Source organism: Ruminococcus sp. (assembly GCF_016287535.1).
Lineage (GTDB): Bacteria > Bacillota > Clostridia > Oscillospirales > Ruminococcaceae > Ruminococcus.
Genome location: NZ_JAEFAJ010000027.1, coordinates 1 through 46607 on the forward strand (window position 1 = coordinate 1; position 46607 = coordinate 46607).

The window sequence follows — 46607 nt, forward strand, 5'->3', positions numbered from 1 at the left end:
TATTGCGCTATAATGATAACATAGCTTGCTGTATCTGTCGGAAAGAGAGGTTTAATATGACAGACAAGATCACAGCATTATATTGTCGCCTGAGCCAGGACGATATGTTACAGGGTGAGAGCAACAGTATCACCAATCAGAAGGCTATCCTCAAGAAGTATGCTGATGATAATGGCTTTACAAATACAGTATACTACGTAGACGATGGTGTCAGCGGCACTACTTTTGAACGTGACGGTTTCAAGGCTATGATGGCAGATGTAGAAGCCGGAAAAGTCGGAACAGTCATTACTAAGGATTTGAGCCGCCTCGGTCGTGACTATCTCAAAACGGGTGAACTGATTGAAATGGTATTCCCCGATTATGACGTTCGCTACATTGCGATAAATGACGGCGTGGATACGTTCAAATCGGAAAATGAGCTGATGGCATTCAAGAACATTTTTAATGACTGGTATGCTCGTGATACAAGCAAGAAGATAAAAGCTGTTTTCAAGGCTAAGGGGCAGTCGGGAAAGCATCTATCCAATCCGATCTACGGCTACAAGCATTCGGAAACGGATAAGAACCTTTGGGTGATCGACGATGAAGCCGCCGAAGTTGTTCGCAAGATTTTTCATCTTTGCATTGACGGCTACGGTCCGGCGCAGATTGCTCGAATCTTAACGGAACAGGGAATTCCTACACCGACAGCTTATGCATTGTCGCAGGGCAGGGATAACGGTCATAAGAATGCTAACCTTAATCGTTGGGGTATGGAGACTATTTCGGGTATTCTCGAAAAGCCCGAATACGCAGGTCACACTGTGAATTTCCGTACTCATGTGAAGTCCTACAAAAACAAGAAACGTGTGGATAATCCGAAAGAGGATTGGCTGATCTTCGAGAATACCCATGAAGCAATTATCTCCCAGCAGGAGTTTGATCTGGTGCAGGAGCTTCGCAAGAACAAACGCCGTCCAACAATGCATGAGGAAGTCAACCCGTTTTCAGGTATCTGTTACTGTGCCGACTGCGGAAAGAAGCTGTATCTGTGCCGAGCGACAACCATGACCGTAGATCAAGAACATCTGAAATGTGGCACTTATGCAAAAGACAAGAACGGCTGTACTATTCACTTCATCAGGACGATCGTTCTGAAAGAGATCATACTCGGTGAGCTGAACAAGATGATTTCCTTTGTTAAGGAGAACGAGGGCGAGTTTGTACAGGCGGCTATGGATAATTCCGTTCAGAAGCAGTCCTCAGAGCTTGCCAAGTCCAGGAAAAAGCTGAAAGAATCCGAGAAGCGTATCGCTGAACTGGACAGACTGTTCACAAGGCTTTATGAAGATAATGTCTCGGGCAAAATCTCAGATGAGCGATTTGCCATGATGTCGGCAGGATATGAGGATGAGCAAAAAAACTCAGGGCGACCGTAGCAGAGCTGACCGCCTACATTGATACTGCCGAACAGAAGTCCGCCGATGTAAGTGCTTTCATTCAGGCAGTCCAAAAGTATGAACATATCACGGAGCTTACTCCTGAGATTATGCATGAGCTTATTGAGAAGATCGTTATTCATGCTCCTGACAAGAGCAGCGGGCATCGTACTCAGCAGATCGAGATTCACTATCGCTTCGATGTTGCCGTAACGACCGCCATTGCTGACAGTATGAACTACGACAAAAAGAGAAAGGCTGCGTAACCGCTTGGTTACGCAACCTTATCTTTAAAGAATCAAAACTTCTTTATTAGTACCCGTCTTTAAACAGGCAGGCTTTTCATTACTTCACAGTAAATTTCAGCATATTCCATGATCGCGGAGCAAGACTGACCTTGCCGCTTATTTCCTTCTGTACAGGCGAGACCGCATAAGGTTCATCTGCTGTGTTGCAGAGTTTCATATCATCGTTTGTAAGAACAGTATGTGATACGAGGCTGTATCTCTCAAATCCGTTGAGTTCGAGTTCACAGCTCTCATCAGACGAGCGATTTACCGCAAAAAGAGTAATACCGCTTCCGTTATCTACTGCAATGCTCTCAATATATGGCACATTGCTGTGATTTTTTGTATCATAGATACCGCATTCGCAAACAGTATGCAAAGTCTTTCCCCTTCCGTTAACCGAACAGTGGAGAAAAGGATAATAAATTGTCTGCACCCACGACCTGCCGCCGGTCTCGGTCATGATCGGTGCAATTACATTTACAAGCTGTGCGAGACAGGCGATCTTTACCCTGTCACAATGCCTGAGAAGCGTGATAAGCAGACAGCCTACAACAAGCGCGTCCTCAACATTGTAGATATCCTCTAAAAGCGGCGGTGCAACCTGCCAGGGATCCATATGCTTATCCTGCTCATTGCTGTGGAACCAGATGTTCCACTCGTCAAAGGAAAGCATAAGCTCCTTATCTGACTTCTTCTCCGCTTTTATATCATCACATATCTGCGCAGTATCTATGATAAACTGCTCCATATCCATTGACGACGCAAGGAAATCTGCGGTGTCGTTGTCCGGATTACCGTAATAGCTGTGCATGGAAACATAGTCAACATGATCGTAACACTCACGAAGTACAGTTCGTTCCCATTCGCCAAAGGTAGCCATATTCGGACCTGAGCTTCCGCAGGCAACAAGCTCGATCGTCGGGTCAGTCAGCTTCATCAGCTTGGCTGTCTCACAGGCGAGACGGGCATATTCCTGTGCGGTTTTATGGCATATCTGCCATTCTCCGTCCATTTCGTTGCCAAGACACCACACCTTTATTCCGAATGGTTTGTCAAAGCCGTTCTTTCGGCGCAGATCAGCATAATATGTATCGGTTTCAAGATTGCAGTATTCAACAAGGCTTCTTGCCTCATCAGCACCGCGTGTACCGAGATTCACCGTCATCATTATTTCAGCGTCCGCACGCTTTACCCATTCCTGAAACTCGTCAACACCAACTTCATTAGTCTCGATGCTGTTCCAGGCGAGATCAAGCTTTCGGGGACGCTTTGACCTGTCACCGGTCCCGTCCTCCCAGTTGTAGCCTGAAACGAAATTTCCGCCCGGATAGCGTATAACAGGCACCTTCAGCGTCTTTACAAGCTCCAGTACATCTTTTCGGAAGCCCATATCGTCAGCGCTTTCATGTGAAGGCTCATAGATACCGCCGTAGACCGCGCGACCGAGATGCTCAATAAAGGAGCCGTATATCCTCGGGTCAATATCGCCGATAATATCCGATTTATTTATAGTTATTTTTGCTTTCATAGGTTAAACTCCAGATAAAATTTATGAAATCAATATATCGCATCAGCTGTCAGATTTCATTGAGCTGTACTTCAAATACAGATCAATACCGAAAATATGACAGCGTATATTCAATCAGTTACCGGTATCAGCCCTTTACAGCGCCTGCAGTCAGACCGTCAACGATCTGGTTGGAGAATGCGCAATAAACTATTATAGTAGGTAAAAGCGCGATTATGATAGCCGCAAACATCTGCGGATAGTTGGTACCATGCGGTCCGACGAATTTTGACAGTGCTACCGGCAGCGTCTTCTTGGCTTCATCAGAGATGAATACCATAGCTACAAGAAGCTCATTCCAGTTGCCGATGAATGTCATAAGTCCGGTTACGCAAAGACCTGTCTTGCCGAGAGGCAGACATATCCTGTAAAAAATCTGGAAGATATTTGCGCCCTCAATACAGGCACATTCGATAAGTTCATTCGGAATACTCTTAAAGAAACCTGTCATAATGAATATCGTTATGGGAAGTGAGAATGTAAGATATGGAATTATAAGTCCTGTAAGGGTATCTGAAAGGTGTAAATGCGCAAATCTTGTGAACAGAGGGATAAGAACGCAGTGTACAGGTATCATCATACCAGTAAGGAAATAAGTCATGGCAAGCTTTGCACCCTTCCAGCGCATACGTACAATGCCGAATGCAGCCATTGAGCCGATTATCATGCTCAATACCAGAGCGACAGCGCAGACGATGAATGAGTTAAGCGTTGCTGTGCCAAGACGTCCTGCTTTCCATGCGAAAGCAAAGTTATCGAATGATATATGTTCAGGGAGAGCAAAAGGAGATGTCATTAATTCCCTTTTGGTCTTGAACGATACATTGAACAGCCAGAGCAGAGGTGCGATATATGTCACGGATATCAGTACAAGGAATGCATATATGACCACACGGATCAGTGAAAACTTCTTCTTGGAGTCAGAATCCAGTTCAGTTACTGCTAATTTTGAAGAACTCATTTTCTGTACCTCCTTACATTTCGTACTGTTCGGTCTTAACGACCTTATTGATAAACAGCGTCACTAACAGGCAGAGCACAAGCAGCACCACGCCTATCGCGCTTGCATATCCGTATTTGGAGAACTTGAAGCCCTGCTGATAGAGGTGGGTCGCAAGGACCTCTGTCCTGTGGTTAGGTCCGCCGCAGTCTGTCATGTTGAAAATAAGGTCGAAGAATTTCAGTGAGCCTATCGCATTCAGAGACATAGCTGTTGCTACCATCGGTTTTATCAGAGGAAGCGTTATGTATCTGAAAGTCTTTGCCTTTGTACAGCCGTCGATATAGCTCGCCTCCATGAGAGACTTGTTTATACCCGATATCTGTGCCATGTATAGCATCATTGACTGACCTACATACTGCCAGAGAGCAACAAAAGCTATTACCCACATAGGAAGGATGATAGTGCCCCTGGTATCCATCAGCCAGAGAGGAGGTTCCTTGACTCCCATTTTTTCAAGGAGCTGGTTGATACCGAGCTTCGGGTTGAATATGAACATCCACATCAGTCCGAGAGCTGCCGAAGAAAGTACGCAGGGAAGATATATTATGTTCTTGAAGGTATTTCGTCCTGCTTTTATGTTTGTCAGAAGAGCTGCGTAGAGAAGACCTACGATAAGCTGTGACACGCAGGAGAAAACAAGGAAGAACATTGAGTTCTTGATAGCAATGCCGAACGTCTTATCGGAAAGAAGAGCCTTGTAGTTGTCAAGTCCGATGTAAACGGGGGCGGTATAGCCTTTATAATCACAGAATGAATAATACACCGACTGAACGATCGGTATAAAAAGCACCAGTGTGAACAAAAGGAATGCAGGAAGCATGAAAACAAGTATTGCTTTCTTGTTCCTAAGCATTTTGTCCATGCTGGACCAACTCCTTTCAGAAGATCGATATGTTAAAAAAGGGTTAAAAACAATATAGGGGCGTATGATACGCCTCTATATTGCTTTTCATAATTAAGCAGAAATTACTTTCTGCAGTTAGCCTTGTAGAATTCCTCCATGTCCTTTGCAGCGTCTGCAGGCTTCATGTCGCCGAGGAATACAGCAACCATTGTATCGTCGAAGTGAGCACCTGTCTCAGTTGTAGGCATTGATTCATTGTAGAAACCGAATGTTCCCTTTGCCTTGCCGAATACATCCATAACGTATGAGAGCTGCTTGGGAGCTACTTCCGGATCATACTTAACCTTTGTTACAGGGATCTTACCGCCTTTTTCTGCTGTGTACTTCTGAGCTGTATCATCAGTGAAGTACTTGATGAGAGCTGCTGAAGCCTCAGGATACTTTGTAGATGAGCTCATGCAGAGTGAATCGGACTTAGCGATGATTCTTTCAACGCCGGGGAACTGGAATACGCCGCACTTTGACTCAAAGTCTGCGTTAGCACCGTTCATCTGAGCGATTACCCATGAACCCTGAATAAGAATAGCTGCCTCTTCGTTGTAGAAGTTAGCTGTAGCAACGTCGTTTGTATCGCCGGCTGCTGATCTCTGGAAGTACTTGGAGAACTGGATAAGCTTGTTGCATACGTTCTCAAGCTTGCCGTCTTCCCATGAAGCGGAACCGTCAGCGAGCTTAGGAAGGTCAACGCCCTCAGCCTCACAGAGATAACCTGCTACCATTGAGAGACACCATGCAGTACCTGCGGAAATAGTTACAGGAGTATAGCCTGCATTCTCAAGCTTTTCACAGGCATCGATCATTTCGTCCCAGTTGGTAGGAACAGAAGCGCCCGCATCCTTAAACATCTCTGTGTTGTAGAAGCAGCAGGCAGCTGCGGTATTCAGCGGAACAGCATATATCTTGCCATCGTATGTCTGCTGTGTAAATACAGCGTCGCTTGTGAATGTTTCCTTCCAGCCGTCCTTGTTGAGATATTCATCAAGAGGAGCTGCGATGCCGGGCGCAACATAGTCTGTGAGCTGCGGTCCGGGGCTTACGATGAATACGTCAGGTGTTTCATTTGCTGCAACAAGAGCATTGAGCTTATTGTAATACTCCTCAAGGGATGTAGTAATAGGTGTTACATGATACTTGCCCTTATAATCGTTATTGAATCTCTCGATAGTCTCCTTGTAGCCAAGCGAGATAAGATCCTCAGTAGCATTGAGGTCATCCCAGAACATCCAGGTGATCTCCTGAACCTTTTCTGAACTGTTGTTTGTGGTCGCAGAACTATTGGATCCGCTGTTACTGCTTGATGAATCATCGGATCCGCTGGTACCGTTGCTGCAGCCTGCAAGTGTTGTAGCGAACATTGCTGCTGACATAAGTGTTGCTAAGAGTCTTATTTTTTTCATTACCATTACCTCCTGGTTAAGTACCGCACGAAACATACCTTTATAACTGACATATCCATATGCCGACCGGCAGGTTTTCACGGTTATCCCAAATTTGATATGGCACCTCTTCGGTGTCTTTGTAAATCTTACCATATTATTAACAAGTTGTCAATAAATATATGTAATAACGGCAAAAAATGATTAAAATCCCCTTGTTTTAATATATACATAGCAAAAAACGGTCAGATTTTTCCCTGTTCTGTATTGCAATTTGTACAGTTTAATGTTAGAATATTTTCAGTATGATAAAACACATTTTATGATAAAGGAGCTGACACAATGCTAAGGATAGCAAATACCAAAAACGGACAGGTGCGTGGTCTGCCAGCAGCGGACCCAAGGATAACCTCATTCAAGGGAATCCCCTTCGCCGCTCCGCCTGTGGGTGAGAACCGCTGGCGTGCTCCGCAGCCCGCCGGAAACTGGCAGGGTGTGCGAAACTGCTTCGAATTCGCACCGATATCCGTTCAGGATACCCCAGGCATAGGTGACGATGTATACTGCCGTGAATGGCACGTAGATCCCGATATTCCCATGAGCGAAGACTGTCTTTACCTTAATGTATGGACGAACGCAAAGTCCGCGGATGAGCGCAAGCCCGTGCTTGTATGGTTCTTCGGCGGCGGTTTTCAGTGGGGCTACACATCTGAAATGGAATTTGACGGCGAACGTCTCGCAAGGAGAGATATCGTTGTAGTAACTGTGAATTACCGCTTGGGTGCGCTGGGCTTTCTCTGCCACCCGCAGCTTACAAAGGAGCAGTCCGATGCTCCCTGTAATTTCGGCTGTCTCGACCAGCAGGCTGGTCTGAGATGGGTCCGCCGGAATATCGCAAACTTCGGCGGTGATCCTGATAATATAACCATAGCGGGTCAGTCCGCAGGCGGCGGCAGTGTAACGGCGCAGATGGCTTGCCATGACAACGAAGGTGATTTCAAAAGGGCTGTGGTAATGAGCGGTATGTTTGGCTCGCCTTATGAGGTAAATGAATTCTTCCTTGCTCAGAGTCCCGAACAGGCAGGCAAAAAGGGAGAAAGGCTTTTCGAGTATCTTGGTGTTAAAACTCTTGAAGAAGCAAGAAAGCTTGATGCCGATTATATCCGCAGCAAGTATTCCGAGCTTCGCAATAACGGAGAGATGTTCTTCACGATAGTGCAGGACGGGCACTTCTGCACAGAGGACCCCATGGAGGCTTTTAAGAATGGCACACGGCTCCGTGTACCGGTTATGGGCGGCAATACAGGTGACGAATTCATTGAATGCATCCATGCGGCAGATGACGATGAACTTGCAATAAAAGCAAAGAAGTATTTCGGAGTCAAGGCTGAAGAGTTCATGTCATTTCCTGAAGCCAGAGTCAGAACTGATTCCGGTTATTCGCCAGTTTCCTCCCCTGAGCTCGGCGTAAAGCAGGCTTTCCTCGGCGAGAGCAGGCAGAATGATCCCCAAAACTGCTACTATTACCGCTTCATTCCGGATATACCCGGCAGGGATTCACCTGGAACATTCCACTCTGTTGATCTATGGTTCTTCTTCGAGACGCTGGCAAAATGCAGCAGACCATTTGAGGGCAGACATTACGATCTTGCAAGACAGATGTGCGATTACTGGGCAAACTTCATCAGGACCGGAGACCCCAACGGCTATGATATCAACGGCAACAGGCTCCCGGAATGGAAGCCATATACCGATGCCGACCGAAATGAGATGCTGTTCACAAGTGAAGGTGCAAAGGCATCTGCTGAGCAGAACAGCTTCGTTAGATTTCTGCTCAGTGCAATAAAATAAGGAGGTTTTTTTATGAACAGGAAACAGGCATTCAATCCCTATCTTCCCAGCTGGGAATATATACCCGATGGCGAGCCGTATGTATTCGGCGACCGTGTATACGTCTACGGTTCTCACGACTTCTGGAACGGCTATGTATTCTGCATGGGTGACTACGTATGTTGGTCAGCACCCGTTGATGATCTGGGGAACTGGCGCTATGAGGGCGTTATTTATCCGAGAAACGCCGACCCAATGAACAAGGACGGCCATATGTGCCTTTACGCCCCCGACGTTACCATAGGTCCCGACGGAAGATACTATCTCTACTATGTTCTTGACAAGGTGGGAGTTATGTCCGTTGCGGTATGCGACGAGCCCGCAGGCAAGTATGAGTTCTACGGCTATGTTCACTATCCTGACGGCACACGTCTCGGAGAGAGAGAGGGAGATGAACCGCAGTTCGACCCCGGTATTATAACCGAGGGTGACAAGACCTATATGTACAGCGGATTCTGTCCCGAAGGCGACAAGTCCAGGACAGGTTCAAAGGTGGTCACACTTGATAAGGATATGCTGACTGTTATCACCGAGCCTCAGGTAATAGTGCCTGGAATCTGTTACAGCACAGGCACTCAGTTTGAGGGACACGCCTTCTTTGAGGCTTCGTCCATACGCAAAGTGAACGGTAAATACTATTTCATATACTCCTCAGAAGTCATGCATGAGCTCTGCTACGCTGTCAGTGATGATCCGCTCAAAGGATTCAGCTACGGCGGTGTGCTGGTCAGCAACACCGATCTGCATATTGATACCTACAAGCCGGCAGATATGCCCGCAAACCGCGGTGCCAACAACCACGGCAGCATAATTGAGATCAATGGTGAATGGTATATCTTCTATCACAGACATACCAACGGCACATGGTTCTCAAGACAGGGCTGCGCTGAAAAGCTCACCCTCAATGGCGACGGAAGCTTCGATCAGGCTGAGATTACTTCCTGCGGTCTCAACGGCGGTCCTCTTGTGGGCAAGGGCGAATACCCGGCTTATATCGCCTGCAATATCTTCGGCAGAAAACCTGAAATATATATCGGTGACCTCAATGCCCCGCGTATAGTTCAGGACGGCAAGGACGGAGACGAGGAGATCGGATATATAGCCAATATCAAAGAGGGTACCAATATCGGCTTCAAATTCTTTGACTGCAAGGGCATTACTAAGGTCAGCATTACGACCAGAGGCTACGGCGGCGGCGCTTTCGCCGTCAAGACCGCCTGGGACGGCGAAGAACTCGGTGAGATTGAGATCGAAAACAGTAACGTATGGAAAAAATCCACTGCCGATATCAGTATCCCCGACGGCGTTAACGCTATCTGGTTCACCTTCAAGGGCACCGGCAACCCAAGCCTCGGCTCATTCACTCTGGAGTGATAATATTTCCGCAGCTGCTGCACTTACACAGAATTATATATCCCTTACTGAGCAGATGTGCTTGAAAAATTTTCTTTCCCAATGCTTTGATTCCGTTTTTTAACGCTCCTTGACAGGGAATAAAAAAGATGTACCGTCTGAGGCGGTACATCTTATACTTTATTTGAGTATGTACTATATCCGCAAGCTTTTTTCATACAGTTAAGACTGTATTCAGCTGTGCGGAAAATATTACCATTACTTCAAGGACAGTAATGATTCACAGGACTTTTCTTATTGTTCATCAGAAATAAAATCGCTCATCTTCCATTCTCCGTTTTCCTTTATAAATACTACCGTTCCGTAACTTTTTGATCTGATAGTATTTACTTCAACATGGGTCGCATTGAACTGATTTTCATCTACAACTGATATTTCAAAGCCGCTTGGCTTAAATTCATATGTGGTTCCGGCGCCGTCCAATTCATAAATAACGCCATCCTTTTCCATGAAACGTATTTCACAACCGCTCATAAGCTGATCTTTATATTTGCCTGTAAACTGAGTATTGATAACATCTTTCAAAACATTCAGAGACGGCACCATCGAAAAATCAGTTACTTTGTAATACTCACTATCATCTTCTGTAAATGCAACTTCCTCGCTGTGAGGAACACCATGACAGAACGTATTGTTGAGATCATTAAATGAACCAAGTCTTTCAGCGGCTATCTCGCTATAAGTCATGCCAGCCCTGTCACGGGCAAGACGACTTGAATTTCCGTTTCCGAAACGAAGCTCATAAGGTGCAGATTCAAGATAATATCCGTCATGGCTTCCGAAAGAATCTCCTGAAAATGTCAGTATCTGGATCTTGGTTCCGCCAATCTCATCATAGCGATGCTTTACAGTTCCTGTTGTTACATTACCGTCAGGATCGGTATATTTATATGTTGCGTCTTCATATATAACTACGTCTCCGCACTCCTTGCCGTCTACGTAAACATAGCTGTTTTGCGGCACCTGATATCTCCACAAGCCAACAAATGGCTTTATGCTCTCATAATCAGTATTCTCTTCTGCAGAAGCCTCTTCGGCAGGCTGATTAGCGTCAGTAACCGTCTGTTCAGCTGATACTGAAGTGAGCTGAGTCTCTTTAGCAGTTGTTTCTTCCTTGTCTGAAATAACCGCTGAGTTTTCAAAACCGCTGCCCGACACACCGCTGCTAACAGTGTTTTTCTCTCCGCATCCAGCAATTCCCAACGACATCGCGGTTAAAACAGATAATATAATTGCCTTTTTCATAATAGCATCTCCTTTAGATTTTCATATCATTTTTTATGATCTGTTATAATATACGAAAGCTGCAGTAGCATTCAGACAAAAAACTGAAAATTAAAAAAATTTATTTTGACAGCAGCTTTTAGTTGTTCAATCCTCTCCGTGAAATGAATACGCCTCATTATCATTTTTCAATATTGACAAACATATATGCTTCTGATATTATAAATACAAGAAAATGTGTCTTATTCCTGATACAACACAAGTTCAGTTCGTGGTATTGATGTCAGTGAAACAGACTCTATCGGATGTGCCGGAATGAGCATAGGACTGCGGCGGAAAACTGTTGCTGTTGAACCGCACAGTAAAGAATGGGAAACATCTGCAAGTCAGACAATAAAACTGCTGAAGGAGCTTCTTGCAGACGCTGCTGCGGATATACAGCACATCGGGAGCACGGCTGTACGCGGTATCTGTGCAAAGCCTATTATAGACATAGCGGTTGGAGTTCCGGTGCTTGAAAACATACTGAAAATGAATGATGTGCTCGAAAAAAGCGGTTTCATTTTCCGTGGCCAGGACCTACCTGAACAGTATCTGTATGTATGCGGTGAATATGATTTCAGAACACACCATATCCACGCTGTGAAGTACGCTTCATAGGCATGGAACAATTATATTGATATGCGTGACTATCTGAACTGCCATGAGACTGACGCGAAAGCCTACTCTGAGTTGAAACAGTCACTTGCAGAACGCTTTCACAATGACAGGGAGACCTATATCGCAAAGAAAAGCGACTTTATCAATGATTTGCTCAGTAAGGCGAAGGTCTGGGGAGAGCTTGCTGACAGAACCATGTAAAAGCTCTCACCGCAATAATGTTCCAACAATGATGTAAAATCCCCTCATCACGCATGGGCATCTCTGCTCCGGCTGACGAGGGGATTCTTTTACAACATTATTATAATAACACTTCATCAAATACTCATTTCAGCTAATGAGCTCTTTTACTATTCCCGCTGAAAACAATACTATCATCAGTATATAGCATCCAAGTCGGAACCACGACAGATACTGTGGTATCTCCTTATTCATTCCTTTGGCTATTGCTCCCGATACGAGCATAATAAAAAGAACAGGTGATATCGTACTGGCAACAGCGAACACAGCTCCAAGTACAGCCGCAAAAGCAAAAGGAAGCGTCGCTGCATAACCTGTTATCAATATCATCGGTGCGCACGGTGATATTCCATAACCAAAACCCATACCTATCAGAGCTGCATGATTTGAACTGTCATCACTTATTTCTTCGGTATTATCCGTACCGCAGCCTTTACAGTTCCTGCAGCTGCTTCGTCCTGTTTTTTCTCTTATCCATGAAATAACGAACCATATCCCCATAGCCAGCATTACAGCGTCAACGACCAAGACCGCTTTTATTCCGAATATCCTGCCGCTGTCGTCTATAATACTGCTGCCTATCACTGATGCCGTGCAGCACAAGATAATCACTGCCGATATTTTTCCGAAAAAGAAATCAAGGAACGCCCTTACCGACTGTTTTACATTCTTTGTATGCGTAGTAAGGTATCCGTACAGCACAGCACTTATACCAGAGCCGCAGCACGTACCGCAGCCCATTCCAACAGACGCCGCTGTCGTCATGCTCTCAAGCAGTAATGAAATACCCATTGCATCAGCCTCTTTCGATTGCTATCAGTGCAGCTCCTATCGCACCGTTGAACTGAGGATACAAAGCAACATAAACATCTCTCATAAGCTCTTCCTCAAACGCTTTATGAAGTCCCGTATTCAGCGAACCTCCGCCTGTCATAAGGATATCTCCGTCCTTTTCGGATTTCTTCATCATTTTTACGATACGACGTGCCATTGAAATATGCATACCAGCAAGTATATCCCTGCGGTCATATTTTCTTGCCACAAGCGATATTACCTCAGACTGTGCAAAAACCACGCAGGTACTGTTTATATCACATGGATTTGTTGCCTCCAGCGAAAGAGGTCCTACGTTATCAATGGTAGTTTCCAGTATCTGTGCGATGACTTCCATGAATTTGCCTGTTCCAGCGGCACATTTATCATTCATGCTGAAATTCTTGACCGCGTATTTACTGTCAAGATAAATTATCTTTGAATCCTGACCGCCGATATCTATTATCATACCAGGACGGTAATCCTTGGGAGCGGTTATCCTGACTCCGTATGCATGAATGGTTATCTCGGAAATATCATCATCAGCAACCTCCAGAACCTTCCTGCTGTAGCCTGTAGCCATTAATAGCCTATATCCGAGGGAGGGATACCGTTATTGTTGCAAAGCTCACGGACAAGCTTACGTGCAGTGCCGTCATTGTCTATTCCGGTATTGCGCACCATAGTGTCAATTACCTGATTATTTCCGATAAGAGCGGCTTTCAGGTATGTGGAGCCGCCATCAAGTCCAATGTAATATTTTCCCATTGTTATTACTCCTTAAATGTCTCTGCGAACTTCCGTCCGCTTTTCAGGTGCCTGTCTCAGCTTGATGAGCTCGATAAACGCTTCTATTCGTATACGGAGCTGCTCGACGTCTTCATCATTATAGTCGCTTTCAAGGCGTATAACAGGGATATCAAGCTTTCCGAGCTCGTCCTCTATGCGCTTGTACTCAAAATCGTAAACAAGACATCCCCTCAGAACGTGATAGATAACACCCTGTATCTGATTATCCTTGATGAGCTGCTTCAGACGGTATATGCGCTGAGAGTTGTCTGAAAAAGTCGGACACGGACAAGGACGAAGTGAACGGTTTGCAAGTGCCCTCATCATTCCGTCAAAACTGTTATCAGTAATCACAGGAGGAGCCCAAATACCGCGTTCTCCCATACACGTCTCATCACCTGCCACTATACCGCCCATTTCTTCGATAAGAAGCGGTATCTTCAGATTCGGGAATACTATCGGTGAACCTGTCAGCATGATCCGCGGCAGATTTTTTGTTGTCACCTTCTCCCCCTTCATGGCGCGAAGGCTGAGAGACATATTTACATTTCTGAGCGCATCTGCCCATACCTCAGCAGGCATATAGGCTGCTGCGTTCATTATCGTCATTGCTTGAGTGCCTCTTATAAGATATGGCATATGCTTTTTGAGACGTATGAATTCCGAAAGCTCATACTGTGCCCGTCCGACCTTATAAAATGCAGCCGCAAGCTCTTCTATACGGCGCAGATACTTTGCAGAAGTCTGTGTCTCCTTGTTGATAAAGCGCTTATCCTGACGAGCTTTCCGCTCCTGATCTTTTGACATTGTAATCATGCTTTTATCCTCATCTGTCCTTAGGAACATAGCCGGACATTATACTCTTTCTTGAAGCCGTATAAAGCTTCTTTCCTGCAAATGTCAGTGAAAGTGCATTATCCTCTGGACAGCACTTAACACATTCTCCGCACATTATACAGTTTGCTTCGGTAACATCGGCTTTTCCTCTCTCTGTATAGATCGTTTTTATGCCCATAGGACAGGCTTCATAGCAGGCACCGCATTCGGTGCAGGCTGTGCAGTCCTTTTTTATGCGGAAAGGAGAGAGCCTGTGAAACAGTCCGACAAGATATCCAAGGGGACAGATATTGCAGAACAGCCTGCGCTTGAAGAAGCTGCCTATCAGTATCAGTATCATAAGGAATCCGCTGACATAAAGACTAACACCTATACCTGCCAGTATAGGCGAAACAGTGATCGCAGGACAGAAATTGCAGAAGTTCCCGCCTGCAAAACCGATACCGAAAAACAGAATTATCATAAACCATCTTACCGGTTTGAAAACTGAATACATTTTTCGTTGGTTGCTGCGCCTTTAGTCTTTGTTTTTTTCGTATCCTGTCCATAATATCCTGAACAAGTCCCATCGGACACAGGAAACCGCACATCACACGTCCGAGCAGTACAGTAAATAACAAAGTGCTGCCCCAAAATATAATGATGTTTTTTACAGGGAGTTCCTCAAACAGATCCTTAGGATGTGACAGAAAATAACAGCTTGCTTCTGCCATCTGCACATTATTCGCAGGACATGAAAAAATTGGCAGGTTAATATCAGTCGATCTCAGTCCGAATAAAAGTCCTCCCCATATCATCATAAACGCAAATACTATCATTATTATCCAGCGGACTATCATAAACAACGCCGGCTTATGCTTAACGGCTTTTCCTCTGCCCCTGCCGTATCTGTTTGCATACTTTGAACTATTGTCCCCTTTTTGCATTATCTTTTTTCTTAGGCATACTGTCAGAATTATTCCCAGTGCAGAAGCACCTGCAATGATAAAAAGAGGGACGAGAGTTTTTATATATTCAAGCGAAAAAATTTTTTCAAGACTTGTTCCATAGCTTTCGGGAGGAAATTTGTAAAATGGCAAATATAATGCAAAATAAGCAAGTGCCAGAAATATTATACATACCACACTCGTTGCTATAATGCGTTTTTTCTTTCTCATTTTACTCTTCTCACCTCTTTATAACGGTTCTGCGCAAGCATTTCTGAGAATGCCTCCAGACGTATCCTCAGCTGCTCGACGTCCTGATACTGATAGTCTGTCTCAAGCCGGAATACAGGTATATTATACTTTGAGAAAAGAGTTTCAAATCGTTCAAGCTCAAAATCGTATTCTATCTGTCCTTTAAGCACGTGATATACTACTCCCTCGATATCTCTCTTCTGAACAAGATTGGAGATATATCCGAAAAGAGCATTGTTTCTTACAAATACCGATGATGCATCCCTGTCATACCATGCGGAAGCGATATTCCTTATCATGGTTTCGCAGCTTCCCTTAAAGGAGTTCCTTTCATGCAGAAGGTCATGCTTCAAAACAGAGCAGTCGATGGAGTCGAGTAAAGTCAGACCGACATCATTCACAAGGAACGGGATCTTGTAGTTCGGGAAAACTACAGGTGATCCCATAATGATTATTTGTGGTCTGTTTTGCCGACGCGGACATAGCGGCTTGCCATATCCGTAATATTGGCGGTAAGCAGCTGAACATGATATGTCCATTCGTCAATATTGCTTGTACGATAATAACTGTCCTGTACAAGCAGACGAGCAATATCAGATATAATGTCTGACCGCTCACGAGAAATATTCAGAAATGTGGTCAATGCACAGCGTGCTTTTGATACTCTCAATGCAGCCGATACAACAGAGTCCTTTGTTATACGTTTCTTTGTATAAGCTGAAATAGTATCTGCCATATCAAGCATCTGACGCTGCCACTTTTCTTCTGCCATTCCGTCGCTGCGATCAGGCGGAATATCGACAAGACAAAGTTTTCGTCCCTCATCCTTGAGCTGATACGCGATCTTTCTCATGCTGTCACTCGTTATCGGTACAATGAAAATTGAATCCGAAAAATCAGCGCCGTCAGGCTGATGGATATATCCGAGTACAGACCGGCTCACAGGATCGGTATCACGCGGCACGATATCGTCAGACCACGCTACCGAACCGAGGATTCCTCCTGTCAGCCAGTACGGCCATGAGCCTGCCGCCATAACAAGCTCTTCAGGAATACCTGTACCAAGTATAACGATCTCCGGGCGATGTGAAGACCTGCTTTTGCTGCTTGCTCATGTATATTCGGTATCGAGGAAATACTTCAGTTCAGGCAGATATTTCTCCTGCTGAAGCATGATGTTCCTGAGGGTCTCACTGTATTCTCCGGTATATACATCGGCTTTGTCGGTTTTGGTTATCATTTTTATCACGTTCCTTTTTGCATATGGCTTGATAAAGCGAATTACATGATCTGTAGAAACAGCATTTCATAAGAGGGATTAATGAAAGCATTTTCTGACTTTATTATTCGCTTATTTAATTTCATATCACCTTAATATATCGTCAGACATAGTGACAGTATCACGTTTTAAAGGATATTTTGTAAGAAGTTTGCTTTATAGGAAGAAAAGTGTTTGAAGCAGTATAAGATGATACATCACCGGCAAACGCTTGTCGGTTTATAGTCATAATCAATGTCATTATAATTAAAAGCAAAGCGAAAAATATATCATAAGTATGGCTTTTATATCAAAAATGAGACATAATAAAAATATCGCAATTTATGGAGAATAAAACTATTTTGTACGCATTAAAATCATAATAACATTCTCAAAAATAAGCCAAAGCCTACTTGTCCTATTTTATCGTTATCATACTTTTTTTATAATAAAAAAGGGTCTTAAAATAATCTTAAATACCATGACGATGATGATGTCCCCGCGAACACGGGGACATCATCAATCATTTATGTCTAAAATGCAATATCATACTGAAATACTAAGCAAAATCCTGAAAATACTTCCTTTGCCAACTTCGGATTCGGCTTCGCACTTACCGTTATGAAGAACTATAGTCTGCTTTACGATAGCCAGACCGAGACCTGAAACGCCTTTTCCCTGTCGCTGACGCTTGGTATAGTATTTATCCCATATCCGTTCAAGCTCTTCGGGAGCCATGCCCTCGCCGTGGTCGGCAATCTCTATCACGGCATTATTGGCTTCAGCTTTCAGTGTTATGCCTATCCACTTGTCCTCCCCTGCATGACGCACAGCATTGTCAAGCAGATTATACACCGCTCTTTGCAGACGTGACGCGTTTCCGCTGATATGGATATTTTCAGCAATATGACGCTCAAATACATATCCGTTCTTTGAATGGAGATTCTCAAAGCTGCCGGCAACCGAATTAACGATCTCACTGAGTTCAACATCACTCATTGCCAGCTCAGCATCTGTCATCTGCAACTCAGAATATTCAAGTATCTCATTTACAAGAGCAGTAAGCCGGTCGGTCTCCTCAACTATTACCGCAACATCTTCAGCACACTGCTTTTCATCTTCTCTCGAAATATCCCTTATCATTTCCGCATATCCCTTTATCATAGTAAGCGGAGTCCGCAGGTCGTGAGAGACATTAGCAAGCAGCTCGTTCTGGAACTCCTGTGATCTTTTAAGCTTCTCAGCCGTATTGTCAAGCGTAGCGTTCAGCTCATCAAGCTCTGAGCAGAAGCCCTCGCGGAAAGAAGTATCGCTCTCCTTATACGCAAGCTTGTGTGCCTTTTCGTTAAGCTGTGCCACAGGACGTGAAAAGCTCCTTGACATGAACCATGCGAGCACAAAGCCTATTACAACAGACAGAAGCGTCACCCATAAAAGCTGCACACGGATTATTCTTGCAGCAGAGCCTACTGCGTTGAGTGTTGTTCCGATATACAGCACGGCTCTGTCTTCGAAGCCGTAAAAGCTGATATATCTTCCGTAAACATATAAATCGTCGGCCTGCAATTCCGCTTCACCGCTGTCTGAAACTTTAAGCTCACTGAGAAACTCGTCATAATTTTCCGGAAGCTCTCTGTAATGTCCGCGCTCCCACCTGAACTCGGCTCTCACACCGTTAAGCTCGTCGTTCCGGTTTTTATGTCCTTTCTTGTATTCGTCCGAGCTGTAAAGGATATTACCTTCGGTGTCTGTAACAAAAACAAGAACAGAATTATCACGGGACAGCTCGTCTATATATTCCGTTATATCGCTCGAAGCACTCTGAGAAGCTATTTTATCGGCAGCTTTGAGGGTATTCTTTATTACCATGCCGTTATAGAAACGCTGCAGGAAAACGGTCTGCAAAAGCCATAGTACAGCGAATATAACAGCAGTGAAGAACATAAAGAAGCTCAGCAGTTTACGCTGAAAAGTCCTTGTTTTATATCTCAAATTTATATCCCACCCCTCGTATTGTTCTGATACAGTCACGGTACTGGCCCAATTTGCTTCGCAGAAGCTTTATCTGCCAGTCAACCGTCCTGTCAACTCCGAAGCTGTCGTAGCCCCAGACTTCATTCAGTATCCTGTCACGTGACAGAACGATGCCTTTATTCTGTACAAAAAGGAGCAGGAGCGAATACTCCTTTGCGGTCAGATCAGCCCTTTTGCCGTCTATTTCAACTGTCATGCCAAAGGTGTCTATCACAATGCCGCCAATACTGATATTCCGTGTTTCTTTAGTTTCAGGCTTTTTACTATGACTCAGAATCACCTTGATACGTGCCATTAATTCCATAGGAGAGAAAGGCTTTGTAACGTAATCGTCAACACCCACCTCAAAGCCAAAGAGCTTGTCAAATTCCGTACCTCTTGCGGAGAGCATTATAACAGGGATATCTCTGAATTCCTTTATCTTCTTGCAGGCTGTAAAGCCGTCTGTATCGGGCATCATAACATCCATGACAATAAGATCGAAATCTTCATTATGACAGGCTTCTATAGCCTGTCTTCCGTCAGAAACAGTCCTGACATCATAGCCTTCGCGCTGAGCGTAACGGCTTATAAGAGTAACTATATTAGGTTCATCATCAGCAATAAGTATCTTTGGCATGGCGCACCTCCTCGGTTTTATTGTAAATATTATACACGAAAGACGCCCTTTTGTAAAGAGCGCCTTTGTTATCATTTCAGAATCTGCCGCCTCTGCCTCCGCCGAAGCCGTCATTCATTCCGCCGCACATACCGCCGCCCATCATGCTCTGCGGTATTTCGGAGACCTCTGTACCGTTGATGATTATCGTACCGTCGTTGAATTCTGCCGTTCTGTCATAGTCGAATGAGGACATCTGAGCTGTGACATTGATAGTGCCGCCGTTCACATATATGGAGCCGTTGGAGTCGATAGCGTCCGTATCGCCCTGACCTACTTCAACATTGATATTTCCGCCGTTTATTTCAATTGCAGTTTCATATGAACCAGAGCTTGCAGATGCGTTTATGCCGTCGTCAGTTGCATAGATATTTATATCGCCGCCGTTGATTAGAATGTACGTAGCTTCAAGTCCCTCGGAAGCGTTGATGTCCATTGTTCCGCCGTCGATCTGAAGCAGAGCGCAGGCCTGTATGCCGTCGCTTTGGCCGTTGATAGTGAATGTTCCGCCTGATATTGTGATAGTTCCCTCAGCCTCGTCATTCTCACAGTGGAAGCCGTCCTTGTTCGTCGTGATATTGAATGTGCCGTCACTGACAGAGATTGAATCATTTGCTTCAAAAGCGTCAAGTGCTGACTTGACATTGTATGTACCGCCTGTGATCTTCATATCGTCCTTTGATGTTATACCGTTGCCGTAATACGAAGTTACATTCAGTGTGCCTGTGCCATTGAGTACAAGATCGTCCTTTGAGTAAATGACCGCGTCTGTATTTGTATCACCGTCTGTTTTGAACTGACCGCTTACCGCAAGGGTATTCTCGCTGTCTGTGGTAGTTATGAATACCTTGTCTGCTGATACCACATATATTGCAGGGGAATCCACGTTTGTGACGCTTACACCGTCAAGGACCAGCTGAACTTTTGCGTTCTCGTCAGCCTCAACTCTTATGGTGCAATTCTCAGCTGTTCCGCTTATAGTATATACGCCTTCTTCAGTAATGTCAATGGTCATGTCATCGGATACGGTGATACTTTTTGCTTCGCTTGTATCGGCTGTCTGCTCAAGATCACGCTTAGTAAAAGCGGATTCCTCAGTTACTTCACTGTTTGAAAGCTGTACTAACTTTTTCTGCTCTGAAACAACAGCTGTTCTTGTCATATTATCAGCAGAAACACTGGTGTCTGTATTTGTATTGCTGCTGCAGCCTGTAACCGCTGCTGCGAACATTGCCGCCATAAATGAATACATATATATCTTTTTCATAATAACTCTCCTTTTTAATTCGTCGGTGGTGGTTTTGTTTCTATGATTGTATTATACCGGAGCAATTTGTATGTTAAATGGAGTTAAAGTGGAATCTCAGGTGTGTAATGTGGAATTTCGGTTTTGTTATGTGACAGGTTTGTGAAATACAACAGAGAGTTCACTATTGCCTGGAAAAAACTGCGATCTTATTTTTTTTATAAGTAACAGAACTACATAAATAATCACAAAAAACGACTTGCAATTTTCTGAAATTATGTATATAATACTATCAGATATATATAATCCCGTTTACGGCTCTCATTTTATTATTACCTATTTATAAGAGGAAGTGATCAAAGTGAAATTATTCGGTTTCAAAAAATTTTTAGGCACTGCTGTTTCTGCACTGATGATAACATCATCAATACCGTTTACAGCATATGCAGCTGACCAGCAGAAAAGAGGAAATATCGGCGGATACGCCTATGAAATGTGGAATCAGTACTCTGCCGGCGACATCGAATACGAAGCAAAAGCAGGCTCTTTTACCTGCTCATGGAGTAATATTGAGAATTTCGTAGCAAGCATGGGAAAGGAATATAATAATCCTGTCAAGACCTGCAAAGAAATGGGAAATGTTTCTTTCAGTTATGATCTTGAAATAAACTCATCTGGCAATACGTATTTCGGTGCTTACGGATGGACAAGAAATCCGCTTGTTGAATACTATATCATAGATGGCTGGGGCAGCTGGCGTCCGCCCGGAAACGGAGATGTAAAAAAATACGGAACGGCTGTTGTAAATAACAATGAATACGATGTATATTCGCTGTATCGTTATAACCAGCCAAGTATCGAAGGTGTAAAAACATTTCCGCAGTACTGGAGCGTCCGCACTGAAAGCGCTTCATCAAATGATAAGAATAATATCATTAAAAGTTACATTGACATCGCAAAGCACTTTGATTCATGGGAAAAACTTGGACTCGATACCACAGGTACTCTTTATGATGCATTATTCTACATAGAAGGCTACTATTCTGACGGAAATGCTGAACTAAAAAGCATAATAATGGGAAACGGACATGACGGTACCCCTCTTAAAGTATATAGCACAGGTCAGCATAATGATATTCCGCTGACGCCCGATCCTGACGGATATTATATCAAAAATGATTTCGACGATGATACGGAAAACTGGGAACCGCGCGAATCAGAATGTCTTGAATCAAGCTCTGTTGGCTATAATGATACAAAAGGAATGCTTGTTCACAGCCGTTACGCACCATGGACAGGTGCTAAACTCAGAATAGGCTCAAATACACTGATTCCGGGTGAAACCTACAGCATCGGAACAATGGTAATGCAGGACAGCGTTAGCTCAAATGATTTTTCTATTCAGCTTGAATATACAGATCCTGACGGCGAATGTCAATATATAGATATTGCATCCGCATCATGCAGAAAAGGCGAATGGACAGAACTTTCAAATCAGTTTTTCTGCCTTGATATCCCTGAAGGTTCAACAGATATCTCCATCATTATCTGTTCGGTAGATAATATCTGTGACTTCTACATTGATAACTCTTACTTAGGAGAACAGGGAGTCCCCTCTTTTGTATCCATTCCTCATTCTTCTGATGAGTGTATTATCGGTGAGATCAACGGTTACAAATACGATCTCTGGAACAAATACGGACAAGGCAAGGCAGAAATGCAGCCAGCTGACCATTCATTTACCTGTTCATGGAGCGGTATAAATAACTTCACCGCCCGTATGGGAAAGCAATTCGGCAAGGGGAAAAATTACAAGTCATACAAAGACATCGTTCTTGATTATGATGTGGATTACTCACCCGACGGAAATTCATATTTGTGTGTATACGGCTGGACACAGGAACCTCTTGTGGAGTATTACATCGTTGAAGGCTGGGGCAGCTGGGCTCCACCAGGAAGCGGCGGTGAAAAGAAAAGGTCTGTATCTCTCAACGGCAACAAATATGATATTTATAGGGTAACACGATATAATCAACCATCTATCGAAGGTACTTCAACTTTTCAGCAGTATTGGAGCGTCCGGCAGACAAGCGGTTCACAAAACGGTAAGACGAACCACATGAAAGGCTCTGTCGATGTGTCAAAGCATTTTCAAGCATGGGAAAATGCAGGCCTTGATATGTCAGGCTCACTTTATGATGTAAACCTCAGCATTGAAGGCTACCAATCCGATGGATACGCTGATGTAAAGAACATCGATATCAGCTATTACGAAACAAGGCCTGACCCGATAATACTTCCTGACGATGACGGCAATTATTTTAAAAGTGATTTTGAAACTAACTTTGATGACTGGTACTCAACAGGAACATCAACAATAAATCGTGACCAGTATAATTACTATAACGGTAATTATTCACTCAAAATATCGGAAAGAAGCGATTACTGGCAAGGAGTTGTCAAGAAGCTTGATCCGAGTATTTTTAAACCTGGCAAGACATACAGCTTCAGCACGGGAGTTCTCCAGAACTCAGGCAAATCTGTAAAAATGCAGCTCGCGCTCCAACAGGGCAGAGACGAAAACTGGTCTTATTTGGACATCGCTACAGTCAATACCCAAAGCGGTGAATGGACAAAACTGGAAAATACCGAATTCACTATTCCTGAAGGCTCAGATGACCTTTATCTTTGCGTTGCCACCACCGAGGACGAAGACGAAATATGTGACTTCTTCATTGATTCAGTCCAGGGTTCTGTTAAGGGTACCATATCCACGGTCATTACCGGTCAGGGCAGAACTTCTGAAATCTTACTGAAAGACCCCGTTATGGGAGATATAAACAGTGACGGAGCATTAAATATAGCAGATTTGTTACTATTGAAAAAATGGCTCTTGGGCAGCTGTAATGTTGAATTAAAGAACTGGAAAGCAGCCGACTTCAACAACGACAATAAGCTTGATGTATTCGATCTCTGTCAGATGAGAACTGCTTTAATTCTAAACACAGAAACACCTGTTTCGATAAATATTAAAGAAACAGGTGGATACATGGGAGTAAACCGTATATGGAAAATATATGAAGATAACGGTAAATTCCTTTTAAAATATGAGATTCCGGATGACTATACAGATACAGAACCAATAATAACAGAAATAACCAAAGATGAGTATCACGAAATAATGTCTCAGAACTATGAAAGAAATGAGTCCACTGGACCAGCTGTAAGTGACGGATACTACTATAAAACCGTAATCACCTACAAAAACGGAACAGAAAAGACTACCAATTCATATATGTATGATATTGTTATAAAGCTAAAAAAGCTGTTAGCGCAAAACAATGGCACTGTATTGATATGACCCGATGGAATTATACCTTTCATTTTTTCCTTCTTTTCATTCGTTGATCATCTGCCGGACCAGCTCACGTTTCTCATAGAGGACACAGCCTCCGCTATGGTCTTCCAGCAGATAACCTTCATCTCTCAGCTTTCTGAACAGCGGCGAATTTATCGCCTCTTTCAGAGAGCTGTTTTTTATATTTATATCAGAGTAGGGTGAGAACGGACAAGGCTCTGCTCCTCCGTGGGAATTGATATGGAAAAAGCCTCTGCCTGCGGCAACACAGCCGCCTGAGCTTTTCTCGTCGCCGGGGAACGATATGTAGACCATTTCGGGGCGTGTTTCCCTCAGCCTAATTATCTCGCTCTGCAAATACTCACGCTCGGTATCTGTTGGAGCAAGTTCACGGCTCTCCTCGGTCACAGGGACATACTCCACAAATATGACCACTTTACAGCCTTTTTCCGCAAGGCTGTCCAGAAACGCCTGAGAGGTCACTTCCCTGTAATTCCTTGTAGTGACTGTAACAGATGCTCCGAATATGAGTCCGCGCTTTTTTATCTCGTCCATATTGGCGATAAGCCTGTCGTAAATGCCTTCGCCGCGCCTTTCATCTGTCAGCTCACGGCTGCCCTCAATACTCATAACAGGTATCATATTGCGGCATTTGTCGAACAGCTCCAAGTATTTTTCATCAAGGTATGTGCCGTTTGTGAAGATAGGAAAGAGGATATTCTGCTTCTTTCCTGCCGCTTCAATAACTCCGCGTCTCAGCATAGGTTCTCCACCTGCCAGCAGGATAAAGCTGATACCAAGTTCCTCAGCTTCATTGAATACCGCCTGCCACTCCTCATCGGTGAGCTGTTTGACAAGTTCGGAATCGACCGTTGCGTGATTGCATCTTGAATAGCAGCCTGCACAGTGAAGATTGCACTTGCTTGTGATGCTTGCGATAAAAAAAGGCGGTATATGCTCGCCTTTTTCCTCAGCTTTCCGGCGCTTTTTTGAAGCGGTTCGGCTTGCAGCGGCAAATTTGAGCATAAATGCGCTTTCTTTCGGGTTTTTAAATGTGGCTTTTATCGCTTCGGATACGATACCCTCCACACCCTCGGTGAGATATTCCTGAAGATCAAATTTTTCACCCATAATATCACCCCAACAATTCTTCTACCGCTTTCCTTACCTCTTTCATATCGGCGGTAGGCTCGAATCTTGCAACAACTCTGCCCGTCCTGTCTATGAGGAACTTTGTGAAGTTCCATTTGATATACGCTTTATCTCCGAATTTCTTGTTATTCAGCTGCGTAAACTTACTGAGAGCAGCGTTTTTCAGTCCTTTGCCGAAGCCCTCAAAAGGCTTCTCTGTAGCCAGATATTCAAAGAGTGGTTCTGCGTTTTCCCCGTTCACGTCTATTTTCGCAAACTGTGGGAACTCCGTACCAAATTTCAGTTTGCAGAAGGACTGTATCTCATCGGCACTTCCCGGAGCCTGATTTGCAAACTGATTGCAGGGAAAGTCAAGTATCTCAAAGCCTTTATCATGCAGGTCGCGGTACATAGCTTCAAGAGGTTCATAATGTGGTGTAAATCCGCAGCCTGTGGCGGTATTAACTATAAGCAGAACTTTTCCGCTGTAATCGCTGAGTTTTACGTCATTTCCCGTGCGGTCTTTAACTGTAAAATCGTACACTGTTTTCATAGTTGGAGCTCCTTTCATATTATCGGAAATCATCGCTGTTTCCATCAAGTAATTCATAAAGCAGCGAATAGAGCTGCTTCGCCTTTTCGGGAGAGAGCTTAACACACTGTCCCACCTTGATCGGGATATCCTTTGCCTTTTCCTGCAATGCCTTGCCCTGCTCGGTCAGATAAATGAGAACTGCCCGTTCATCCTCAGTGCTGTGCTGTTTTTCAATATATCCGAGAGTTTTCATTTTTTTCAGCAGCGGGGAAAGAGTTCCGCTGTCCAGCATGAGCTTTTTACATATCTCCCCCACTGTAACCCCGTCTTTTTCCCAGAGGACAAGCAGAACGATATACTGTGTGTATGTGAGATCGAGCTCTTTCAGATAAGGAGTGTATGCTCCCGTAACAGTTCTTGCCGCCGCATACAGCGGAAAACACAGCTGATTTTCCAGTTTCATTGCTTCCTTGTAGTCATATCCCATTGTATCACTCCCTGATTATATATTGCTTGCAATTATATTGTATCAAATATATTTCCGCTTGTCAAGTCCTTTTTACTATTTTTGATATTTAACCATAAAATACTAAAGTTCATTTGAGCTTTGCAGTTGTCTCACGGCTGATATTCACTCTCTTACTTTAATAGTGAGCTTTCGCCCTACAGACTTTTTTTCAAAAGTGTGTGAACTGTGAAGAAAGCACTTACAAAATCATCTCATTTATTCACACAGCTTTTATATATGTGAAAAAAGCAACACTAAAAATCCCAAAAAATTCTAAATTTATTGCAAATTTATTTCACAGAGACGAAATATAATATAATCACAGCAACGGGAAGGCTCCCGAAAAAAAGCGAATATAAAATTTCTGAAAGGAATAGTGCATATTATGAGAAACGAGTACAAATACACAGTGAACGGCAGAAACGAGGACAATGAGACAAACTGTATGAACGATCAATACAATGAATATACAGTTTTTACAACAGACAGCAATGTATCAAAGAAAATAAAAAGACGCATGGGTGCTAAGATAGCAGCGTCAATTATGGCAATGGCTCTTGTATCAGCAGGTTCTATCGGCATCTACCATTATGCAGTTGAAACTGACAAAAATATGTCAGTAATCGTCATTGACGAAACAGAGGACGAATCAGTTGAAAACACTTCCGAATCTGCTGTTACAGCAAAAAACGTAAGCTATATCAGTCCCGTAGGAACAAACAGCGGTGAACTCACCACAGAGGAAGTAGTCGAAAAGTTACTTCCTTCTGTTGTCGGTATAGAATCCACATTCACAATGACCTCGCAGAACAGCGGCGGTTACTTTAACTTTGGCGGATTCGGTCAGAATCAGCAGCCACAGACATCTACAGCAACTGCTACCGGCACAGGTGTAGTTATCACAACTAACGGCTATATAGTCACAAATGCTCACGTTATCTATGATACAGAGTATAACACAGGTCTTGCAAGCAGTATTGCAGTTATCGTAAACGAAGAAGACCGCTATGATGCGGAGGTCATCGGATATGATACAGACTATGATCTTGCTGTACTGAAAATAAACGCAAATGATCTTGTTGCAGCTGAATTCGGAAACAGCGATGAGCTCAGTCTCGGTCAGGATGTTATCGCAATAGGTAATCCTCTCGGTTTTGACCTTATGAACACAGTAACAGGCGGTATCGTATCCGGTCTTAACCGCCAGATCACAATAAGCGAAAAGTCTATGACGCTTATCCAGACAGACACAGCTATTAACTCAGGAAACTCCGGCGGACCTCTCATCAACAGGAAAGGTCAGGTAATAGGTATCAACTCCTCCAAGATGTCAGTTTCATATTCTGAGGCAAGTATCGAAGGAATCGGTTTTGCTATCCCTTCAAACGAAGCTGCAAGAATAGTTAAAGATATAATGGAATATGGCTATGTAAAAGGCAAGCCGCAGTTAGGTATCAGCTGTCAGGATATTACCGAGAACATCTCAAGAATGTACAACCTTCCTGTGGGAGTATACATCACCGCAGTAGCAGAAGGCAGTGCAGCTGAAAAAGCTGGGTTGCAGACCGGCGACATCATTACTAAGGTCAATGATGAAGACGTTACATCATACAATGAACTTACCGCTAAGAAAAATGAGCATAAGGCAGGCGATTCAATCGAGCTTACCTATGTCAGAAACGGTGCAGAAGAAAAGGTTACAGTAACACTGGATGAGGCTGCAGCCGCTCAGAATTAAGCTAACCCCTCCCTCTTAATATATAAAACCGCAGCCTGTGCTGCGGTGTTTTTTTACAGTTCAGCAAATCAACTTATACAAGTCGCGGAGGGTACCTTGAACGCCCATAGGGGCACAGAATTCAAGCCATAACTGTTAAGGCTTAATCCCTCGATTATTTGCAAGAACAACAGCTCCCTCACGGGAGCTGCATCTTTCATATTGTTATACTGCCTTTCAGTCATGTGCATAACACCTTTTTACTCTGCGCAAGGAACTGCTTGAAATATTATATGTTTCTCTTACTCCTTCCCTTTTCAGGATGCAGTCTGTAGTATTCTTCCTTATCCTTGTACATCTGCTCATCAGCGATCTGCATTGCCCTGCAGATATCATACTCTCCTGAAACATAGGCAGTACCTATCGCAAAACTAACATCAGGCGCTCTTTCCATAAGAGAACGCAACTGTATTACCTGCTTGTCAAGTTTTTCTTCTGTTATATCAGGGCAAAGGATCACAAACTCATCACCGCCGGCACGAAAGATCTCATAATCTCCGAAAACGATCTTCAGAAGCGATGCCGCTTTGGATAATAATTTATCACCCGCATCGTGTCCTTCAACATCATTCACGATTTTAAGTCCATTTAAATCTGCAAAAACAACCCCCATCACATCAGGAAGCTTATCTTTGCCTGATACCAGATTTTCCACACGCTCATTCATCGCATTTCTGCTGTTAACCTGTGTCAATCCGTCCATATTGCTCATTACTTTCAGCCTGTCAACAAGCTGATGATTAGAAATAACTGCAGCAATGAGATAAATTGTCAATTCAAGGATCTCCCGTATCTGCATTTTTTTAGATATATCATAATTTGCAGCCCAGATAAATCCCACAAGATTTTGATTGTATCGAAAAGAATACAGTATTATATTTTTAACATCATGTTTGAGCAAAGATCTGTACCAAACAGGATCACGTTCCTGAACAACACTCAAATTATCAAGAATCAGGCAGTCGCTGCCAACTAAATCATTTTCCCATGCAAGCGCAACTTCATATGGTGTACGCTCCATTTCAGATGCCATTTTTTTCAGGATCTCTTCCTGTATCCCATTTTCATTAATAAGAGCGCAATGCTGACTGTTCAGATCGACAGTATAGATCGCACATTGTTCCGCACCGCAGAACTTCTTGATTTCCGCAACGGTAGCTGCCATTGCCTGATGATAATCCTGCGTTTCATGCAGCTTCAGGCTGATATTCATAACAGTAGCCAAGACATCTGCAGAATGCTGTGACATAGCGTCAGAATCAACATTTTGGAAGAAATTGAAGATATAAAGGCAATACATTGTCCTCTTCGTTCCTGCCTCCCGCTGTTCCGCTACAACCGCCGATTTTGTTCCAGGCTCTGTTATAGGAATATAAAAGCCCTTCAGCCAGAAGCCATGAGCATTGACATATATATACATCGACTGATTAGTTGTACAGCTTGTATATACGTAATCTTCAAAATTGATATCAGTCCAGTATTCCCGATAAGGAATACCAGGATAGAATTCAACATTCGGATTACTGGTAAAAAGCATTTCATTTTGCGTATTTACAGCCATAAGACGTATCTCACTATAGCTGCCGTCCGGCAAAATGTCAAACGAGTAGATACCAGCCATTCCTTCTACATTATCGATCCAAGCCTTGAAATCCATGAATAAGCCTCATTTAACGAGTATTATTTATGCTTTACGGCATTTGAAACAGGTTCTTCCTCTGAATTAAAAAACACCATACGTATCAGAATATAATCCTGAAAATAATCTTATACTTCCATATGCGAATCAGTTTTTCTCCAGTTCTGGAAATCATCATATACCAAAGGCTTTGAATAATAGTAGCCCTGGAAACTGTGAACATCATATTGTCTGAGTATCTCAGCCATGTCAAAAGTCTCTATTCCCTCTACACAAACAGAAGAACCGCAGGTATTTGCCATCATTACAAAAATTTTTATAAGTTCCCGCTCTTTAATGTCATTTTCTATATTGCGGACAAGACTCCTGTCTATCTTTATGGTGTCAAAGGGAAGATTCTTAACTATTCCGACAGATGAAAAGCCTGTGCCAAAGTCGTCAAGGGCGACCTTTACACCTCTGCTTTTAAGGCTGCAAACTGTATTCTTTAAAAGGTCAATATCAAGCAGCCTGCATCTTTCGGTTATTTCAAGGCAAAGATTCTCAGGAGGATAGCCTGTCTTATCAAGTATATCCATTACCATATCCACAAAATCCGCCTTTTCTATCTGTGAATAAGACAGATTGACATTGATAATGAAATCGGGATCGTTTTCAATGATCTCTCCCGCAGCTCTGATCGCAGTTGTCATTATCCACTTGCCCAGTGACGGGAAAAGAGGATCCTTTTCCAATAGCGGGATAAACATATCAGGAGGAACGACACCGTATTCTTCGCTCTTCCACCTGAGTAATGCCTCAGCACCTATCAGCTTCTCCGTCTTTGCATCGACAACAGGCTGATACATAAGGAAGAACCCCGTAAATCCCTGTGTTATTGATGCTCTGATCGTATGGAATTTCTCTACCTTATGCTTGTTGCCGCTGCCGAGATCGTTATCGAACACCACAAGATCTCCGTGCTTTTTGGTTTTTGACTCATTATAGGCAAATGTCAGGCAGGTCATCACAGTCTGCGAGTCAATATTGAAATTATCTATTTCGATAAGGCTTGAATTCAGCTCTAAAATTATATTCTTATCGTCAATGACCATGCTTTCTCTGCAATACGAGCGCATATCATCATATCTCGCCATTGTCTCCCTTACAGTCAGAGACGTACTCAGAACAGCGAACTTTGTTCCGTCAAGTCTGAACACACTGCCGCAGTTCCCGACGTGTTCAAAAAGGAAACGTCCGAATTTCTGAAGCACGAGATTTCCAAAATGGTATCCGTATATCTCATTTATCTCCGAAAACTTAGCAATACCGACGATAGCTATGAGCATTTCCTTGTTTTTGACGATATTGAACTGCACCTCATCGAAGAACCCGTACTGATTGCTGAGTCCCGTAAGGCTGTCTAAATTGCTGTGTACGCCGTGATCTCTTATAGTACCCACAAAGTAATCAAGCTCGCCGTTTTCGTCCTTGAGCACGATACCGCGGCAGGTGCAGACATTATATTCGCCGTTGATCCTTCTTGCCCTGTACTGCATATCGTGACCGCTCTGGTTTCCCGCAAAGATATCCGCGATGCCTCTGCGGTAAGCCTCCTTGTCCTCCTCATGGATATGCTCCTCCCATATTGCACCCGCGCCGTACATATACTCCGACGGAAGTCCGTATGAATCCACAGCAGCCTTTGACCATCTTGAAAAGTCATACTTCATATCGCAGAGGTAGATATACACACCCTCAGCCGATATGCAGTTCATCCTGAACATACCGTCCAGCAGTCTTTTACGCTCTGCGGGGATACGTACAGGTCCCTCGCCCTGTTTCTCGCTGACGCCGTCATAGGTTTCCGACTTTATGTTCTCCTTGTCCTCATACATACTTTCATCAGCACGTTTAAAAACATCCGAGACCTTTTTGTCGTTGATCCTGTCGTATACTCCTATTCCAACAGCTACTGCAGGAGCATTGTTTTTCCTGTTGTTTTCACGGGATCTTCTGCGCAGCATTTCAACAAGTGAAACACGCTTGTCATAGTCGTTTCCCACAAGAACAGCAGCAAACTCATCGCCCCCTATCCTGAAAACGGGACTGTGAGCAAAAATACCGCAGATCATTCTGCAGGACGATCTGATATATTCGTCACCCGCTTCATGCCCCCCGATATCATTGATATGTTTAAGATCGTTGATATCGCAGACAACGACAGCAAACGGAGAATGGCCTGCTCCGCTGTCTATGCTTTTCTGTATAGAAGCTTCAAACTCACGAAAGGCGGTAACATTTCTCGTACCTGTCAGGACGTCGCGTCTTGCGAGCTCATTAGCCCGTCTGAGAGCCTCTATCTGCTCCTGTTCTTTCTTTACCTCTTCATCTATATTTTCAAGGCCGACAATAAAATGCAGATTATCGTTGGCCCGCATGACAGTGAGCCTTGTGTGCTCTATCCTGCCGTCCGCAAGAATTCTGTAATCCTCGCTGTACTGATTTGTGTTCCCCAAAGCAGTAATGATATAGTCTTTATCAAGGATCGAAATTATCCTGTCTTTATCTTCGGCATGGACCTGTGTATTGATGATCCCCACGACTTCAGCATAAAAATTCCTGCCTTCAAAGCTCAGTGAAGGATCAGTGGTAATGCCATCGGAAGAATACCTTGAATACTCACCTGTCTCTCCGTTGACATAATATATGACGTCATAGCGCAGAGCGAGACTGTTTACGATCTGTCCATAGGTAAAGCTTTGCTTCTTTGTTTCCTCCAGCAACTCACTTGCCCTGACCTCGTCATTTATGTTCTCGATTCCTACGAGAATATGCTTTTTATCACTTGCCCAGATCTGTACACAGCGGCAATTCATTAAACTGTCAAACATCATGAGCCTGTAGGTCATGCTGAACATTCTGGCGTTTTTAAGGTTCCTCAGGATAGTAGCCTTTTCAAACATGGGGATGACTTTTTCCTGATCGTCAGGATGAACATATATCTTCATATTCTTCAGGCTCTCGCTGAAAAAATCCGCACCACTTGTCGGGATATTCAGGTTCTTGTATGTATCCGTGGAGGAGTACTCAAAGTATTCATTTGTCTCCATATCCACATAATAAAGAGTATCGAAATGACCTGCAAGGCTTTCAGCGATCTGGTTATAGATCTCAAGTTCCTGCTCATTTTTTTCAGCCTGTTGCCTGTCCCTTACTTCCATGTCAACATTTCTGACACCGAGAATGAAGTAATCATCAGCTTCATCTATGCCCCTTATAAGGCTCAGAGCGTGGTAAACCGGCTTGCCATCGATCATAAGACGGTATTCTATCCTACGCTTGGCGCCCTTGCCGACAAGAGAAAGGAGATGCTCCCTCTGGATATCCTGCATAAAGATATGCTTATCTTCCTCATAAATGACCTTATCAGCATCTCTTTTAAGATTTTTGAAAAAGTCCTTGCCCCCCTGCTCTATATGAAGAGACTGAAATTCAGGATCAGCGGAATACCACTGATATTCGTTGGTTTTTGCGTTGATATAGTAAACACTGGTATATTCTACCAGCAGCGCTTCAGCAATTTTCAAGAAAACAGGATCGTTGTATATCATAAATACCCCCCTGACCAAAAACAAAGTTTTTGTATCATTCATCTATTATTATATAACATTTCAAAGTAAAAATCAATATAATTGCTATTTCTTAATAATGTATTAACATATTCTTATGTTTTCCCCAAAAACATTTACAAGAATCCTTATAATTGCTGTAATTCAATTTGGGTAAAAAGGTATAATCCATATAAGAACAGCAGCTCCCTCACGGGAGCTGCTTATTTCATATCGTTATACTTTCTTTTGTCATGTGCTCAACGCAGTTCTGACTGCATTTACATAAATGGCTTTATGTTAAAACGCGCTAATATAAAATAGCTTGCATATTAAACAGTAAGAAAAAAATTATTTTTACATTTAAGGCATTATTATTTGATAAGCTTCAATATCTCCTCAGGCTTCAGCAACTTTCCCGCAGATACGAGCTTTTCATTGACCACAAGCGCAGGCATTGACATTGCGCCGTACTCATAATACTTTACCGCTTTTGAAACATTATCCATTTTCTCCGATAGTTATATTTAGATATATCTATTTATTGCTGCTGTTAAAAGCCGTATGGTCATACGGCTTATTTATTACAGCATACGTATTGAGATTTGTCAATATGTTTTTGGATTTATATGTTTGATCTGAGCCTGTTTTTGAAACAATACATTGAATCTTCAAAGCAATACTTTACATAAGTCAATAAATACGTTATAATTGACATAAGTCATAAAGGAGATGTTTATATGCCAAGACCGCAGAAATCACGCCGTATCTACTGTTATCCCGATTACTGGAGCTTTGCTCCCGATCAGGACAAGGCAAATGATACGGTCATTATGTCGCTTGACGAGTTTGAGACCATACGTCTGATAGATTATCAGTCCAAGACGCAGGAGCAGTGCGCCTCGGAAATGAACGTGGCAAGCGATACCCTATTGAAAGAAATTTGGAGCTGGTTATTACCAGCTCCATTATCTTATACTAAAGATACAGTGATTATCCCACGTATTTTTTTATCACTTCTGCTACCTTGAGTATTGCTTCTTTTTCATTCGGGTTTAGATAGACATCGTTCAGTTTCTGCTTGGAATACTGCAAATACGCTCCTTCAGTCTCAGAAATCAGAAGCTTGGTATAGAAACGCTCCCAACTGAAATACTCGGAGCTCTCAAGAAAGTCCTCAGTATGCTCTAAGATATCAGCAATCCTGTTTCCGTCTATCAGTCCAGACTTTAATATCAACCACTCAAAAGACTCGGGAAGATAAAGACTTACTTCTGGATGCTTCTGCATATACAGATAGAGTTCTCCCATTTCAGAACCAAAAGCCGCTCCGTCTGCAATAACAAGTATCTTTTTTCCGTCGTTATCAGTAACAGTGCGCTTTACTTTAGTCTTTCCACCTGAACTAATACAGTCGATACTGTCAGCCACAACGGCTTTGAAGAAGTCGCATCCTGAGTTTGAGTCCTCAACAATAACCAGCTCAGTAGCTTCATCGGTTTTTTTCTCTTCAGCTATATAAAGCTGATAGAAGGAATTGTAGGTCCTGCGTAAATCAGCGTATCTGCCTGAGGTATGTATACCATAAACCTCCTCCACAGAATAAGGAAGATTAGGAAGATTCTCCCTTGTTATGATAACATAGTAATTGTCTGTATCCTGTATCTTCCTTGCAAAGTCGTCGGATTTGACGATTGTATTCTCCTCATCGATGAAAATGATACAGTCGCTGACACTATTCAGAACGGATTCCCAGTTAGAATTGTTAATGGTAAGACATCTTTTATCACAGGATATCTCGATACCTGAGTCTGCACCAAGTCTGTCATATGTATCAATCAGAAATACAAGAGTTGTCTTGCCAGTAGCGCTGTCGCCCCTGACAATAGTTATGTTCCTCTTCAAATCGAACTCGAACTTGACTCTGCTGTTCTGAACGATAATATGATGTTTTCCTTTCATACTTATCTTTCCTCGATTCTGAACGCTTCATCAAGGTATTCCTTGTAGCTGCCTACCTGTTTATCAGTATTGATAATATACGCACTGAACTCTTCACAGGAACTAAAATCCATAATATGGTGGAGAGCAATGGTCAGGTCTTTATGCTTGCTTATCTCATAAATCCACTTAGCACAATTATCACCGCAGGCAGAGGCGTTGAATATCTTGCCTGAATCATCGAAAAGCATAAGGAGCAGGGTTTTCACTCCGCCAGACAGCTCCTTGACTGAAATAGAGCCAAGCACAGGGCTGTCTATTACTCTTGAGCCAACAACATCGGATTTATCTATGTCTTTTATCATTTCTACACTGCGAGGATCGGTGATCCACTCGTCCTCATAGGTATTATCAAAATACGTTGGAGGGTGATATATAGAGTTAGTCGTATCCCCGAATACTATTTTAAGCATAACGTCACCTCTTCCGAGAGTTTACTATGGTACTATTATACCCGATAATCAATATTATTTCAAGTATTAGCTGCTATGGAATTACCTGATTTCTATAAAGCGTTTTGTTATGTTTGGAATAAATTCCAGCTTATTCGACTCACAAGAATAAATAATAAAAAAATTTCTGCCTGAGAATTACGAAATATAAGCACTTATTAGTATACACCCATGTTAGTTTTCGTATGAATTCCGTGCGGAATAGGTCTGAAAAATGCCTATTCTACGTGAAAATTATTTCAAATCTCAGAAATATTTTTCAGTTCAAAGTAAAAAAGAAGAATGGCTGAATCCCGCTATTTTACGCGATACAGCCATTCTCCTAACTCATTATTTTGAGCGGACAGAGAGGGATTCGAATATTTGTAACGCGCTGTTTTTGTCTGTTTATAGCCGTTTGTAATTATCGTGTGGAATAATTTGAGTGGAATAGAGTTTTAGTGCAGAAATGCTATTCAAATATAGTGATAATAATTCGATAATTTTTCTCAGAGTGCGGAAGCTAAATAGTCATAAGTCCTGATAATATAGTCCTTTATCAGGTCATAGTTGGGGCTCACATCGGGGAAAGCTGCTTTTGTTTCACCCTCTGATTTCGTTATACTACCAATAATTGTTTCTCTATCAGGTAATTCTGCTTTGAGAATCTTACAGCAGACTTCGTTTGAGAGGAAGCTGTCCGTAAAGACGTTACCTTTAACGCTGTCAATCCTCGGAACTCCTGTTGAGATAAGCCCGAGGTTATAGTCAAAATAAGGAGCAAGTCCGATAATCTCACCTGTCGAGCTGTCTCGACGCACGCCTGCGTTCTGATTATGCCTGTCGTCATTATGGAGCAGAGCATCGTAGAATACCATCATCACATAAGGCTTTATAAGCTTTTCTTCAAGCCTTGGTATAATGTACTCAGGTTCATCATGATCCGTATAGTAATTGCAGAACGGTTCAAAATCAACCGCAGCATTGTTAGTAAAATCTTTAGAGATAATAAAAGTTGTCGTGATACCTGTCTCGGAAGATGTAGAGTGCTGTATTTCATACTCTGCAACATCAGCGCCCATAGCCTTTAAGAACTGATAGGAGTAGTATTCACTGATAAGCTCCTGAGTATTTCCATGCTTGAACATATACCAGCTTCCGTCAATATAACGCCAAGCCTTTTCATAGCTTCCAACAGTACCTAGCTCTCTATATCCTCTGGTATTACCACTGTTTGAGGCTGATGAACCGTAAAGTGCAATATCAGCAATCTCTTCATTATACTGCTTCAACGAAGTATAATCCAGCTCTTCGTCAGCTTTCTGTATCCACCAGTTGTCGGTTATGGAAATTCCGTGACCTATATCAATTACCTGCTCTATATCATCAGGAGTTCTCAGGCGCAGAGCTTTGAACAGTTTTCTTGAATGTGAACGATGAATATCAACACACCTGTTGTCAAGCCATATCTCAAGCGGCATACCGATTGCAAAACAGGCAGGACAGAGCGATTGGTCGATAATCTCCGTTATTCCATTTTTATTAGCAAGGGCAACTATGCTGTCCTTGTGCATTATCTTATAATCCATAGGTCCTCCTTATTTGAGGTCAAGGTTTCTCGTATCCTTCATAATAATACGACTGCTCGATTCCCTTGAAGATAACTTCTCTGTCATTAATTTTGTCTGTTAGATTAGGCTGGATAAGAAAGCGAAGCTCCAAATCGTTTATAGGGCTGCGCTCCATAGCCTGCAAATACTGATCTTTATCAATATTTGCCCAATCAATGACCTTGCCGAGATTCTTTTTTAGAATCATATCGAGCCAAATTCGAGTACTTCTTCCGTTGCCCTCCATAAACGGGTGAGCAACATTCATCTCAACGTACTTAGCGATTATTTCTTCAAATGTGCCCTCAGGCATTTTTTCAACAGCCGCAAGCACTTCTTTCAGGTACAGAGAATTAGCAAATCTGAATCCGCCCTTTGCGATATTTTTAGTGCGTATCTGTCCGGCGAATTCATAAAGCCCATTAAATAAAGCCTTATGGATATCCTGCAAGCCTTTGACTGTTCCAACATCAATTTGGTCGATATCACCTGATATAAATAACTGCTTAGCATTTTCAAGGCTCTTAGCATCTATTTCGTTCTGATTCATATTTTCGCCCCCTGCTCAATAAATCTTATACATATTATATCACGGATAAGACTATTAGTCAAACAAAAAATGGCTATACGGTAATATAGCCATTTCCTATTTTTATTCCTTATCCGAACCTTCAAGTATACTGTTGAAGTAGTCGTCGATCTTCTTATCGACCTGCTTGCGTTCCTCTGAAAACGTGTGCTGATATACCGATTTCAACGTAGAATTAGTAGACCAGCCCCCGCGTTCCATAGCGTACTTGTCAGGTATGTTAAGCATCAACATGACGCTCGCTGACAAGTGTCTGAACCCTCCGTTTGCACACTACTCAGAGATTATCTCACATTTTTCCACAGTTACGCCCCAAATATTGTGCGTATGAGGAATTCTTTCGTTCCGATAGGTCAAGTGAAAACCGAATGGAATACAAGATAGATAAAAGTCTATCGTACTGTTATCATATACCACTATCTTTTTGAGCATGGAATTATAGACCTCAAAGCTGTCTGTATCCATATTCTCTGTTTGATTGATCTGAGCAATATATCCGCGTATTGCTTCAAGCTGTTTCTGATGATAACGACTAATATCACTGTTATTTGCAATCTGCTCGGATAACTCTGCGATTTCAGCATCATACCGATTAACCTGAACTTTCAGATCGTCTTTTGAAATGATGCCCTCAAGCATAAGATCAACAGAATTGCGCTTCTTTTCAGAGATCTTTTCTATTCTCTCCTGCAGCGGCTTTGTATCTGTCACGGTAGCGGTTTCCTGTATGAACTTAATGTCAGCAAGAAGTTGCTCGGAAATACTATCTCGTTTATTCTGAATATGCTCCAGTACATATTTCATGCAGGTGTTGATGACTTTTTCAGTGATAAATCTATTGTCGCATCCGACCATAACGCCGTTAACATTCATTTTCTGTACTGTACCATACTTAGAGCGATTGATACAGCGCAGACAACGATTTTTTATAGTTTTCCTACCCGTAATTCCAAAAGGGCTTCCACACTTACCGCAATAAACCCGGCTGCTGTGCCAATAGTGCTGAGAATACTTACGTCCCTCACGGGATTTTTTACCGCGCTTATTCAGTAACTCCTGTGCTGCCTCAAATACTTCTCTGGAAATAATCGGTTCATGGTGATCTTGTATCGAAACAAGGGGAACATTTGGGTTTGTTCCATCGTTCCATGCTTTTTTCTTTGTGAGATAGTCAGTGCATACTTTTTTCCATTGCACCAGATCACCGCAATACTTCTCATTTTTCAGAATTCTTATCACAGAATCCTGACGAAAAATCGCACCCTTTATACTTGTATAGCCTTCAGCGTTCAGTTCATTTGCAATTATAGAGCTGCACTTGCCTTCATAAACATACTTATGAAAGATGTGTCTGACAATTTCTGCTTCTTCGGGTATTACTTCTATTTTACCTTCTTTAATACGATAGCCAAGCAGATGAGAATATCCGTAAACATATCCATTTTCCATTTTACGACGCATTCCCCATTTAACACGCTCAGATATCTTACGACTTTCTTCCTGTGCAATGGATGACATAATTGTCAGGCGAAGTTCACCATCCTTTTCACGGGTGTCGATACCGTCATTCATAAAGATTACGCCGATATTTAACGCAGACAGCTTTCTGGTATAATTAAGGGTATCTACAGTATTTCTTGCGAATCTACTTACTTCTTTTGTAAGAATGAGATCAATTCTGCCGTCCTCACTATCGGCAATCATACGATTGAAGCCGTCACGTTTTTTTACGGAAGTTCCTGTGATACCTTCATCATAATATACCTCGACAAGTTCCCAGTCTTCATGCTCACAAATATACTCGGTGAAATACTTTATCTGTGCTGACAGAGAATTGAGCTAATCTTCCATGTTGGTGCTTACGCGGCAGGACGCCGCAACTTTAGTTTTGTTATTCATTTTCCTCCTTTTCCCGTAATGGGGAATGAATCCCCCTGCATTTTCATTATATAACTTTTACACTTTAAAGTCAATACAAAATGCAGAGGGAATTTGTTATGCTGCCTGTTCGGACTGTTCCTGCAATGCGATAAGCTTTTCAAGCTGTTCCGCTGTTATGAGCCCCTGTTTGTAAAAAGCATTGTAGTAGCCTATCTTCATTGCCTTTACAAACTCTTTCTCCTGTTCCTCTGTGAGAGCAATAGATGAAGTGTTTTCTTTTTTTACAATGGTTTCATTTTCATTTCTTTTCATAATACTCCTATCCGCTGCACTTTTTTGCAGACTCTTCATATAAAAATTTCGGTATTCTCACTTTCATCCCTCCTTGAAAATTTTTTGTTTCTGAGATGAAACACGTTATGTAATTTGCCTGCGAATCTGCAAATCGTATACCCATTATAGCTCACTGGAACTGCATATTCAATTGACATAATGGCAGAAAAAAGCCCCCGAAAAAAAGCGCTTTTCCGGGGGTATACTGCTATCTCTGATAGGGAGTATTCTATTGTATTAATAGTCATAAAATCACAGAAACTATTCTTGATCATTGTAAAAATCAAACAAACATTCGGCAAACATATTTCTATCCATTCAGATGTTCGTGTAAGGTTTGTACAAATATGCTTCTTCAAAAAATCTGATTTCCGTCAAGGAGCTACTGCAAGTCTGTATTCTGTTGCAACGAAGAATAGGTACTTGTAAGATGTGGCTCTGCTTTTGATGCAGTAGATACTGCTGCAAGGGATGATTATATTTTTTATAGCAAGATAACAAGTTTGAAGTCCTTATACATATTATTAAGGCAAAGGGGCTGGGAATGTCCCAGAACGGCAAGCTGCAAGTGTTTCGATTTTTAAAAAAATCGAAAGTGTACGTACACTTGATATGCTTGCTCCCTTCCAAACTGCACTTCAGTGCCTGATAACTTTTTCGGAAATTTCTGAAAAGCATAGAATGCTTTTTCAATGAAAACTACAATTTCTGTTACGGCACAAGAGCACGGCTTCGGAAGAATTCTTTTCTTTCTGAAATTCTAAATGGATTTCAAAATCGGTGTATTTGATGTATTTGGTGTCTAATTGCCTGTAATCCGACACTTCAAAAATATATCTAATACAGCGTCGATGTATTCCGATGTATTCAGTATGTATCCCAAAATGGCTTGATATCGTATGTGAATACACTGAATACACCAAATACATCATTTTTCAAGTTCAGATGAAAATTACTTTGTTCTAAGGCACATATTTTTATAAAGCTGAGATCATGTACCGTGTACCAGACGTACCAAACGTAACAGTTCTTAAATGTGGTACATTTGGTACGTGGTACGGCGCTGCTATTCTTATACACGATGAGAGAAACCATACTTGCCGACTTGACATAGACCATATATACGTCTATACTATAATAAAAGGAGATGATTTGTATGAGTGAAAGAATTAATGTAACCCTTGTTCCTCTCGATGACAGCGACCGTGAACACTTTATCAAGGATAATCAGGAAGCATTCAATTACTGCGCTTTGGAAGAATTCGGTCAGCGAGATAATCACTTTGAAGAAGATGGTGAGATAATTTCTCATGACACGATATCTCGTGCGATTGACGAAGGAATAGCATATCGTATTTTGCAGGACGACAAAATTGTTGGCGGCGTAGTAATAAAAACAGAATACGACCATGGAGAGCTTGTATTGCTATTCGTATCTCCTTCTGTTCACAGCAAAGGTATTGGATATGCGACATGGTGTGAAATAGAAGCTATGCACCCCGAAATAACAGTCTGGGAAACCGTTACACCATATTTCGAAAAACGCAACATTCACTTCTATGTCAACCGCTGTGGCTTTCATATTGTAGAATTCTATCACGCTCATAACCGCGATCCTCACGATGAAGTCGGCGAAATATCCGAAATGTTCCGCTTCGAAAAGATACTGCCAGTTACTCCTGAAGGAATAAAGGAACAAGTTAAGCGTATCACTTACTATGAAGGAATCCTGCAAAAGGCTAAGAATGGTTCTCCTGAAATACTTGAACAATTGTCAGACTATTACGGAAGCCCTGAATGGAAGCGTGACTATGCTGCCGACGAGGCAGATCTTCTCCCGAGTGATCTCAAACGAGGAGTTCTATCAGAAGATGGAATATATAATTTACTGTAGAAATGATTATACCCCCCAATCATCAAGGAGTATCTCACTTGAGGAGAAAAAATTATATTCGACTTTTCAAATATACGAAATCAGCTCCCTCGCGGGAGCTGATTCTTTCGTATCGTTATACTACCTTTCAGTCATGTGCATTTCATGAGATTTTGAAAGTCTCACAAATCTCGAAGGCACTATTTTTATTGACAAGAGTTTAGACATCTGATATTATAGAAATATAGACATTTTCGCAAATACGACGCACGTTGAATGCATGGTATTGATGTCAAGGGATAAGGCGTAAAAGTGCCTATTTAGCGCACTTTTACGGCATATATCCAAATTGCAAAGTCAACCCAAACCGACTTTTTACTGTATTTGGGAAAATATCTAAGAACTCAAAACGCCTGACAACCAATCTGCACAGTGAGGTTAGTGCGCAGATTGGATAACAGAAACGGCGCTGAAATTCGGATCCTGCTTCGGCGGCGGCATGCGGAAGGGCGAAGTTTGCGGTGCATGCACCGGCGCCCTGATGGCGCTCGGCATGAAATTTGGAATGTCAGAGGTCGGCGATTTTGAAAAGCAGCAGACTGCCGATGAATATGCAAAACGGTTTATGACGGAATTTGCAGCGCAGAACGGCTCTTATCTCTGCCGTGAACTTCTGAAGGTCAATCTTGCGAATGAGGAGGAACGGCAGTATGCACGGGAACACGGACTGTTCGCTACAGTCTGCCCGAAGTTGATCGAAAGTGCGGTACTGCTCGCAGAGGCGTACATAAGATAAAAACAACGCAGTCGGCAAATTGACGGCTGCGTTTACAATTATAGAGGTTTTATATTAATTGCTCACCGCTGTGCAAAGCTATCAACTGATCGCCCATAATGTCCTTCATAAGATCAAACGCAGGGATACCCGTGCAGTGACCGCTGTAAAAGATTGTATCCAGCTGGGAAAGCTCTCTTGCTGTCTGAATGATGACAGCCTTTTCCTCCTCAGTATACTCGCCGTCCTTTTTCATCATGTGAAAGCCTGTAATCACATAGTCGGGAGCGTTTCCGAATCTCTCTCTGTATCGGTCAAGGATGTTGAGAATACCGTTATGCGAACATCCAGAAAGCAGCCAATACTTGCCATCCTGTTTTATCACAAGGCACTGCTCATGAGCGAAATCATCTGGAACTTTCTCTCCGGTTTCCATACGTGAGAGCTTAAAATTACCTTGGGGATAACAACGTCTGCCTGTGATACCGCTGAACAGAAACAGCTCATCGTCTAGCTGTATATCACCGTCTATCAGCTGTACATTCGGCAGGTCAAGAATAGCCTTATCAATACCGATGTATCGTTCGCCGTTAAAATGGGGCTCGGCAGCTTTGCTCTGCATAATGATATGAGCGGTATGGTTGATCTGCGAAAACGGAAGGATACCGCCTGAATGATCATAGTGTCCGTGGCTAAGTACCACTGTATCGACTAATGACAGGTCAACACCGAGAATCTCTGCATTCTTCACAACAGCATCGGATTGTCCTGTGTCAAGCAGGAGCCTATGCTTCCGCGTTTCTATATAAACAGACAGCCCATGCTCTGCGATACAGTCTTCGTGACCGCAGGAATTTTCTACAAGTGTGATGATCTTCATAGGCTCTTACCTCACAGGCGGTTTTTCTTCAAAATAGCGGTCAAGTATTTCAGCCGCTGTTTTGACGAATTTCACGCAGGGTCTAACTTTGTAATATTGCTCGGTACGTTTTTCGGGATCGGGCGTACTTGTTACCGCCAATCCTTTCAAAAGGTCTCGGCAGATGATCGTTTCATGTGCTTTTCGGAATTCCTCTGCGAGATACTGTATACGCTGGTAATGCGCCGCTTTCAAATTGTCATCAAGTTCCGTACCCTGTCCGTAAAGGATACCTGCCACCATGAACATGCCTGAGCAAGCACCGCAGACCTCACGCATACGTCCCATTCCGGCTCCGAATGAGGAAGAAAGCCGTTTTGCAAGCTCCTCGTCCATGCCGGTAACATCGGAGAACGCAACAAAAACAGACTGTGCGCAGTTATAGCCCTGTGTAAAAAGGCTGACTGCCTTTTCAGTATGATCGAACTTCATCAGTGGTTACCGCAGCTGTGCGTGCCGCAGCCATGATCTCCGCAGGAATGTCCTTCACCGTGTTCATGATCGTGATGATCGCAGGTCGGATTGGAGTTCTGTTCAAGAGTCTGTGCAAGAAAAGCAGCAACTGCCTCATCTGCACTTCCCATATTGCCGCCATAGAGAGCGATTCCTGCCTCCTGCATAGCCATCTGTGCGCCTCCGCCGATACCTCCGCAGATCAGAACGTCAGCCTGAGCGTTTTTCAGGAAACCCGCAAGAGCGCCATGTCCTGCACCCATTGTTCCGACTACCTGCTCGTTAATAATCTTACCGTCAGCAACGTCATAGAGCTTGAACTGTTCAGTTCTGCCGAAATGCTGGAAGATCTGTCCGTTTTCATAGGTTACTGCAATTCTCATAATAGTGCTTCCTTTCCGTGTGATCTCCTCTGAGATCTTGTTATCAAGAGTATAATTTCCGCCCGAAATGACGATGCGTCTGCCTTCGACCAGGGCCTGAGCGAGTTTTTTTCTTGCGGCGTCGTATATCGCCGTGACAGTCGTTCTCGCCACGTTCATCTCCTGAGCGCATTGTTCCTGCGTCTTTGACTGATAATCGATCAGACGTATGGTCTCGAACTCGTCAAGCGACATTACTATCGTATCATTTGCCTTGTCCTGATCGGGAGCAAAGCTCCAATAATCGGGGTAACAGCAGATACGGCGTGATTTTTGCGGTCTTGGCATAGGCACATCTCCTTTCTGACTTATGTCGATTATAACATATTTATCGACTTATGTCAAGTATATTCTTGGCGTTTTCGGATATTGACGGATATTACTTGATTTGGTATAATTTTTCTGTAGGAGTGATATTGTGAATAAAAATCTTGAATTGTTCCTGACCTTTATGAAGATCGGGGCATTTACCTTTGGCGGCGGTTATGCGATGATACCGCTGATACAGAAGGAAGTTTGCGAAAACAAAAAATGGCTGAATGAAAAGGATATCACCGATATTGTTGCGATCTCTGAGTCAACGCCCGGACCGATCGCTATCAATGCCGCAACCTTTGTAGGTTATAAGACATCGGGATTTCTTGGGGCGTGTATGGCAACTCTCGGTGTTGTCCTACCCTCGTTTCTTATAATCTCGCTTATATCCCTGATATTGACGCAGTTTCAGAGCATCAAAGCCGTACGCTATGCTTTTATGGGTATCCGTGCAGCCGTACTTGCACTGATACTGAAAGCACTATGGATGATGTTCAAATCGGTGAAGAAGAAAAAGAAGCCATTTTCCTATGCGATCATGGGACTTTCTCTTGTTCTGACTGCTTTCCTGAAAATAGACGCCGTATTTGTCATCATCGGATGCGGATTGTTCGGTCTGCTGTGGTCAATCCTGAACAGAAAGGAGCAGAGCAATGGCACTGATTAAGTTGTTTCTTGTCTTTCTGAAAATAGGGGCGTTCACCTTTGGCGGCGGATACGCTATGATTGCTATGATACAGGCGGAAGCAGAACGACAAGGCTGGCTGACGCAGGAGGAGCTTGTGGATTTCGTCGCGCTGAGTGAAAGCACACCCGGACCTCTTGCAGTCAATATGGCGACCTTTGTAGGTATCAGAACAGGCGGTATTTTAGGGGCGATAATAGCTACCCTCGGTATAGTTTTGCCGTCCTTTATCATCATACTTATCATCGCAAAGTGCTTTGAAAAGTACAAGAAAAGCAAAGCGGTGGGCGGTATCATGTCTGGATTGAAACCTGCTGTTGTCGGAATGATAGGTGCAGCCTTTATATCTGTTGCAAGGACGGTGTTCTTCCCGGCAGGTTTGAGCGTATCTGTTTTTTCTTCTGCGAGCTTCTGGGTATTTCTCGGATTATTCGCTGTTACTACCGTGCTTGCGTTCAAAAAGGTACACCCGATCAAGATCATTCTGCTGTCTGCGGTAATAGGTGTAGGTGCAGGGTACGGAATGGGATTATGATTATGAAAGGAAAACATAATGTTTGAGAGCGAATTTGCAAAACTCGATTATATAGCAAAAGATAATAGTGTTTTTCATATCTGGAAGAAAGAAGCACACTTCGATGATTACAAAAAGACTGTATCTGCTTCACTTGAAATGCTGCGTGAGCGTAAAGGCAGTCTATTCATTGTAGATGCCCGCAACGGTTTCGAAGACGTTCCGGAAGATGTTGAATGGGGCTTTCAGTATTTCCTTCCTGAGCTGAAGAAACAGGTTGCAAGATACGATGTGTTTAAACGTGTATAATACTTAATATAGAACAGCAGCTCCCTCACGGGTAATGTCATTAAGCTAATCAAATACGTAAAAGAACAGGAGTATGTTTGGAATATGACCAGACATACTCCTGCTGTTACATTCGCAAAAAATGCATGACGAAAAGACAGATCCGAGATCTGCCTGAA

43 protein-coding genes and 2 pseudogenes are annotated in these 46607 nt (G+C 43.0%); 12 read left to right on the forward strand and 33 right to left on the reverse strand.

Features of this window, described 5'->3' with window-relative positions; translation table 11 throughout:
- The first annotated feature begins 56 nt into the window (after positions 1-56).
- Positions 57-1687: pseudogene (locus QZZ36_RS09985) on the forward strand (recombinase family protein).
- A gap of 79 nt (positions 1688-1766) precedes the next feature.
- On the opposite strand, the gene QZZ36_RS09990 reads toward QZZ36_RS09985, so the two are convergent.
- The 4 genes from QZZ36_RS09990 to QZZ36_RS10005 all read right to left on the reverse strand — a co-directional run bounded on the left by QZZ36_RS09990 (position 1767) and on the right by QZZ36_RS10005 (position 6582).
- Positions 1767-3239: an alpha-N-arabinofuranosidase gene (locus tag QZZ36_RS09990; RefSeq protein ID WP_295080910.1), complete on the reverse strand. Its 1473-nt coding sequence runs from the start codon at positions 3237-3239 to the stop codon at positions 1767-1769.
- Between the two features lie 127 nt (positions 3240-3366).
- Entirely contained in the window at positions 3367-4239 is an 873-nt protein-coding gene (locus tag QZZ36_RS09995; protein WP_295080913.1) for a carbohydrate ABC transporter permease, read from the reverse strand.
- Positions 4240-4252: 13 nt separating this feature from the next.
- On the reverse strand, positions 4253-5143 hold the full coding sequence (locus QZZ36_RS10000; RefSeq protein WP_295080916.1) for a sugar ABC transporter permease: 891 nt from the start codon (positions 5141-5143) through the stop codon (positions 4253-4255).
- Between the two features lie 104 nt (positions 5144-5247).
- Entirely contained in the window at positions 5248-6582 is a 1335-nt protein-coding gene (locus tag QZZ36_RS10005) for an extracellular solute-binding protein (protein ID WP_295080919.1), read from the reverse strand.
- Positions 6583-6903: 321 nt separating this feature from the next.
- Between QZZ36_RS10005 and QZZ36_RS10010 the strand changes: the two genes are divergently transcribed.
- Entirely contained in the window at positions 6904-8412 is a 1509-nt protein-coding gene (locus tag QZZ36_RS10010; protein WP_295080922.1) for a carboxylesterase family protein, read from the forward strand.
- Between the two features lie 12 nt (positions 8413-8424).
- Complete coding sequence (locus tag QZZ36_RS10015) at positions 8425-9825, forward strand: family 43 glycosylhydrolase (RefSeq protein WP_295080925.1); 1401 nt, start codon at positions 8425-8427, stop codon at positions 9823-9825.
- Between the two features lie 273 nt (positions 9826-10098).
- Here the strand turns inward: QZZ36_RS10015 and QZZ36_RS10020 are convergent, their stop codons facing one another.
- A complete protein-coding gene (locus QZZ36_RS10020; RefSeq protein WP_295080929.1) occupies positions 10099-11109 on the reverse strand; it encodes a hypothetical protein in 1011 nt (336 codons plus the stop codon).
- A 294-nt stretch (positions 11110-11403) separates the two neighbouring features.
- Here QZZ36_RS10020 and QZZ36_RS10025 point away from each other — a divergent pair.
- A pseudogene (locus tag QZZ36_RS10025) lies at positions 11404-11949 on the forward strand (GrpB family protein).
- Positions 11950-12078: 129 nt separating this feature from the next.
- Here the strand turns inward: QZZ36_RS10025 and QZZ36_RS10030 are convergent.
- From QZZ36_RS10030 to QZZ36_RS10085, 12 genes are all read right to left on the reverse strand, one after another.
- Positions 12079-12780, reverse strand: a complete 702-nt coding sequence (locus tag QZZ36_RS10030; RefSeq protein WP_295080931.1) for a sulfite exporter TauE/SafE family protein — start codon at positions 12778-12780, stop codon at positions 12079-12081.
- Positions 12781-12784: 4 nt separating this feature from the next.
- Entirely contained in the window at positions 12785-13384 is a 600-nt protein-coding gene (locus QZZ36_RS10035; RefSeq protein ID WP_295080933.1) for an acyl-CoA dehydratase activase, read from the reverse strand.
- Positions 13384-13569, reverse strand: a complete 186-nt coding sequence (locus tag QZZ36_RS10040; protein ID WP_295080936.1) for a hypothetical protein — start codon at positions 13567-13569, stop codon at positions 13384-13386. Before QZZ36_RS10040 ends, QZZ36_RS10035 begins: the two co-directional genes overlap by 1 nt.
- 12 nt (positions 13570-13581) lie before the next feature.
- Positions 13582-14406: a 2-hydroxyacyl-CoA dehydratase family protein gene (locus QZZ36_RS10045; RefSeq protein WP_295080940.1), complete on the reverse strand. Its 825-nt coding sequence runs from the start codon at positions 14404-14406 to the stop codon at positions 13582-13584.
- Positions 14407-14416: 10 nt separating this feature from the next.
- Positions 14417-14890, reverse strand: a complete 474-nt coding sequence (locus tag QZZ36_RS10050; RefSeq protein WP_295080944.1) for a 4Fe-4S dicluster domain-containing protein — start codon at positions 14888-14890, stop codon at positions 14417-14419.
- The gene (locus QZZ36_RS10055; protein ID WP_295080947.1) at positions 14790-15584 is read right to left on the reverse strand and encodes a 4Fe-4S binding protein; all 795 of its coding nucleotides are present in this window, start codon (positions 15582-15584) and stop codon (positions 14790-14792) included. Before QZZ36_RS10055 ends, QZZ36_RS10050 begins: the two co-directional genes overlap by 101 nt.
- Positions 15581-16051: a 2-hydroxyacyl-CoA dehydratase family protein gene (locus QZZ36_RS10060; RefSeq protein WP_295080951.1), complete on the reverse strand. Its 471-nt coding sequence runs from the start codon at positions 16049-16051 to the stop codon at positions 15581-15583. The genes QZZ36_RS10055 and QZZ36_RS10060 overlap by 4 nt, the downstream gene beginning before the upstream one ends.
- 5 nt (positions 16052-16056) lie before the next feature.
- Complete coding sequence (locus tag QZZ36_RS10065; protein WP_365686243.1) at positions 16057-16680, reverse strand: 2-hydroxyacyl-CoA dehydratase family protein; 624 nt, start codon at positions 16678-16680, stop codon at positions 16057-16059.
- Between the two features lie 36 nt (positions 16681-16716).
- Entirely contained in the window at positions 16717-16845 is a 129-nt protein-coding gene (locus QZZ36_RS10070; protein WP_295080955.1) for a hypothetical protein, read from the reverse strand.
- A 564-nt stretch (positions 16846-17409) separates the two neighbouring features.
- Positions 17410-18855 (reverse strand): HAMP domain-containing sensor histidine kinase, encoded by a 1446-nt coding sequence (locus QZZ36_RS10075; protein WP_295080959.1) that lies wholly within the window; start codon positions 18853-18855, stop codon positions 17410-17412.
- A complete protein-coding gene (locus tag QZZ36_RS10080; RefSeq protein WP_295080962.1) occupies positions 18845-19516 on the reverse strand; it encodes a response regulator transcription factor in 672 nt (223 codons plus the stop codon). Before QZZ36_RS10080 ends, QZZ36_RS10075 begins: the two co-directional genes overlap by 11 nt.
- A 76-nt stretch (positions 19517-19592) precedes the next feature.
- Complete coding sequence (locus QZZ36_RS10085) at positions 19593-20822, reverse strand: carbohydrate-binding domain-containing protein (RefSeq protein WP_295080965.1); 1230 nt, start codon at positions 20820-20822, stop codon at positions 19593-19595.
- 340 nt (positions 20823-21162) lie between these two features.
- Between QZZ36_RS10085 and QZZ36_RS10090 the strand changes: the two genes are divergently transcribed.
- Positions 21163-24162 (forward strand): glycoside hydrolase family 11 protein, encoded by a 3000-nt coding sequence (locus QZZ36_RS10090; protein ID WP_295080968.1) that lies wholly within the window; start codon positions 21163-21165, stop codon positions 24160-24162.
- A 36-nt stretch (positions 24163-24198) separates the two neighbouring features.
- On the opposite strand, the gene QZZ36_RS10095 is transcribed toward QZZ36_RS10090, so the two are convergent.
- The 3 genes from QZZ36_RS10095 to QZZ36_RS10105 are packed head-to-tail and all read right to left on the reverse strand — an operon-like array spanning position 24199 to position 26312.
- Positions 24199-25290 carry a radical SAM protein gene (locus QZZ36_RS10095; RefSeq protein WP_295080971.1) on the reverse strand — a complete coding sequence of 364 codons (1092 nt, stop codon included), beginning with the start codon at positions 25288-25290 and terminating at the stop codon, positions 24199-24201.
- 4 nt (positions 25291-25294) lie between these two features.
- The gene (locus QZZ36_RS10100) at positions 25295-25843 is read right to left on the reverse strand and encodes a glutathione peroxidase (RefSeq protein WP_295080974.1); all 549 of its coding nucleotides are present in this window, start codon (positions 25841-25843) and stop codon (positions 25295-25297) included.
- 19 nt (positions 25844-25862) lie between these two features.
- A complete protein-coding gene (locus QZZ36_RS10105; RefSeq protein WP_295080977.1) occupies positions 25863-26312 on the reverse strand; it encodes a MarR family transcriptional regulator in 450 nt (149 codons plus the stop codon).
- 406 nt (positions 26313-26718) lie between these two features.
- On the opposite strand from QZZ36_RS10105, the gene QZZ36_RS10110 reads away from it, so the two are divergent.
- On the forward strand, positions 26719-28071 hold the full coding sequence (locus tag QZZ36_RS10110; RefSeq protein ID WP_295080980.1) for a trypsin-like peptidase domain-containing protein: 1353 nt from the start codon (positions 26719-26721) through the stop codon (positions 28069-28071).
- A gap of 268 nt (positions 28072-28339) precedes the next feature.
- On the opposite strand, the gene QZZ36_RS10115 is transcribed toward QZZ36_RS10110, so the two are convergent.
- The 3 genes from QZZ36_RS10115 to QZZ36_RS10125 all read right to left on the reverse strand — a co-directional run bounded on the left by QZZ36_RS10115 (position 28340) and on the right by QZZ36_RS10125 (position 33848).
- Positions 28340-29767 (reverse strand): sensor domain-containing diguanylate cyclase, encoded by a 1428-nt coding sequence (locus tag QZZ36_RS10115; RefSeq protein WP_295080983.1) that lies wholly within the window; start codon positions 29765-29767, stop codon positions 28340-28342.
- 110 nt (positions 29768-29877) lie between these two features.
- On the reverse strand, positions 29878-33342 hold the full coding sequence (locus QZZ36_RS10120) for an EAL domain-containing protein (protein WP_295080987.1): 3465 nt from the start codon (positions 33340-33342) through the stop codon (positions 29878-29880).
- A 371-nt stretch (positions 33343-33713) separates the two neighbouring features.
- Positions 33714-33848, reverse strand: coding sequence for a thioredoxin family protein (locus QZZ36_RS10125; protein WP_295080991.1), 135 nt, complete (start codon positions 33846-33848; stop codon positions 33714-33716).
- A gap of 231 nt (positions 33849-34079) precedes the next feature.
- On the opposite strand from QZZ36_RS10125, the gene QZZ36_RS10130 reads away from it, so the two are divergent.
- Positions 34080-34370, forward strand: coding sequence for a DUF134 domain-containing protein (locus QZZ36_RS10130; RefSeq protein ID WP_295080994.1), 291 nt, complete (start codon positions 34080-34082; stop codon positions 34368-34370).
- Here QZZ36_RS10130 and QZZ36_RS10135 read toward each other — a convergent pair.
- The 7 genes from QZZ36_RS10135 to QZZ36_RS10165 all read right to left on the reverse strand — a co-directional run bounded on the left by QZZ36_RS10135 (position 34333) and on the right by QZZ36_RS10165 (position 40163).
- On the reverse strand, positions 34333-35301 hold the full coding sequence (locus tag QZZ36_RS10135) for a translation initiation factor 2 (protein ID WP_295080997.1): 969 nt from the start codon (positions 35299-35301) through the stop codon (positions 34333-34335). The two genes, QZZ36_RS10130 and QZZ36_RS10135, sit on opposite strands and share 38 nt — an antisense overlap.
- A 2-nt stretch (positions 35302-35303) precedes the next feature.
- Positions 35304-35753, reverse strand: a complete 450-nt coding sequence (locus tag QZZ36_RS10140; protein WP_295081001.1) for a DUF4869 domain-containing protein — start codon at positions 35751-35753, stop codon at positions 35304-35306.
- Positions 35754-36280: 527 nt separating this feature from the next.
- Positions 36281-37360: a hypothetical protein gene (locus QZZ36_RS10145; protein WP_295081005.1), complete on the reverse strand. Its 1080-nt coding sequence runs from the start codon at positions 37358-37360 to the stop codon at positions 36281-36283.
- Between the two features lie 19 nt (positions 37361-37379).
- Complete coding sequence (gene fic, locus QZZ36_RS10150; protein ID WP_295081008.1) at positions 37380-37931, reverse strand: protein adenylyltransferase Fic; 552 nt, start codon at positions 37929-37931, stop codon at positions 37380-37382.
- 102 nt (positions 37932-38033) lie between these two features.
- Positions 38034-38219 (reverse strand): hypothetical protein, encoded by a 186-nt coding sequence (locus tag QZZ36_RS10155; protein ID WP_295081011.1) that lies wholly within the window; start codon positions 38217-38219, stop codon positions 38034-38036.
- 24 nt (positions 38220-38243) lie between these two features.
- Entirely contained in the window at positions 38244-39800 is a 1557-nt protein-coding gene (locus QZZ36_RS10160; RefSeq protein WP_295081047.1) for a recombinase family protein, read from the reverse strand.
- A gap of 165 nt (positions 39801-39965) precedes the next feature.
- Positions 39966-40163, reverse strand: coding sequence for a hypothetical protein (locus QZZ36_RS10165; protein WP_295081014.1), 198 nt, complete (start codon positions 40161-40163; stop codon positions 39966-39968).
- Positions 40164-41340: 1177 nt separating this feature from the next.
- Between QZZ36_RS10165 and QZZ36_RS10170 the strand changes: the two genes are divergently transcribed.
- Positions 41341-42078 carry a GNAT family N-acetyltransferase gene (locus QZZ36_RS10170; protein ID WP_295081017.1) on the forward strand — a complete coding sequence of 246 codons (738 nt, stop codon included), beginning with the start codon at positions 41341-41343 and terminating at the stop codon, positions 42076-42078.
- A gap of 448 nt (positions 42079-42526) precedes the next feature.
- Positions 42527-42853, forward strand: a complete 327-nt coding sequence (locus tag QZZ36_RS10175) for a C-GCAxxG-C-C family protein (RefSeq protein WP_295081050.1) — start codon at positions 42527-42529, stop codon at positions 42851-42853.
- Positions 42854-42902: 49 nt separating this feature from the next.
- On the opposite strand, the gene QZZ36_RS10180 is transcribed toward QZZ36_RS10175, so the two are convergent.
- The 3 genes from QZZ36_RS10180 to QZZ36_RS10190 are packed head-to-tail and all read right to left on the reverse strand — an operon-like array spanning position 42903 to position 44914.
- The gene (locus QZZ36_RS10180) at positions 42903-43712 is read right to left on the reverse strand and encodes an MBL fold metallo-hydrolase (RefSeq protein WP_295081020.1); all 810 of its coding nucleotides are present in this window, start codon (positions 43710-43712) and stop codon (positions 42903-42905) included.
- Positions 43713-43718: 6 nt separating this feature from the next.
- A complete protein-coding gene (locus QZZ36_RS10185; protein WP_295081023.1) occupies positions 43719-44183 on the reverse strand; it encodes a C-GCAxxG-C-C family protein in 465 nt (154 codons plus the stop codon).
- On the reverse strand, positions 44183-44914 hold the full coding sequence (locus QZZ36_RS10190; RefSeq protein ID WP_295081027.1) for a DUF134 domain-containing protein: 732 nt from the start codon (positions 44912-44914) through the stop codon (positions 44183-44185). The genes QZZ36_RS10185 and QZZ36_RS10190 overlap by 1 nt, the downstream gene beginning before the upstream one ends.
- 130 nt (positions 44915-45044) lie before the next feature.
- Between QZZ36_RS10190 and QZZ36_RS10195 the strand changes: the two genes are divergently transcribed.
- From QZZ36_RS10195 to QZZ36_RS10205, 3 genes are read left to right on the forward strand one after another with little or no spacing between them, the layout of a single operon-like run.
- Entirely contained in the window at positions 45045-45608 is a 564-nt protein-coding gene (locus tag QZZ36_RS10195; RefSeq protein ID WP_295081030.1) for a chromate transporter, read from the forward strand.
- A complete protein-coding gene (locus QZZ36_RS10200) occupies positions 45595-46161 on the forward strand; it encodes a chromate transporter (RefSeq protein WP_295081034.1) in 567 nt (188 codons plus the stop codon). Before QZZ36_RS10195 ends, QZZ36_RS10200 begins: the two co-directional genes overlap by 14 nt.
- 18 nt (positions 46162-46179) lie before the next feature.
- Positions 46180-46449, forward strand: a complete 270-nt coding sequence (locus tag QZZ36_RS10205; RefSeq protein ID WP_295081038.1) for a hypothetical protein — start codon at positions 46180-46182, stop codon at positions 46447-46449.
- Positions 46450-46607 lie beyond the last annotated feature (158 nt).

Coding starts and splice junctions, on each gene's coding strand:
- QZZ36_RS10080 (WP_295080962.1), bottom strand. CDS start 19,516: ATGCCAAAGATACTTATTGCTGATGATGAACCTAATATAGTTACTCTT.
- QZZ36_RS09995 (WP_295080913.1), bottom strand. CDS start 4,239: ATGAGTTCTTCAAAATTAGCAGTAACTGAACTGGATTCTGACTCCAAG.
- QZZ36_RS10005 (WP_295080919.1), bottom strand. CDS start 6,582: ATGAAAAAAATAAGACTCTTAGCAACACTTATGTCAGCAGCAATGTTC.
- QZZ36_RS10000 (WP_295080916.1), bottom strand. CDS start 5,143: ATGGACAAAATGCTTAGGAACAAGAAAGCAATACTTGTTTTCATGCTT.
- QZZ36_RS10035 (WP_295080933.1), bottom strand. CDS start 13,384: ATGGCTACAGGCTACAGCAGGAAGGTTCTGGAGGTTGCTGATGATGAT.
- QZZ36_RS10040 (WP_295080936.1), bottom strand. CDS start 13,569: ATGGGAAAATATTACATTGGACTTGATGGCGGCTCCACATACCTGAAA.
- QZZ36_RS10060 (WP_295080951.1), bottom strand. CDS start 16,051: ATGGGATCACCTGTAGTTTTCCCGAACTACAAGATCCCGTTCCTTGTG.
- QZZ36_RS10055 (WP_295080947.1), bottom strand. CDS start 15,584: ATGAGAAAGAAAAAACGCATTATAGCAACGAGTGTGGTATGTATAATA.
- QZZ36_RS10140 (WP_295081001.1), bottom strand. CDS start 35,753: ATGCTTAAAATAGTATTCGGGGATACGACTAACTCTATATATCACCCT.
- QZZ36_RS10110 (WP_295080980.1), top strand. CDS start 26,719: ATGAGAAACGAGTACAAATACACAGTGAACGGCAGAAACGAGGACAAT.
- QZZ36_RS10010 (WP_295080922.1), top strand. CDS start 6,904: ATGCTAAGGATAGCAAATACCAAAAACGGACAGGTGCGTGGTCTGCCA.
- QZZ36_RS10120 (WP_295080987.1), bottom strand. CDS start 33,342: ATGATATACAACGATCCTGTTTTCTTGAAAATTGCTGAAGCGCTGCTG.
- QZZ36_RS10190 (WP_295081027.1), bottom strand. CDS start 44,914: ATGCCAAGACCGCAAAAATCACGCCGTATCTGCTGTTACCCCGATTAT.
- QZZ36_RS10115 (WP_295080983.1), bottom strand. CDS start 29,767: ATGGATTTCAAGGCTTGGATCGATAATGTAGAAGGAATGGCTGGTATC.
- QZZ36_RS10145 (WP_295081005.1), bottom strand. CDS start 37,360: ATGGATTATAAGATAATGCACAAGGACAGCATAGTTGCCCTTGCTAAT.
- QZZ36_RS09990 (WP_295080910.1), bottom strand. CDS start 3,239: ATGAAAGCAAAAATAACTATAAATAAATCGGATATTATCGGCGATATT.
- QZZ36_RS10015 (WP_295080925.1), top strand. CDS start 8,425: ATGAACAGGAAACAGGCATTCAATCCCTATCTTCCCAGCTGGGAATAT.
- QZZ36_RS10205 (WP_295081038.1), top strand. CDS start 46,180: ATGTTTGAGAGCGAATTTGCAAAACTCGATTATATAGCAAAAGATAAT.
- QZZ36_RS10100 (WP_295080974.1), bottom strand. CDS start 25,843: ATGAAAACAGTGTACGATTTTACAGTTAAAGACCGCACGGGAAATGAC.
- QZZ36_RS10185 (WP_295081023.1), bottom strand. CDS start 44,183: ATGAAGTTCGATCATACTGAAAAGGCAGTCAGCCTTTTTACACAGGGC.
- QZZ36_RS10030 (WP_295080931.1), bottom strand. CDS start 12,780: ATGGGTATTTCATTACTGCTTGAGAGCATGACGACAGCGGCGTCTGTT.
- QZZ36_RS10095 (WP_295080971.1), bottom strand. CDS start 25,290: ATGGGTGAAAAATTTGATCTTCAGGAATATCTCACCGAGGGTGTGGAG.
- QZZ36_RS10050 (WP_295080944.1), bottom strand. CDS start 14,890: ATGATAATTCTGTTTTTCGGTATCGGTTTTGCAGGCGGGAACTTCTGC.
- QZZ36_RS10125 (WP_295080991.1), bottom strand. CDS start 33,848: ATGGATAATGTTTCAAAAGCGGTAAAGTATTATGAGTACGGCGCAATG.
- QZZ36_RS10130 (WP_295080994.1), top strand. CDS start 34,080: ATGCCAAGACCGCAGAAATCACGCCGTATCTACTGTTATCCCGATTAC.
- QZZ36_RS10105 (WP_295080977.1), bottom strand. CDS start 26,312: ATGGGATATGACTACAAGGAAGCAATGAAACTGGAAAATCAGCTGTGT.
- QZZ36_RS10165 (WP_295081014.1), bottom strand. CDS start 40,163: ATGAAAAGAAATGAAAATGAAACCATTGTAAAAAAAGAAAACACTTCA.
- QZZ36_RS10180 (WP_295081020.1), bottom strand. CDS start 43,712: ATGAAGATCATCACACTTGTAGAAAATTCCTGCGGTCACGAAGACTGT.
- QZZ36_RS10020 (WP_295080929.1), bottom strand. CDS start 11,109: ATGAAAAAGGCAATTATATTATCTGTTTTAACCGCGATGTCGTTGGGA.
- QZZ36_RS10085 (WP_295080965.1), bottom strand. CDS start 20,822: ATGAAAAAGATATATATGTATTCATTTATGGCGGCAATGTTCGCAGCA.
- fic (WP_295081008.1), bottom strand. CDS start 37,931: ATGAATCAGAACGAAATAGATGCTAAGAGCCTTGAAAATGCTAAGCAG.
- QZZ36_RS10070 (WP_295080955.1), bottom strand. CDS start 16,845: ATGATAACCAAAACCGACAAAGCCGATGTATATACCGGAGAATACAGT.
- QZZ36_RS10045 (WP_295080940.1), bottom strand. CDS start 14,406: ATGATTACAATGTCAAAAGATCAGGAGCGGAAAGCTCGTCAGGATAAG.
- QZZ36_RS10135 (WP_295080997.1), bottom strand. CDS start 35,301: ATGAAAGGAAAACATCATATTATCGTTCAGAACAGCAGAGTCAAGTTC.
- QZZ36_RS10200 (WP_295081034.1), top strand. CDS start 45,595: ATGGCACTGATTAAGTTGTTTCTTGTCTTTCTGAAAATAGGGGCGTTC.
- QZZ36_RS10170 (WP_295081017.1), top strand. CDS start 41,341: ATGAGTGAAAGAATTAATGTAACCCTTGTTCCTCTCGATGACAGCGAC.